This window comes from Frigoribacterium sp. PhB118 (genome assembly GCF_003751725.1).
In the GTDB taxonomy this organism is placed as follows: domain Bacteria; phylum Actinomycetota; class Actinomycetes; order Actinomycetales; family Microbacteriaceae; genus Frigoribacterium.
In genome coordinates, this window is sequence record NZ_RKID01000001.1 from 749,335 (window position 1) to 807,005 (window position 57,671).

Genomic DNA, 57,671 nt, shown 5'->3' on the forward strand with positions numbered 1-57,671 from the left:
ACGACCTCCGGGCCGACGGCACGCTCGCCGAGCTGCAGAAGCAGTGGCTGGCCGACTACGACGTGAAAGAGCTGTCGTAGCGCCTCGTACGGTCGCGGCCGGCCCGGTGGCCGTCAGCGACCTCGAACTCGACCGGCGCGCCTTCCGTCGACGACAGTCGACCCGCTCCGTGGTGATCGCCGCCGTCAGCACGGTCGCCTTCGCCGCACTCGCGTGGTGGGCGGTCACCAGCACGCCCGGCTGGTCCCGAGTGCAGTTCAGCTTCCTCGACGGGGCCACCTTCGCGTCGGCGTGGCCCCGCGTGATCGAGGGCCTCTGGCTGAACGTGCGGGTCCTGCTGGTCGCCGCCGTCGGCGTGGCCGTCGTCAGCACCGTCCTGTCGGCACTGCGCACCCTGCGGGGTCCGGTCTTCTTCCCCGTCCGGGCGCTGGTGCGGGGCTACACCGACCTCTTCCGCGGCATGCCGCTGATCATCGTGCTCTACCTCGTCGGCTTCGGCGTGCCGGGCCTCGGGCTCGGCATCCCACGCCTGCCCGCCGAGTTCTGGGGCACGATCGCGCTGGTCCTCACCTACTCGGCCTACGTGTCCGAGGTCATCCGCGCCGGCATCGACGCCGTCCACCCGTCGCAGCGCCTCGCGGCCCGGTCGCTCGGCCTCAGCCACGCCAAGACCCTTCGCCTCGTCGTGTTCCCGCAGGCACTGCGCAAGGTCACGCCCGCCCTCATGAACGACTTCGTCTCGATGCAGAAAGACGTCGGCCTCATCTCCGTGCTCGGGGCGGTCGACGCCGTCCGCGCCGCCCAGATCGAGACCGCGACCGCGGCGAACTTCACGCCCTACGTGCTGGCCGGGCTGTTGTTCGTGCTGCTGGCCCTGCCGACCATCTGGCTGACCGACTGGCTGTCGGCGCGCCTCCGTCGCCGCGAACAGGCGGGCAGCGTCGTATGAGCAGCTCCACCCCCGACCCCACCCCAGGAGGCGCGGTGCCCGTCACCCCCGCAGCCCTCGGCCCCGAGACGGTGCTGCGCCTCGAAGGGGTCCGCAAGTCCTTCGGCGACACGGTCGTGCTCGACGGCATCGACCTGGACGTCGCGCGGGACGAGGTCGTGGCGCTGATCGGCGCCAGCGGCTCGGGCAAGTCGACGCTGCTCCGCACCGTGAACCTGCTCGAGCAGATCGACGACGGACGCATCGTGCTCGGCGACGACGACATCACCGACCCCCGGGTGCGCGTCGACGCCGTCCGGGCCCGCATCGGCGTCGTCTTCCAGCACTTCAACCTCTTCCCGCACCTGACCGTGCTCGACAACGTCGCCCTGGCCAGTCGCCACGTGCTGCGCCAACCCAAGGCCGCGGCGAACGAGCGTGCCCTCGAGGTCCTCACGCGCGTGGGTCTCGGCGACAAGGCCGGCACCTACCCCGACCGCCTCTCGGGCGGACAGCAGCAGCGGGTCGCCATCGCCCGGGCCCTCGCCCCGCGACCCGCCGTGCTGCTGCTCGACGAGATCACGAGCGCTCTCGACCCCGAGCTGGTGGGCGAGGTGCTCGACCTCGTGCGCACGCTGAAGGAGGTCGGCACGACGATCCTCATGGCGACGCACGAGATGGCCTTCGCCCGCGACGTCGCCGACCGGGTCGTCTTCCTCGACCGGGGCCGGATCGCCGAGCAGGGTCCGCCCGCGCAGCTCTTCACGGCCCCCCGCGAGGTGCGCACCCAGGAGTTCCTCACGCGGTTCACCGCTCACTGACCGGGATCGACCGGCACCGGCCCCGGCACCGGCCCCGGGCCAGGGCCAGCTCTGGACCCGGGCCCGGTCCGACTCGGCCCGCTCGGGCGCCCACCGTCTTCACCTGCGTCTCCCAGGTTCTTGCGAAGGAGACACGTCACCATCGGTTCAGCCCCGTGGACTCGCCGCGCGTCACGCCGACCCCTCCGAAGGACGAAGACCATGAAGAAGAAGACCAAGATCGGGCTCGGCGTCGCCGCAGCCGTCGTCGTCGTCCTGGGGGCCACCGCGGCCTTCGCCGGGCCGGCCTTCTACCGCGACGTGATCGTCGGCGAACCCGAGGCCGCGCCCACCGCCTCCCTCACCCCCGGGTCGAGCACGCTCGACCCCAGCCAGCTCGCAGGCGACTGGAGCATCGGTGACGGCAGCACGGCCGGCTACCGCGTCGACGAGGTGCTGAACGGCACCGACGTCACCGTCGTCGGCAAGACCGACCAGGTCTCCGGCACGATCACCGTCGACGGGACGACCATCTCGGCCGCAACCATCGACGTCGACGTCGCCTCGATCGCGACCGACAGCGGCAACCGCGACGACTACTTCCGGGGCACCGCCATGCAGGTGAACAAGTACCCCACGGCCACGTTCACGCTGACCCAGCCGATCGAGGCGGCCGTCCCCTCCGACGGTGACGTGGCCAAGGTCGACGCGACCGGCGAGCTGACCATGCACGGCGTCACGAAGACCGTCACGGTGCCCCTGCAGGCGGCCCTGTCGGGCGACGGCGTCCAGGTGAGCGGGTCGATCCCGGTGACCTTCTCGGACTACGGCGTCGACGCGCCGAGCCTCGGCTTCGTCAAGGTCGAAGACCAGGGAACGGTCGAGTTCCTCGTGGCGGCGACCCCCGCCTCCTGAGTCCCGGGCGCTCGCGCGTCGAGCGCCGCACCACGACCTGAGCGTCGCACCGCCGATCTCGGCGGTGCGACGCTCAACTCGTGGTGCCGTGCGCCTGGGCCGGGCTAGCCCCGGCGCAACAGCTCCGCGATCGTGGCGGGCAGGGCGTCGACCAGGCCGAGCACCGTGAACGGTCCGCCGGCACCCGCCCGGGAGGCCGCGAGGCCATGGAGCACCGCAGCGGTCGCGGCCGACCGGGCCAGCGCCTCCTCGTCCGCGGCGATCTCGTCGGCGTGCGTCGCGACCAGGGCCCCCAGGACTCCCCCGAGCGCATCGCCCGCGCCGGCGGTGGCCAACCACGTCGGCGCGCTGGCGGCGACGAGGCGCGTGCCGCCGGGCGAGGCGACGTACGTGCGGTGGCCCTTGACGAGCACCGTGCAGCCCCACTCCCCGGCCGCGCGCTCGGCGGCACCGGCCGGGTCGGCGGCCACGTCGGCGACCTCGCGGCCCGAGGCCTTCGCCAGCTCGCGGAAGTGCGGCGTCAGCACCACCGGCCCGGTGGCCTGCTCGCGGAGCGACAGCGCTCCGGCGTCGAGCACGAGCGGCAGCCCCGAGGAGGCGCCGGTCGCGAAGCCGTCGCGCGTCTCGTCGTCGAGGTGGTCCGGGTCCACGCCCGAGCCGAGCAACCACGCCTGCACGCGACCCGGGCTCGTCACGGCCTCGGGCCGACGGTGCAGCACGAAGTCGGAGGCGCGGGCGGGGCCCAGGTACCGCAGCATGCCGACGCCGGTGTGCAATGCGGCCTCGACGCCGAGCACGGCGGCGCCCGGGTAGGCGCTCGAGCCGGTCACGACGCCGAGCACGCCTCGGCTGTACTTGTCGTCGTCGACCGCCGGCACGGCGATCTGGTCGGCGGCGTCGGAGGGGGTCCAGTCGGTGAAGCGGGTGTCGGAGGTCACGCCCCGACGGTAGTCGGCCGAGCCCCGCCCGGCCCCGCCCGGCCTGCGCCCGCCGATACGGTGGGTCGATGAGCATCTCACTCCCCGGCCGCACCGTCGTCTTCGACTACGGCGAGGTGATCGCGCGGTTCCCCGACGACGCGTCGCGCCGCCGCCTCGAAGAGCTCGCGGGCGTCGACCCGGACGTGCTCTGGCCCAGCTACGGTCGCCACCGCCACGCCCTCGACCGAGGCACGCTGAGCGCCGGGGCGTACTGGCGGGCCATCGCGGCCGACACGGGCGCCGACTGGACCCGCACCCGCGTGCACGAGCTCTGGGCCGCCGACTTCCCGTCGTGGTTCGTTCCCGAGCCCGGCACGCTCGAGGTGATCGCCGACCTGGCCGACGGCGGCACGCGACTGGCGATCCTCTCGAACGCCGGTCTCGACTTCGCGTCGCCGTTCCGGCACTCGCCCCTCGGCGAGCTGTTCGAGCAGGTCTTCGTCAGCGCCGAACTCGACGACCTCAAGCCGTCGGCCACGATCTTCGAGCACGTCCTCGCCGAACTCGGAACAACGGCCGCCGACACGGTGTTCATCGACAACAGGTCCGACAACGTCGAGGCCGCCCAGGCGCTCGGGATCATCGGGCACCTGTTCACCGGGCCCGAGCCGCTCCGACGCTTCGTCGAGGGGCTCGCCACCCTCCCCACCGAAAGGCGATGACCACACTCGTGACGAACGCAGCACAGACGGCACCCGCCCCCACGACCCCCTCCGACTCCCCCGTCGGTCTCTTCGACCCCATCACCCTGCGCGGGCAGGCCTTCCGCAACCGCCTCTGGGTCGCGCCGATGTGCCAGTACTCGGCCGAGCTCGAGGACGGAGTCCCCACCGACTGGCATCTCGTCCACCTGGGCTCGCTCGCCCGGGGAGGCGCGGGTGCGGTCATCGCCGAGGCCACGTCGGTCACACCCGAGGGTCGCATCTCGCCGCAGGACCTCGGTCTCTGGAACGACGCCCAGGTCGAGGCGTTCCGCCCGATCACGGCCTTCATCCGCTCGCAGGGTTCGGTGCCCGGCGTCCAGCTCGCGCACGCCGGCCGCAAGGCCTCGACCTTCCGCCCGTGGAGCGAGACGCAGGGCACCGTCCCCGCCGAACAGGGCGGCTGGACCACCGTCGCCCCGTCGGCCGTCGCCTTCGAGGGCTACGACGAGCCCGTCGCGTTGACCACCGAGGCGGTGAGCGACCTCGTCGAGGCGTTCCGCGTCGCCGCGCGCCGCTCGATCGACGCCGGCTTCGAACTGATCGAACTGCACGCCGCCCACGGCTACCTGCTGCACCAGTTCCTCTCGCCGCTGAGCAACTCGCGCGACGACCAGTACGGCGGGTCGCTCGAGAACCGTGCGCGCTTCCTGCTCGAGGTCGTCGCGGCCGTCCGGGCCGAGGTCGGCGACGAGTACCCGTTGCTCGTCCGTTTCTCGGCCACCGACTGGGCCGACGGCGGCTGGGACGAGGACGACACCGCCACCGTCGCGGCCTGGGCGCACGAGGCCGGCGCCGACCTGTTCGACATCTCGACCGGCGGCCTCGTCGCCGGCGTGAGCATCCCCGTGGGCCTCGGCTACCAGGTGCGCTTCGCCGAGCACGTCCGGACGCAGGGCCGCGTCGAGACCGGGGCCGTCGGCCTCATCGTCGGCGCCGAGCAGGCGAACGAGGTCGTGGCCAGTGGCCAGGCCGACGTCGTGCTGATGGCGCGCGAGTTCCTGCGCGACCCGCACTTCCCGCTCCGCGCCGCGGCCGAGCTCGGGATCGAGCTCGACTACACGCCGCCGCAGTACCAGCGGGCACCGTTCCGCGCGCACTGAACCGGGCGCGGCCGGCCGAGCACGGCCAGCCGCCCGGGGGCCGTGACGGTCCCGGACGACGCGACCCGCGCCTCCTCACCCCTCGGGGTCAGGAGGCGCGGGTCGCGTCGTCTGCGCGGGCTCGCTCAGCGACGCCGGGTCGCGTCCTGGACCTCGCCGATCAGCTCTTCGAGGATGTCCTCGAGGAACAGCACGCCGCGCGTGGCACCGGTCTCGTCGAACGAGCGGGCGACGTGGACTCCGCTGCGGCGCATGGTCGCCAGGGCGTCCTCGAGTTCGGTCCCCTGGAAGATCGAGATCAGCTGACGGATGCGCTTCGGCGGCACCGGGTCGGCGAACTCGTCCTCGTCGAGGTCGATGACGTCCTTGAGGTGCAGGTACCCCGTGGGGTCGCCGCCGTCGTCGACCAGCACGTACCGCGAGAAGCCGCGTTGGGCGACCGCCCGCTCGACGTCGTGCGGCGTGGCGTCCTCGGGCAGGGTGACGAGCTCGGCCATCGGGACGGCCGTCTGCGCCACGGTCTTCTCGGTGAACTCGAACGCCGCGCGCACCGTGCCGGTCGCGTCGGTGATCATGCCCTCGCGCTGCGACTGGGCGACGATCGTCGCGACCTCGTCGACCGTGTAGGCGCTGGTCGCCTCGTCCTTCGGCTCGACCTTGAAGGCCCGCAGCACGGCGTTGGCCGAGTGGTTGAGGGCCAGCACGACCACGTGCAGGACGCGCGCGATCGCCACGAGCGGCGGGGCCAGCAGGAGGGCGGCACGGTCCGGGAGCGAGAACGAGATGTTCTTCGGCACCATCTCGCCGAACACGACGTGCAGGAACGACACGAGCACGAGCGTGATGACGAAGCCGACGACGCTGACCAACTCGGGGCTGAGCCCGGTCCAGGCGAGCGGCCCCTCGAGCAGGTGGTGGATCGACGGCTCGGACACGTTGAGGATCAGCAGCGAGCAGATGGTGATGCCGAGCTGCGTCGTCGCGAGCATCATCGTCGCGTGTTCCATGGCCCACAGCGTGGTCTTCGCCGCGCGACTGCCGGCCTCGGCCTTGGGCTCGATCTGCGAACGACGAGCCGAGATGACGGCGAACTCGGCGGCCACGAAGAACGCGTTGCCGGCCAGCAACACGACGAGCCAGACGATGCCCCACCAGTCGCTGCTCATCGGGTCACCTCTTTCGTGCGGACCGCGCGACGGTCGTCCTCGACGCCCGTGCGCACCTTCTCGGGGAGCACCTTCGGGTCGCGTCGGCCCGACCGGTCGCGCTCGTCACGCCCGTCGCGGCGGCCCGGCTCGGTCCCCGTGGCCTCGACCACGTCGTCGGGCGTGGGAGTGAAGCGGATGCGATCGATGCGCCGGCCGTCGAGCCGTTCGACGCGGAACGCGCCGTCGTCGGTCTCGACCACGTCGCCGACCTTGGGCAGGCGGCCCAGCTCGCTCATCAGCCAGCCGCCGACGGTCTCGTAGGGGCCGTCCTCCGGCACCTTGACCGAGGCGCGCTCGAGCAGCTCGTCGGGACGCAGCAGACCGGGGAAGGTCAGCCAGTTGCGCGACCGGACGACGTCGACCCGGCTGCGGTCGTGTTCGTCGCTGACCTCGCCGACCAGCTCCTCGATGAGGTCCTCGAGGGTGACGACGCCGGCGGTCCCGCCGTACTCGTCGACGACGACGGCCATCTGGTAGCCGCGACCCCGCACCTCGCCCAGCAGGTTGTCGAGGGTCATCGTCTCGGGGACGCGGACGGCATCGGTCAGCAAGGCGGACACGGGCACGTCGGCCCGCTTCTCGCGCGGCACCGAGACGGCCTGCTTGACGTGGACCAGGCCCACGACGTCGTCGATGCCGTCGTCGGTCACCGGGAACCGTGAGTATCCGGTGCGTCGCGCCAGTTCGAGGACCGTCTCGGCGGAGTCGCCGCGCGCGACGGTCGAGAGCCGGGGCCGCGGGGTCATGACGTCGGACGCGGTGTGGTCGCTGAACACGAGCGTCCGGGCGAGCAGGGTCGCCGTGTCACGGTCGAGGCTGCCCTCCGTGGCCGAGCGTCGCACCAGCGACGACAGCTCTTCAGCCGTCCGGGCACCCGACAGCTCTTCTTTCGGTTCGATGCCCATGGCGCGCAGCACGGCGTTGGCCGTGTTGTTGAGCAGGGCGACCGCGGGTTTGAAGACCGTGGTGAACAAGACCTGGAACGGGATGACCAGCTTGGCCGTCTTCAGCGGCAGGGCCAGGGCGAAGTTCTTGGGCACGAGCTCGCCGATGATCATCGACAGCAGGGTCGCGACGACGATCGAGACGATCGGGGCACCGACCGCGACGACCCCCTCGGGCACGCCGACCGCGGTGAGCGGCGGCGACAGGAGGCGCGAGATCGCGGGCTCCATCGTGTAGCCGGTCAGCAGGGTCGTCAGTGTGATGCCGAGCTGGGCGCTCGACAGGTGCGTCGACGTGATGCGCAGCGCCCCGATGGTCGGGGCGAGCCCCTTCTCACCTCGGGACTGACGGGCCTCGAGGTCGGACCGGTCGAGGTTCACCAGCGAGAACTCGCTGGCGACGAAGAGTCCGGTGCCCACGGTGAGCAGCAGGCCGAAGGCGAGCAGTATCCACTCGTTCACCGGGTTCCGTCACCCCGCTCGGAGGGCATGGCGCCCGAGGTCAGGAGGCGCGGCGTGCGATGGTGCGTGGGTGCGGTCGTCTGAGACGGAGGGTCATCCATAGACGGGAGATCTTACGGCACGTGCACGCTTTCCGTCGCGCGACCTCGGCCCCGTCTCACCAGCTGACGGGGAGCGCCTTGCCCTCTTCGTAGCCGGCCGCCGACTGGACGCCGACGAGCGCTCGCTCGGCGAACTCGGGGACCGACCGAGCCCCCGCGTAGGTGAAGGAGCTGCGGACGCCCGAGGTGATCATGTCGAGGAGGTCCTCGACTCCGGGACGCAGCGGGTCGAGGTAGATCTTCGACGACGAGATGCCCTCGGCGAAGAGCGTCTTGCGGGCCAGTTCGTAGGGGTCGAGGCGCTCGAAGCGACCGCGCACGGCCTTGGTCGAGGCCATGCCCCAGCTCTCTTTGTAGAGGCCGCGCTCGTCGCTCGCCAGCTCGCCCGGCGCTTCGATGGTGCCGGCGAACCACGATCCGATCATCACCGACGACGCACCCGCCGCGAGGGCGAGCGCGACGTCGCGGGGGTAGCGCACCCCGCCGTCGGCCCAGACGTGCGCGCCGAGGGCACGGGCGGTGGCGGCCGTCTCGAGCACGGCCGAGAACTGGGGACGGCCGACGGCCGTCATCATGCGGGTGGTGCACATGGCGCCCGGCCCGACGCCGACCTTGACGATCGAGGCGCCGGCCGCGACGAGGTGGCGGACGGCCTCCTCGGTGACCACGTTGCCGGCGACGATCGGCAGGCCCAGGCCGAGGGCCGAGACCGCCCTGACGGCCCGGATCATGCCGTCCTGGTCGCCGTGGGCCGTGTCGATCACGAGCACGTCGACGCCCGCGGCGGCGAGTGCCCTCGCCTTGCCGGCGACGTCGCCGTTGATGCCGACCGCCGCGGCGACGCGCAGCCGACCGTCGGCGTCGACCGCGGGCTGGTAGATCGTCGACCGCAGCGCGCTCTTGCGGCTCACCGTGCCGACGACCCGACCGTGCCGCAGCACGGGCGCGAAGTGGATGTCGGCCGCGACCATGCGGTCGAAGGCGTCGCGGGGGCTGTCGACGTCGTCCGCGTCGAGCGAGGTCAGGGCGCCGTGCAGCAGGTCGCCGAGCACCGCGTCGCGCGGGGCCGTCGCCAGGCGCGAGGTGGCGATGCAGCCGAGGTACGCCCCCGTGCCGTCGTGCAGGACGATGCCGTGGCCCTCGACGGCCGGGACGACGGAGAGCGCCTGCTCGACGGTCTGCCCCGCGTCGAGCGAGTACGGCGTGTCGTAGTCGACGGGCTGGTCCTTGACCCAACGGATCGCGGCGTCGAGGTCTTGGAGGTGCATGTCCTGCGGCAGGACACCGAGGCCGCCCCGACGCGCCAGCGCCGCCGCCAGGCGTGGGCCCGTGACCGAGTTCATGTTGGCCGACACGATCGGGATCGTGGCACCGGTGCCGTCGCCCGGGGAGAGGGACACGTCGAGCCTGCTGGTGATCGACGACCGGCTCGGGACGAGGAACACGTCGGAGTAGGTCAGATCGTGCGTGGGGGTCGTCTCGTAGAACCGCATGGGTCCACGGTAATCCCTGTGAGTCGTCCCGCCGAGGACCGGCCGTTTGCGCTTAAGGTGGAGGAGGTGGGCGTCGCAGCCCACGCACTGATCAACAATCAACGGAGAGTGGGCGATCGGCTGTGTCAAGCCACGTGACCGGTACAACTGACGACGGCGCTGCAGCCGAGTTCGGGGCCAACGAGTGGCTCGTCGACGAGCTCTACGAGCAGTGGGTGGTCGACAAGAACTCGGTCGACGAGTCGTGGTGGCCGATCCTCGAGGCCTACACGCCGCCCGAGGGCGGATCAGCCCCCACGTCGCCCACCGCACCGTCCGTCGTGAACGCGCCCGCGCCTCCTGCGTCGTCCGCTGCCGCTCCGGTTGCTGGGGCGACCGCACCCGCCGCCGCTGCGACCGCCGGCCAGAAGGCCGCCGCGCGCACCACCTCGGTCGAGCCGGCGGCGAAGCCGATCCCGGCCCAGGTGCCCGACAAGGCCAAGGCGAAGCCCGCCTCGGCCGGCGAGCAGCCCACGCCCGAGGCCGAGAACGTGGTCTCACCGCTGCGCGGCATGGCCAAGTCCCTCGCCACGAACATGGACGCCAGCCTCACCGTGCCCACCGCGACGAGCGTCCGCACGATCCCGGCGAAGCTGATGATCGACAACCGCATCGTCATCAACAACCACCTCAAGCGCGCCCGCGGCGGCAAGGTGTCGTTCACCCACCTGATCGGTTGGGCCCTGGTCCAGGCCCTGAAAGAGTTCCCCAGCCAGAACGTCTTCTACGACGAGGTCGACGGCAAGCCGTCGGTCGTCACCCCCGCGCACGTCAACCTCGGCCTCGCGATCGACATCCCGAAGCCTGACGGCACCCGGGCCCTGCTCGTTCCCGGCATCAAGAAGGCCGAAGAGATGCACTTCGGCGAGTTCCTGACCGCCTACGAGGACATCGTCAAGCGCGCCCGCGACAACAAGCTCGCCGCGGCGGACTTCCAGGGCAACACGATCTCGCTGACCAATCCCGGCGGCATCGGCACCGTCCACAGCGTGCCCCGCCTGATGAAGGGCGCGGGCGCCATCATCGGCGCCGGTGCACTCGACTACCCGGCCGAGTTCCAGGGGTCGGCCTCGAAGACGCTCGTCGAGCTGGGCATCGGCAAGACCATCACGCTCACCAGCACCTACGACCACCGGGTCATCCAGGGGGCGGGCTCGGGCGAGTTCCTCAAGAAGGTGCACGAACTGCTGATCGGGCAGCGCGGCTTCTACGAGGACATCTTCGCGGCGCTGCGCATCCCCTACGAGCCGATCCACTGGAACGCCGACATCAACGTCAACCTGGCCGAGCGCGTCAGCAAGACGGCCCGCGTCCAAGAGCTGATCAACAGCTACCGCGTGCGCGGCCACCTGATGGCCGACATCGACCCGCTCGAGTACCGCCAGCGCACGCACCCCGACCTCGCGATCGAGAGCCACGGGCTCACCTTCTGGGACCTCGACCGCGAGTTCGTCACCGGTGGCCTGGGCGGCCGCACCCACGCCCTGTTGCGCGACATCCTCGGCATCCTGCGCGACTCGTACTGCCGCACCATCGGCGTCGAGTACATGCACATCCAAGATCCCGCGCAGCGCAAGTGGATTCAGGACCACCTCGAGGTGCCCTACACGAAGCCCTCGCACGACGAGCAGATGCGCATCCTCGCGAAGCTCAACGAGGCCGAGGCCTTCGAGACCTTCCTGCAGACGAAGTACGTCGGCCAGAAGCGCTTCAGCCTCGAGGGCGGCGAGTCCACCATCTCGCTGCTCGACACGGTCATGCAACACGCCGCCCGCGAAGGCCTCGACGAGGTCGCCATCGGCATGGCCCACCGCGGCCGCCTCAACGTGCTGACGAACATCGCCGGCAAGACCTACGGTCAGATCTTCCGCGAGTTCGAGGGCACGCAAGACCCCAAGACCGTGCAGGGCTCGGGCGACGTCAAGTACCACCTCGGCACCGAGGGCGAGTTCACGAGTGCCGTCGGCGAGACCATCCCCGTGTACCTGGCCGCGAACCCGTCGCACCTCGAGGCCGGCGACGGCGTGCTCGAGGGCATCGTGCGCGCCAAGCAGGACCGTGGGACGCCCGGGGCCTTCAGCACGTTGCCGATCCTGATCCACGGTGACGCGGCCATGGCCGGCCAAGGCGTCGTGGTCGAGACGCTGCAGATGTCGCAGCTGCGCGGTTACCGCGTCGGCGGCACCATCCACATCGTCATCAACAACCAGGTGGGCTTCACCACCCCGCCGTCCGAGTCGCGCACGTCGGTGTACTCGACCGACGTCGCCAAGACGATCCAGGCTCCGATCTTCCACGTGAACGGCGACGACCCCGAGGCCGTGGCCCGCGTCGCCGAGCTCGCGTTCTCGTACCGTCAGCAGTTCAAGCGCGACATCGTCATCGACCTCGTGTGCTACCGCCGACGCGGTCACAACGAGGGAGACGACCCCTCGATGACCCAGCCGCTGATGTACAACCTCATCGAGCAGAAGCGCTCGGTGCGCACCCTCTACACCGAGGCCCTCGTCGGCCGTGGCGACATCACGCAGGACGAGTACGACGGCGCCCACCGGGACTTCCAGGAACGCCTCGAGCGCGCCTTCGCCGAGACGCACGCCGCGCAGACGGGGTCGATCCCCGTCGTGACGAGCGACGACGGCGACGTCGCCGACCTCGAGCGTCCCGTCGCCCAGCAGGACGACGCCCGGGGCGAACCCGAGACCACGGGGGTGTCGCTCGAGCTCGTCCACGACATCGGTGACGCCCACGACAACCCGCCGGCCGGGTTCTCGGTCCACCCCAAGCTGCAGCAGTTGCTCAAGAAGCGCGTCGACATGAGCCGCAACGGCGGCATCGACTGGGCCTTCGCCGAGCTGCTCGCCTTCGGCTCGCTGCTCACCGAGGGCACCCCCGTGCGCCTCGCGGGCCAGGACAGCCGACGCGGCACCTTCGTGCAGCGGCACTCGGTGCTGCACGACCGCGAGAACGGCCAGGAGTGGCTGCCGCTGCAGAACGTCGCCGACAACCAGGCGAAGCTCTGGATCTACGACTCGCTGCTCAGCGAGTACGCGGCCATGGCGTTCGAGTACGGCTACTCGGTCGAGCGGGCCGACGCGCTCGTGCTGTGGGAGGCGCAGTTCGGCGACTTCAGCAACGGCGCCCAGACGGTCATCGACGAGTTCATCTCGTCGGCCGAGCAGAAGTGGGGTCAGCGCTCGAGCGTCGTCCTGCTGCTGCCGCACGGCTACGAGGGCCAGGGCCCCGACCACTCGTCCGCCCGCATGGAACGCTTCCTGCAGCTCTGCGCCGAGGACAACATGACGATCGCGCGGCCTTCCACACCCGCGTCGTACTTCCACCTGTTGCGTCGTCAGGCCTACGCCCGCCCGCGTCGTCCGCTCGTGGTCTTCACCCCGAAGGCCATGTTGCGGTTGCGTGGCGCGACCAGCGGGGTCGACGCCTTCACCTCGGGTCGCTTCGAGCCGGTGCTCGACTGCACGCGGGTCTCCGAGCCCGAGTCGACCAAGCGCGTCGTGCTGCACAGCGGCAAGATCCACTACGACCTGTCGACCGAGCTCGACAAGCGAGGCGTCCTGAACGACGTCGCGCTCGTCCGCCTCGAGCAGCTCTACCCGCTGCCCCTCGACGAGATCCGCCGCGTGCTCGACCGCTACCCGTCCGCCGAGCTCGTCTGGGCGCAAGAAGAGCCCGAGAACCAGGGCGCCTGGCCGTTCGTCGTGCTCGAGCTGCAGAAGCACCTCGATCGACAGATCCGCGTCGCGTCGCGTCCCGCGTCGGCCTCGCCGGCCGCCGGCTCGAACAAGGCGAGCGCTGCGCAGCAGGCGACCCTGATCGCCGAGGCGCTCGACCTGTAGACGGTCCTCGCCCGCACGACCGTAGCCGCGCCTCCTTCAGGAGGCGCGGCCACGGTCGTCTCGCGCGTCGGCAACTCAGGAGAACCGTGCCCGCCGGGGACGGCCCCGGGCTGAACGACGGCAAGAGGCCTGACGTGCCGACGCGGATCGATTCGGGGCCGCGGGACGGGCCGACGGACGTCGCTTGCACCGGCCCAGGTCCGCCCGGGTTCGAGTCCGCGCCCCGCTGTCGGCAACTCAGGACTCCTGCTGCCGCAGCGGGCGCAGACACCCCGATGTGCAGCCGTTCTCCGGAATTGCCCACACACACGCCTGCGACGAACGGCGCCCGCATCGACATCGCACCGGCACCGGCACCGGCACCGGCATCGGCATCGGCATCGGCATCGGCATCGATGGTCGACCCCGGGAGCGGCCCCGTGCCGCCTGTCGGCAATTCAGGACTCCTGCGAGCGCAGTCCCAGTCCAGCCGCGTCACGACGACACCGGCCAGGAGTTACCGGCGCACGACGCACGAGGCACGACGCGTCACCCGCGACACCGCTGGCCGCGGAGGGAGTCGGCACCGCGGCGAGGGATCGCGCCTCAGGGCTGGGCCGTCACCGGGACGGCGCGGCCAGCACCGGGAGGGCGGTCAGCGTCAGGAGGCGACGGGACCGCCGCGGTCAGATGAGCTTCGAGTAGCGGACGCCGGCCTCGTGGTAGCCGCGCTTGCGGTAGAAACGGTTGGCCGAGTCGGTTGCGGCGGCCGAGACGGCGTTGAGCACGCGCGCCTGGTGACCCCGCGCCCAGGTCTCGAAGTGCCCCAGCAGGTACGAGCCGACGCCGTCGCGGCGGGCCTCGGCCGACACGACGAGCAGCAGCAGCTCGGCCGTCGGCGCGTCGTCGTTGTACGCCCACACGACGTGACCGCCGGCCACGGCCGTGATGCGCCCGTCGTCGCCACGGACGACCCACGTCTCGTGCCCCGCGTCGGCCGTGAGCCGCGTCAGGCGTGCGGACAGGACGTCCGCGTCGAGCGTGTAACCGAGCAGGCCGATCAACGACACGAGGTCGTCGAGGTCGCTGGTGGTCGGGATGCCGAGGGGCTGCACCGTTGCGGTCATGCCACGACGCTAGCGCAGCCGTTCGTCATGTGACGACCGGCCGGGCACGGAGCGCGACGACTAGCGGTGGGCGGACTGCAGCTCGCGCAGGCGCGCCAGCACCGTGGCACGCAGGTCTTCGGGAGCCGTCTCGCGGCAGGCCCGCTGGACAGCCTCGGTCAGCACGACGCCGACCTTGTGCTCGCCCGAGCAGTCGCCGCAGTTCGCCATGTGCTCGCGGATGTCGGCCGCGTCCTCGCGGCACAACTCGTTGTGCAGGTAATCTTCGAGCTCGGCCTTGGCCTTGGTGCAACCACAGTCGGTCATTTCTTTCCGCCCTTCGACGAGCCGACGGGAACGGCGATGCCACGATCGCGTGCGTAGTCGGCGAGGAGTTCACGGAGCAGGCGACGGCCGCGGTGCAGGCGGCTCATCACGGTGCCCACGGGGGTCTTCATGATGTCGGCGATCTCTTGGTACGAGAAGCCTTCGACGTCCGCGAAGTACACGGCCATGCGGAAGTCTTCGGGGACCTTCTGCAGGGCGTCCTTCACGGCGCTGTCGGGGAGGTGGTCGATCGCCTCGGCCTCGGCCGAGCGGGTGGAGCCGGAGGCGCGGGTCGCCGACTCGGCGCCGCCCATCTGCCAGTCCTCCAACTCGTCGATCGTGCCCTGGTACGGGTCACGCTGCTTCTTGCGGTACGTGTTGATGAACGTGTTGGTCTGGATGCGGTAGAGCCAGGCCTTGAGGTTCGTGCCCTGCTGGAACTGCGCGAACGCCGCGTAGGCCTTGACGAACGTCTCTTGCACGAGGTCGCTCGCGTCGGCCGGGTTGCGCGTCATGCGCATGCCCGCGGCGTAGAGCTGGTCCATGAACGGCAGCGCCTGTTCTTCGAACAGGGCGCGCTTCTCGGCGTCGGCGTCGACCGCCTCGAGGGCGGCGTCGACCTCGGCCTCGGTCGGTTCGACGGCGGCGGTCGGTGTGGGCTCGTGGCCCTCGGGGGTGCTCATCAGGGCCGATTCTAGTTCGGCGACGGTGATTTCCCTCGGTGCGAGTGCGACAGGCACAGGTCCTCCAGGTTCTTGCTGCATTACTGTGGTGAACCGATGCAGGTGTACAGGTATTCCGGGCCCGAGTTCTCTCCCTACGGCGACGGGAAGGTTCCCGAGGTCGACGAGGGGCGCTGGGTCGCGCCCACCGCCTCCGGGCCGTTGCGCGCCTCCTCGTCCCTGCCCGGGTCGAAGTCCCTGACGAACCGCGAACTCGTGCTGTCGGCGCTCGCCTCGTCGCCGTCGACGCTGCGGCTGCCGCTGCACTCCCGAGACACGGCGCTCATGATCGAGGCGCTCAAGGCCCTGGGCACGACGGTCGCCGAGTTCCCGAACGACTCCCCCTTCGGCTCCGACCTGGTCGTCACGCCCGGCGAGCTGCAGGGCGGCGCGACGATCGACTGCGGCCTGGCCGGCACGGTCATGCGCTTCCTGCCCCCCGTCGCCGCACTCGCCCTCGGACCGGTCACCTTCGACGGCGACGCCGGAGCCCGCAAGCGCCCCATGCGCACGACGATCGACGCCCTGCGCTCCCTCGGCGTCGAGGTGAACGACGACGGCCGGGGCGCGCTGCCCTTCAGCCTCTACGGCACCGGCGAGGTCGAGGGCGGCGACGTCGAGATCGACGCGTCGGCCTCGAGCCAGTTCGTCTCGGGGCTGCTGCTGTCGGCCCCGCGCTTCGAGCGCGGCCTCACCCTGACCCACACCGGCGAACGCCTGCCGAGCCTGCCCCACATCGAGATGACGATCGACGCGCTCGCCCAGCGCGGGGTCGAGGTCGCCTCGCCCGCCGTCGGCACCTGGATCGTTCCGCCGACGCCGATCGCAGGGCGCGAGGTCGTCATCGAACCCGACCTGTCGAACGCGGCGCCGTTCCTCGTGGCCGCCCTGGTCGCGGGCGGCACCGTGTCCATCCCGCACTGGCCCGCCGACACGACCCAGGTCGGGGCCGACCTGATCGAGCTGCTGCCGCTCTGGGGTGCGTCCGTCACGCTCGACGGCGACACCCTCACCGTCGACGGCGGCGTGGGCCTCGTCGGCGGCGGCTCGCTGCCCGGCGTGGACGTCGACCTGTCCCGCGGTGGCGAGCTCGCCCCGGCGCTGGTCGCCCTCGCCGCCCTCGCGTCGGGCCCGAGCACGATCACCGGCATCGGCCACCTGCGCGGCCACGAGACCGACCGCCTCGCGGCCCTCGCCGCCGAGATCAACGCCCTCGGAGGCGCGGTGACCGAACTCGAGGACGGCCTGCGCATCGAGCCGTCCCCGCTGCACGCGGGCCAGTGGCGCACCTACGAGGACCACCGCATGGCGACGGCGGCGGCGATCATCGGCCTCGCGGTCGAGGGGGTCGAGCTCGACGACGTCCGGGTCGTCGGCAAGACGCTGCCGCAGTTCGTCGAGTTGTGGGACGAGATGCTCGGCCGGTCCGTCCGCCAGAGCCCCGCCGACATCGACCTGCTCGGCTTCCTCTAGGCGCCGGGCCGACGACGATGAGCGGGGCACGGCGCAGGACGAGCGGGGCACGGTCGACGATGGGCGAGGCACGATGAGCTGGTGGAGCGACGGCGACGACGCCGAGGACGAGGGCGACTACGCCCAGTACGACGAGAGCTCGGTGCGGGTGCGCCCGAACCCCAAGGGCAACAAGCCGCGCACCAAGCAGCGCCCGGCCTACGCGAACGCCGAGGAGGGCGTCGTCTGGACGGTCGACCGTGGCCGCTACGGCGTGCTGATGGACGCCGGCACCCCCGACGAACGCGAGATCACGACGGCGCGGGCCCGCGAGCTCGGCAAGAAGAGCGTCGTGACCGGTGACCGCGTCGGCGTCGTCGGGGACACGAGCGGCTCCGAGGGGTCGCTCGCCCGCATCGTCAAGGTGCACGACCGCTCGACCCTGCTGCGGCGCAGTGCCGACGACAGCGACGCCGTCGAGCGCGTCATCGTCGCCAACGCCGACCAGATGCTGATCGTCGTCGCCGCTGCCGACCCCGAGCCCCGGCCCCGTCTGGTCGACCGCTACATGGTGGCGGCGTTCGACGCGGGGGTCGAACCGATCCTCTGCATCACCAAGACCGACCTCGCCGATCCGGCACCGTTCGCGGCGCACTTCTCGTGTTTCGACCTGCGCATCGTCACGACGACCTCGACCTCGTTCGACGAGGTCGCACCCGGCGGGCAGGTCTCCCCCGCGCTCGACGAGCTGCGCGGCGTCCTCGACGGCCACGTGACCGTCACGGTCGGCCACTCGGGCGTCGGCAAGTCGACCCTCGTCAACGCCCTGACCGGGTCGCGTCGCGAGGTCGGCGTGGTCAACGCCGTCACCGGTCGCGGACGGCACACCTCGTCGTCGACCGTGTCGTTCAAGGTCCCGACCGGCGGCTGGATCGTCGACACCCCCGGCGTGCGGTCGTTCGGACTCGGGCACGTCGACCCCGAGAACATCCTCAAGTCGTTCGCGGCGCACGCGATCCCGGCCGAGGGCGAGCCGGTCGACGGCATCCCGCTGGCCGAGGCCCACGACTGGGAGATCGTCGACCGCATCGAGGCCGGCGAGCTCGGCGACGTCGGCCGCGAACGGCTCGAGTCGCTGCAGTCGCTGCTCGCCTCCAAGGGCGGAGTGAGCGCGCGCGACCTCGCGGCGGCCGCCGACGACGCCCGCAGCGACGAACTCGGCTAGCGCGCCGCCTCATTGCACCGCACTCGGTCGCTCGGCGCCGGCCGATCCGCGCCGGTGCCGACCGCGCGACATCGCACCGCGTCTCGTGCAGCACACCTGGACTAGTCGCGGTGCCGTGCACGAAACGCGGTGCAGTGAAGCGCGGGGCGGGCCGGGGCGGCGGTGCGGTGGGTGCAGGAGGCGCGGGCCGGGCCGGCGGACAGGGCGCGGTCGAGCAGGGCGGGCTGGGTACGCTGACGGGGTGACCGATGCTGCCGAGCCGACCCGCGCCTCCTCGTCCGACCGATCCACCGGGACGCCCTGGGCGGACGACCTGGCGCTCGCGCTCGAGCTGGCCGACCTGGCCGACGCGATCAGCACCGAGCGGTACCGGTCGGCCGATCTGCACGTGTCGCTCAAGCCCGACCGCTCGCACGTGACCGACGCCGACCAGGCCGTCGAGCGGGCGATCCGCGACCGGGTCGCCGCCGCGCGGCCCGACGACACCTTCTACGGCGAGGAGTACGGCCACGACGCTCCCTCGCACCGCCAGTGGGTGGTCGACCCGATCGACGGCACGGCGAACTTCCTGCGCGGGGTGCCGGTCTGGGCGGCGTTGATCTCGCTCGTCGTCGACGGGGTGCCCGTGGTGGGCGTGGTCAGTGCTCCCGCGCTCGGCCGGCGCTGGTGGGCGACGCAGGGCGGCGGGGCGTTCTCGACCGAACATGACGGGCCGCTGCGGGTGTCGGGCGTGCGCGACCTGGCCGACGCGTCCCTGAGCTTCAACGGGCTCGAGTACTGGATCGACGCCGGGCGCCTGCCACAGCTGCTCGACCTGACGAGCCGCGTCTGGCGGACGAGGGCCTACGGCGACTTCTGGTCGTACATGCTCGTCGCCGAGGGCGCGCTCGACGTCGCGGGCGAGTTCGACCTGCAGCCCTACGACATGGCCGCCGTGGCGGTCGTCGTCGAGGAGGCCGGCGGACGCTTCACCAGTGCCGACGGCCGGCCGGGGCCGTGGCACGGCACCGCGATGGCGACGAACGGACTGCTGCACGAGAGCGTCCTCGGGGTCGTGGCCGCGCCTCCTGCCTGAGCGCTGTGGGGCCCACGCCACCACGAAGTACACAAGCCGCCACGTTTTTGCGTGGCGGCTTGTGTACTTCGTGGCGGGATGACGGCGGTCGAGGTTCATCCCTGCGACGGAGGGCGACTCAGCCCTGCGCTCATGTTCACGCAACGTCCGGGCGGCTTGACTGGTCGCACGACGTCACCGGCTCCAGCAGGGGCACCGAGCATCTCGGGCAGGGACGTCAGGGGCTCCGCCGCCCGTGTCCCTTCACGGGCGGCCGGGCCCCGTCAACCGCCTCACCAGCCGCCTCACCAGCCGACCGAAAGGCCCACCATGTTCGTCACGCCTGCCGTCTCCGTCTCCGCCACCACCAGCACCGCCGCCGGTTCGGTCGACCCCGCGTCGATCGCCCTGCCGGGCACCCGCCAGGTCGACGTCACGAGCTACGTCGTCGAGGCCTTCGCCCGCCTCTGACCTGCGGGGGCTCGTCGGCGCAGCTTGCCGCAGCGCATTTTGCTTATGGAGACGAGTAAACGAATGCACTAAATTCCACGAAGTTCTTACCCACTCCCTCCAACCACGCGTCTCGCAGGCTGCTCCCCCGAGCTGTTGAGGCAAGCGCAGTCTCGAAGAAACGTCGCCCGAGTTTGGAGTGAATGGCCCAGAGGGTGCTTACTGTGGGGCCAGCGGAATCCAGAGACACGGCCTGGGACACAGAACGGCCAGAGACGAAGTAGTTTTGCCTGCCAGATTCGCAAGCGATGATGACCGCTCCGATAATCGGCACGCGCCGGTCGGCTCTGAGCTCCTCAAGAGTCAACGTTGAATCCGCACCCAAAAGAAGCCCCGTCTGCCCGGCTTCCATGGCATGGCTTATCGCATGCGCAAACACCCAGGGAAACCTGGCGGAACCGAGTCTGCTTCGTACCACGGCCAAACTTTCCGCTGAAGCGCGGGAACTGTCATAGCTGACGATGTCAGTATTTGAGAAGCCTTCCTTTTTCCATGAAGCAATAACTTGCTGCGCCTCCGGAAACAAGGTATCAACAACGAGCAGATCCGGACCCGAAGGTTGATCGGAGGTGAGAGCCACGGCTTTACCTGTGGACCTTGCGGGTACGAACGTTTCGCCCGAACATAGTTGGCGAATAGCTATTCCGCTCATACTCTGAGCGAGGGAGCGCCCAGCACTGGAAACACTCATCCAGGGCCACCAGGAGACTTTTCCTATAGGCGCGAGTAGCAGATTCTCAAATTTTGATAATTCGGAGATCCACATAAGACCTCTCATCCATTTCAGAAGGCTTCTTCTAGCCCGGACCAAGGCATCATCGTCAGAGGTTATGCTGGCATCACGGAAGGCCACCATAACGGTTTCGGGTACCACGAAGGAGAAGATCTTCAAGGCATGATCCGGGATTCTCAGCAAAGCCCACACCTTCGCGGTATCCGCGATGAGATAGACACACGTTTTATCTGCGGGAACAGTTGGCCCTAGAGACCAAAGGTCGATGCGATCCAGAAGGGCAGATACACCATCGAGTCGATTCGTCCGAATCAGTTGCAGCAGTCCCTCCTCTGCTAATGGCTGGACTCTTGATAAAAGACTCGTTCGCTCTGGGGCGAACGCAGAACCCGTGTCTTTGAATGCTCGGTCGAGAATGTCGAGCACCTCGGCCGAGGGTGGTGAACCGATCGATGACGCCCACGCAACCAGAGCGACATTGAGCAGGTCCTCGTGTTCTCCCCGATTCTCGGCCAGTGCTCTCTCGGCCAACCCGACCGCATCCGTCTCGTCGCACAAGACAAACAGCTGAGACAGGGCCGCGTACGACCAGGAGTCCGCTGGCGAACCTCGACTCGCCAGTCGCTCTAGACGGCGGAGAAGGCGTCTAGCATCAGCCGCAAGCATTTCGCGGCCAGACCGCCCACCAGGCAGACTAATACCGCCCGTCTCGATAATCGACACGTGTGCGTTACAAAACAAACGGTAGATGTTTAGCTCGATCATCTCCTCGTCATCACCTATTATGCCCGATTCCCTACGCGCAGTAACAAAAATGGCAAGCCAGTGATCGAAAGTGCCTAACATCAGAACTCGCGTGCGCCTTGTGGCCGCTTCAGACAGAAGCTTTCCATTTGGTCCAGGTACGAGAGTGTGAAGACTAGAGCGCGTCATCCATGCGTAGACCGTTTGCAACGTCATCTTCGACAGGAGCATCATCTCCTGAACGGTCACGCGGTCATCTTTAGTGACCTCGCGCCACTCCGTGTCAACCTTGATTATGGCCACGAGGAGAGCTTGCATAATACGTCTAGGGTCTCGAGAACCCCTCGAACCTGCTGCCCGAACGGTGTCTAGGAGATCGCTGAGGCCTCCGAGTGTCTCAGAGAGATTTTTCATTAATATCTAGGCTGCCCTTCTTTCAAGGATGTCATCCTTCAAAACTCTGATCGTTAGGACCTTGGCCTAGGCGCCCTCGCCCACGCGCCCCTTCTTGCGGGCGCGCAGGTCCATCAGTCCGAGCACGAGCGCCACGGACACCAGGGCGATCGTGACGAAGAAGCCGTTGCGGTAGGCCTCGTGGTAGACGTCGAGGTTCGCCCCGTCCGCTCCCCCGGAGCCGGCGATGACCGAGTAGAACGTCGAGACCGCCGCCGCCGTGCCGATGGCCGTGCCGGCCCGCTGGCCGACCTGCCCCATCGAGCCGGCGACGCCGCCCATCTCGACGGGCACCTCGGCCAGCGTCAGCGTCTGGTTGGGCGAGATGACGAAGCCACCGCCGGTGCCCGCGATCAACATGCCGATGCCCATGGCGTAGGGCGTGATGTCGCGCGGGGTGAGCACGGCCGCGAGCAGCAGGGCGACGAAGCCCACCGCGACCAGGACCAGCCCGAGGACTACCAGGCTGCGGCCGAACCGGTCGACGAGGCGTCCGCCGTAGAACGCCGCGACGGCACTGGTCAGGGCGAACGGGATGGTGACCATGCCGGCGTAGACGGGTTCGAGGCCGAGCCCCTGCTGCAGGTACAGGGTCGTCAGCAGGAAGGTCGCGGGCAGGGCGCAGAAGTAGACCGTCGCGATCAGGGTGCCGTTGCGGTACGACGCGAGCGAGAACAGGCTGAAGTGCACGACCGGCGACTTGCCCCGGGCCTTGTAGCGCTGCTCCCACCAGACGAACGCGGCGCCGAAGCCGACGAAACCGACCAGGAAGAGCCAGCGCAGCGGGTCGTCGCCCTGTCCGGTGGTCAGCACGAACGGCAGCATCAGGGTGAAGATCGTCAGGCCGAGCAGCACGATGCCGAAGAGGTCGAGTTCGTTGTGGCCGTTCGAGGCCGTGCGGGTCTTCGGCAGCAGCTTGAGGGCGAAGAAGATGGCGATCAGGCCGAGGGGGATGTTCATCCAGAACAGCAGGCGCCAGCCGTCCTCCGGGCCGCCGATCGCGATGAGCAGGCCACCGAGGGTCGGGCCGAACGCCGTGCTGACGCCGATGATGGCGCCGAAGAAGCCGAACGCGCGACCGCGCTCCTTGCCCTGGAAGAGCTGCTGGATGAGCCCGAGCACCTGCGGCATCTGGATTCCGGCGGCGACGCCCTGCAGGATGCGCGCGGCGACGAGCAACTCGATGGTCGGCGCGAGGGCGCAGAGCAGGCTCGCGACGGTGAACGAGGTCAGGCCGATGACGAACATCATGCGGCGCGACTTGAGGTCGCCGAGTCGGCCGGACGGCACGAGCGAGAGGCCGAAGGCGAGCGCGTAGCCGGCGACGATCAGCTGCAGGGCGGTGGGGCCGGCGCCGAGCGACGCCTCGATGCTGGGCAGGCCGACGTTGACCTTCGACAGGTCGAGGATCGTCAGGGCGGCGACGCCGACGCAGACGGCGAAGGCGCGCCACTTCTGGCGTTCTTCGTCGGAGCGGGCGGCGCGGCCGGAGGCGGGGCGGGCGGCGTCGGCGCCTCCCGGGGCAGGGGTGTCGGATGTCTTCGTCATGGGATCGTTCCGTCATACACCGTGCACGGCCTGCAACGACGCGGGTGCCTGCGGAACCCGAGGGGCGCGGGTGCGCCGACCCGCGCCTCCCGGGCTCCGACGGTCGAGGGACCGAGAGCCGAGGAGGCGCGGGGGCGACGACGGTCAGGCCGCCTTGATCAGGCCGTTCGGGTTGAGGACGTACTTCGTGGCCGCGCCCTGGTCGAACTCGGCGTAGCCGCGCGGGGCGTCCTCGAGGCTGATCGCCTGGGCGTGGACGTTCTTCGCGATGCTCGTGCGGTCGTGGAGGATCGCCATCATCAGCTGCCGGTTGTACTTCATCACCGGGCACTGGCCCGTGGTGAACGACAACGACTTGGCCCAGCCGGTGCCGAGGCTGAGCGACAGCGAGCCCTTCTGCGCGGCGGCGTCGATGCCGCCCGGGTCGCCGGTGACGTAGAGCCCCGGGATGCCCATGGCGCCACCGGCCGCGGTGATGTCCATCAGCGAGTTCAGCACGGTGGCCGGTGCTTCTTCGCCCGAACCGCCTCCGTGGCCCTTGGCCTCGAAGCCGACCGCGTCGACGGCGCAGTCGACGAGGGGTTCGCCGAGGATCTGGTCGATCTGCTCGCCTGGTTCGCCCTTGGTCAGGTCGACGGTCTCGCAGCCGAAGCTGCGCGCCTGGGCGAGGCGGTCGGCGTTCATGTCGCCGACGATGACGACGCTGGCACCGAGCAGCAGGGCACCGGTGGCGGCGGCGAGGCCGACGGGGCCGGCTCCGGCGACGTAGACGGTCGAGCCGACCTCGACGCCCGCGGTGACGGCACCGTGGAAGCCGGTCGGGAAGATGTCGGACAGCATCGCCAGGTCGAGGATCTTCTCCATGGCCTGGTCGGCGTCGGGGAACTTGAGGAGGTTCCAGTCGGCGTAGGGCACGAGCACGTACTCGGCCTGGCCGCCGACCCAGCCGCCCATGTCGACGTAGCCGTAGGCGCTGCCGGGGCGGTCGGGGTTGACGTTGAGACAGATGCCGGTCTTGCGTTCCTTGCAGTTGCGGCACCGGCCACAGGCGATGTTGAACGGCACCGAGACGATGTCGCCGACCTTGATGAACTCGACGTCGGGGCCGACCTCGACGACCTCGCCGGTGATCTCGTGGCCGAGCACGAGGTTCGTCGGGGCGGTGGTGCGGCCGCGGACCATGTGCTGGTCGGAACCGCAGATGTTGGTGGCGACCGTGCGCAGGATCGCGCCGTGGTTGACCTTGCGCCCGACGTTGGCCGGGTTGACGCCGGGGCCGTCCTTGAGCTCGAAGGTCGGGTAGTCGACGTCGATGACCTCGACCTGGCCGGGGCCCTTGTAGGCGACCGCGTGATTCGTTGCCATGGTGATCCTCCTTGATCACGAGCGAGCACGGGACGTGCCCGTCGTCGGCAGGCTATTGCGCGGGTCGGGCGGTGCGCCCGAATCACAGCCAGCGTTCAGGCGGACGATCAGCGACGGGTGTCGCGGTACGGCCCGCTGCACCCCCGTTCGGGGGCCACTTCGCCGGATCGGGCAACATATGTACCCCGTCTGGCCGTCCCGTGTGTGAGTATTGGTCACGGCGCAGAGTCGCGGGGAGCCATCAGGGTGCCGGGAGGCATGGTTCGTGCGACGACTGCCGGGGTGCCTGCCGCGGTGCCCGCACCCGATCAGGACAGGACCTCAGCCACGTGGAACTCCGTGACTACATCCGCATTCTCCGCAAGGGCTGGATCTTCATCGCCGCCCTCACGCTCGTCGGCCTCGCCGCCGGGGCGCTGAGCTCGATCCTGGCCACGCCGACCTACGTGTCGTCGACCCGGCTGTTCGTCTCGGTGCAGGCGCAGGACTCGTCGACCACGGTCGACGCGGTGCAGGGCAGCAGTGCGGCCCAGCAGAAGGTCCGGTCGTACGTCGACGTCGTGACGAGCGACGCGGTGCTCGACCCGGTCATCGACCAGCTCGGCCTCGACACCACGGCCGCGAGCCTCGCCTCGAAGATCACGGCCGAGTCGCCCCTGAACACCGTCTTGATCAACATCACGGTCACCGACACCGACGCCCAGCGCGCGGCCGACGTCGCCAACGCGGTGGGCGCCTCCCTCACGGACGTCGTCGTCAACGAGCTCGAGACGCCGACCGGTGGAGGCGCGAGCCTGGTCAAGATCGCGACGATCGTCCCCGGGTCGGTCGCCTCGGCCCCCTCGACCCCGCGCACCACGCTGAACCTCGGCCTGGGCCTCCTGATCGGCCTCGCCCTCGGCGTCGGAGCCGCGGTGCTGCGCAGCACCCTCGACACCCGCATCCACGGCTCGCACGACGTCGAGCTCGTCACCGACGCACCGATCGTCGGTGGCATCAGCTACGACCCCGGGGCGAAGAAGCACCCGCTGATCGTGCACGTCGACCCGCGCAACCCGCGCGCCGAGTCGTTCCGCACCCTGCGGACCAACCTGCAGTTCGTCAACGTCGAGTCGGCCAGCCGCTGCTTCGTCGTCACCTCGTCGCTGCCCGGCGAGGGCAAGACCACCACGACGGCCAACCTCGCGGTGGCCCTCGCCGAGACCGGTGCCACGGTGGCCGTCGTCGACGGCGACCTCCGCCTGCCGCGCCTGGCCGACACCCTCGGGCTCGAGGGCGTCGTCGGCCTGACCGACGTGTTGATCGGTCGGGCCGACCTCCAGGACGTCCTGCAGCCCTGGGGCCGCGGCACGATGTACGTGCTGCCGGCCGGCCGCGTTCCCCCGAACCCGAGCGAGCTGCTCGGCTCGAAGGCGATGTCGTCCCTGATCGAATCGCTGACGACGTCGTTCGACTACGTGCTGATCGACGCGCCTCCGCTGCTGCCGGTGACCGACGCGGCCATCCTCAGCAAGCTGACCGGCGGTGCGATCGTCGTGTCGGCCGCGGGCCGCACGACGCGCAACGAGCTGCAGTCCGCGCTGCGCAACCTCGAGCACATCGGCAGCAAGGTGCACGGCATCGTGCTGACCATGCTGCCGACGAAGGGGCCCGACGCCTACGGTTACGGCAACTACGGGGCGTACTACGGCATGGAGCAGGACGCTCCCGAGGCGGGCGTCGGCGACCTGCCCGTGGCCCCGAAGACGAGCTCGCGCTCGGCGAAGTAGGCGGCCCCGTGTCTTTCGTGATCCCCCGCCGCACCTCGACCACCTTCTCGCTGCTGACCGTCTGCACCGGCAACATCTGCCGGTCCCCCCTGGCCGAGCTGTACCTCCGCCGCGGTCTCTCGTCGTGGGACGACGTCACCGTGTCGAGCGCCGGCACCATGGCCGTCGACGACGACGTCATGCCCGACCAGGCCCGGGCCCTCGCCCGGTCCTTCGACCTGGAGCCCGACGACCACCGGGCCCGGTTCCTGTTCGAGCGCGACGTCCGCGACGCCGACCTCGTCGTGGCGCTCGCCCGTGAACACCGCCGGGCCGTCGTCTCGATGCACCCCCGCGCCAGCCGGTACACGTTCACCCTGCGCGAGGCCGCCCGCCTCGCCCGCGACGTGACCGACGCCGAGCTGGTCGACGCCCTGCCCGCCGACGCGTCCACCGTGGCCGACCGATTGCGTGCGACCGTGGCCCTGCTGGCGTCCCGCCGCGGCACCGTCGAGGCACCGGACGACGCGCTGGACGACGACGTCGTCGATCCCTACCGCCGGTCGGACGAGACGTTCACCGAGTCGGGGCGCCAGCTGGTGCCCGCGGCCGACGTGCTCGTCGACCTGCTGACCCGCGCCGCCGCCCTCGACGGGGGTGACCGCTGATGCCCGACGCACGCCGCAAGAGGGGCTCACGAGCACGCGCCCGCCGCCGCCTGGCCATCATCGGGATCGGTGCCTTCGTCCTCGTCGACCTCGGACTCGTCGCCCTGGCGCTCAACCGCGAACCGTCTGGTCTGGCTGCCGACGCCGAGCCCGCCGCCACGTCGACGCCTCGCCCGGTCGAGACCGAGAGCACGCCGTCGCCCACCGCGACCCCCACCACCGCCGCCGAGGCCGTGACGCCGACGCGCCTCCTGTCGGTCGTCGACGCGGGCACCGCGTGGCGCGCGCAGGCCGCGAGCTGCACCCCCGGCACCGTCGCGTCGCCGCCCGTCGTCGAACAGACGACGTCGGGAGGCGCCACCTGGTCGGCCACGTCGGTCGAGACCGGTGGCTCCCTCGCCGGCCTGGACCGCCTGCAGGCGACGGACGCGTCGTCGGCCTTCGTCGTCGGCCCCGCCGGGGACGACTGCGCGCCGGCGTTCGCCCAGACCTTCAGCGGGGGTGCCGAGTACCGCGACTACCCCGAGCGACTGGCGGCGTCGTGGTACGTCGCCCGGACCGCGCCCGGCACCGTTCACTCCCCCTCGGGTGACCGTGCGGCCCCGTGCCCGACCGTCGTCGACCTCGCGGTCGTGAGCGACGCCGAGGCCGGGGTGCTCTGCAGCGACCGGACGTTCTTCCGCACCGGCGACGGCGCGAGCACCTGGGACGCGGGCACCGTCGTCGACGGCGCCGTCGCGATCACGGCCGCCTCGGGCTCGTTCCTGGTCGCCTCGACCGGTGTCGCCGACTGTGACGGCACCGCCGTCGTGACGCCGCCGACCGCCTCGGGTGCTACCGCGACGACCGTGGGCTGCGCGCCGGCGTCCTCCGAGACGCCCGGAGCGATCGCGCTCTCGGCCTCGGCGGCGGCGGTCTGGCTCTGGGCCGACGACGTCGTGTCGGTGTCGACGGACGGTGGGGTGACCTGGTGATCGACCGGTTCATGGCCTCGCCGACGCGGCGGACCGCCCTGCAGGTGGGGCTCGACGCCCTCTCGTGGATCACCGCGATCTTCTTCGCCGTGTCGCTGCGCTACGACTTCTGGTACGGCGACGTCACCTGGCGGGCGGTCTTCGGCGTCGCCGCCGTGACGGTCGTCGTCGGAGCGGCACTCGGCTACGCGTCGGGGCTGTACCGTCGCCGGTTCGTGCCGGGCAGCTTCGCCGAGGTGCGCACCATCGTCGCGGTGGTCGTCGGGACGGGCCTGATCGTCGGCATCCCCGTCCTCGCGATCGGGACCGAGATCATGTTGGCGCGCAGCACCGTGTTCATCGCCATGCCGGTCGTCTTCGTCTTCATGGGTGCTCTGCGCTACGTGGCCCGGCTCTACGTCGAGACCAAGAACCGGCCCGGCGAGAGCGCCCAACCGACGCTCATCTTCGGAGCGGGTCGGCTCGCCAACCACCTCGTCCGCCGCATGCTGACCGACCCGGCCTCGCCGTACCTCCCCGTCGGCCTGATCGACGACGACCGCACGCGGTCGAGCCTGCGCATCGAGGGCGTGCGCGTCCTCGGGACGAGGCACGATCTCGTCGCCGCTGCCGAGCGCAGCGGCGCGAAGGCGATCATCGTCGGCATCGCGAAGGCCGACGCCCCCCTGCTACAGGACATCACCGACCGGGCCGCCGAGGCCGGTCTCCGCGTGATGGTCCTCCCGCTGCTCGACGAGATCCTCGAGGGCAAGTCGCGGCTCGGCGACGTGCGCGACATCGCCATCGAGGACATCATCGGCCGTCACCCGGTCGACACGCAGGTCGAGTCGATCGCGGGCTACCTGGCGGGCAAGCGCGTCCTCGTCACGGGAGCCGGCGGGTCGATCGGCAGCGAGTTGTGCCGCCAGATCGCCAAGTTCGGCCCCGCCGAGCTGATCATGCTCGACCGTGACGAGACCGGTCTGCAGCAGTCGCAGCTGTCGATCTCGGGCAACGGCCTGCTCGACACCAAGGAGGTTGTGCTGGCCGACATCAGGGACCCGGAGGCGCTGCGAGCGATCTTCGCGGACCGTCGACCCGAGGTGGTCTTCCATGCGGCGGCGCTGAAGCACCTGCCGATGCTCGAGCAGTACCCCGACGAGGCGTGGAAGACGAACGTGCTCGGCACCCAGAACGTGCTCGACGCGAGCAAGGCCGTCGGGGTGACGACGTTCGTCAACATCTCGACCGACAAGGCGGCGAACCCGACGAGCGTGCTGGGGCACTCGAAGCGCCTGGCCGAGCGGCTCACGGCCTGGACCGCCGACGAGACCGGTGCCCGCTACCTGTCGGTGCGGTTCGGCAACGTGCTGGGCAGCCGCGGGTCGATGCTGCCGGTGTTCACCTCGCTGATCGAGGCCGGTGGCCCGCTGACGATCACGCACCCCGACGTGACGCGGTTCTTCATGACCATCCCCGAGGCGTGCCACCTCGTGGTTCAGGCGGGGGGCATCGGTTCGCCCAGCGAGGTGCTCATCCTCGACATGGGCGAGCCCGTGCGCATCCTCGACATCGCCGAACGCATGATCGCCATGTCGGGCCGGGACATCGGCATCGTCTACACCGGTCTGCGCGAGGGCGAGAAGATGCACGAGGAGCTCGTCGGCCTCGGCGAGAGCGACAACCGGCCCGTGCACCCGAAGATCTCGCACACCACCGTGCCGGCGCTGCACCCGTCGCAGCTCGACGGCGTGCACGCCCACGTGGGCCCGTGGACGGCGGAGCTCGCGCTCGACCCGAAACAGGAAGTTCCCGAGTGACCGAACGGATCTACATGAGCTCGCCCGACGTGGGCGAGCTCGAACAGCAATACGTCCTGGCGGCCATGGCGGGCGGCTGGATCGCGCCCCTGGGGCCCGACGTCGACGCCTTCGAGCGCGACGTCGCCGAGCGGGTCGGGGTCGGGCACGGCGTCGCCCTCAGTTCGGGGACATCGGCCCTGCACGTCGCTCTCGTCGCCTGGGGCGTGGGCCCGGGCGACGTCGTGCCCACGTCGTCGATGACCTTCGCCGCGACGGCGAACGCCATCGCATACACGGGCGCCGAGCCGTACTTCGTCGACTGTGACCCCGAGACAGGCAACATGGACCCGGGCCTGCTCGCCAGTGTTCTCGACGAGCTCACGGCCTCGGGCGAACGAGTGGGCGCGGTCGTGCCCGTCGACCTGCTCGGCAAGGCCGTCGACTACACCGCCATCACCGAGCTCACCGATCGCCACGGCGTGCGACTGCTCGCCGACGCAGCGGAGTCGCTCGGCGCATCCCATCGAGGACGTGCCGCCGGGTCGTTCGGTGATGCGTCCGTGGTCTCGTTCAACGGCAACAAGATCATGACGACGTCGGGCGGCGGCATGTTGCTGACCGACGACGGCGACCTGGCACAGCGCGTGCGCTACCTGTCGACGCAGGCGCGACAGCCCGTCGTCCACTACGAGCACACCGAGATCGGCTACAACTACCGTCTCAGCAACTTGTTGGCGGCCCTTGGACGGGCACAGCTGACCCGGCTCGACGAGATGATCGCCCGGCGCCGGGAGATGCGTGAGCTGTACGCCTCGCTCTTCGCCGGGGTCGAGGGTGTCGAGATCTTCGGTCGCGACGGCGACGAACTCGACAACGTCTGGCTGACGTCGATCCTCGTCGACCGTTCGGTCACCGGATGGGCGCCGGCCGATCTGTCGGCCTGGTTGGCCGAGGTTCAGATCGAGTCGCGACCGTTGTGGAAGCCCATGCACCTGCAGCCGGTCTTCGCGTCGGCTCGTGCGCGCGTGACGGGCGCCTCAGAGCGACTCTTCGAGCGCGGGTTGACGTTGCCGAGCGGTTCGGCTCTCGACGCCGGGCAGCGGGAACGCGTCCACGCCCGCATCCAGTCCTTCTTGGACGCCGCATGAAGTCAGGGCTCGCAGATCGAATCGCCAAGCGGGCGCTCGACGTCGCCGTCGCCGGTGTCGGGCTGCTCGTCACCGCCCCCGTCCAACTCGTGTTGGCCGCCGTCATCGCCCGACGCCTGGGGCGGCCGGTGCTGTTCGTCCAGGCGCGCCCGGGCAAGGGTGCCAAGGTATTCCACCTCGTCAAGTTCCGCACCATGTTGCCCGTCGACGAGTCTCGCGGCCTGGTAACGGACGAGGACCGCATGACCGCTTTCGGAGCCACCCTGCGCTCGACGAGCCTCGACGAACTGCCCACGTTGTGGAACGTCCTGCGGGGCGACATGAGCCTCGTCGGGCCGCGCCCCTTGCTCGTTCGCTACCTCGAGCGCTACTCCCCCAGGCAGGCTCGTCGTCACGACGTCCGCCCCGGCGTGACCGGACTCGCGCAGATCAACGGCCGCAACGCGATCTCGTGGGCGGACAAGCTCGAGCTCGACGTGCGCTACGTCGAGACCAGATCGTTCTTCGGTGATCTGGGGATTCTTTTGTCCACGGTGAGAAAGGTTTTCCGTCGGGAGGGCATTACGGACTCGACCTCAGTAACGGTCGCTGAATTCATCGGCAACGGGGACGTGCAGCATGAGCGTTGACATCGTCGTCATCGGGGCTGGCGGTTTCGGGCGCGAGACGCTCAGTGTCCTGGACGCCATTGAGAAGCAGTCCCCGGGGAGCTGGCATGTTCTAGGCGTCGTGGATGACGCCCCCTCCGAGTCCGCCCTCCTTCTCCTCGCACGACGCGGCGTCCATTGGTTGGGCCCTCTTAGCGAATGGCTGCTCACGAGCCCGTCAGCGACCTATGTCATCGCGGTCGGTTCGCCGTCGAGACGGGCCGAGATCGCTGGTCAGATCGGTTCGCATGGCCTCACCGCCGCGACGGTAATTCATCCCCGAGCTGAGATCGGCACTCTGACGAGCGTGGGTGCAGGGTCGATCATTTGTGCCGGGACCCAAGTGTCGACGGGCGTCGAGATCGGTCCGCACGTGCACCTCAATCCGAACTCGACGATCGGGCACGACGCTCGACTGGAAGCATGCGTCTCGGTCAATCCAGGCGCAATCATTTCCGGGGGTGTCGTGATCCTGGACGAATGTCTGGTCGGCGCCGGTGCCGTGATTCTGCAGGGCCTCCAAGTGGGTCGTGGCGCGACGGTGGGCGCCGCTGCCTGCGTCACGCGTGATGTACCGGCCTCCACCACCGTGAAAGGTGTTCCGGCGCGATGACGGAGGAGCGACGCCGGCCACACCTGTGGTTCGTCAACCACTACGCCGTGCACCCGGACGTCCATGGCCGTAGCGGACGTCATTACCGATTGGCTCAGCACCTCGAGAGCCTCGGTTGGCGTGTCACCATCATCGCGTCCAGCACAGATCACCCGAGTGGACGTCAGTTGTCTCCCCGCGGTGCCACGGTCAGTGGTGACGAAACCGGCCCCGTCTTCCGGCTGCTCAAAACGCCTGCGTACGAGAAAGGTGGTTTCAGCCGAGTCATCAACATGGTCACGTTCTCGGCGCGACTCCTCGCCTTGCGAAACCTCGATGCCCCTGACCTCGTAATCGGAAGTACGGTTCATCCGCTCGCGGCTTGGGCTGCGTCCACCGTGGCCCGGCGCAAGGCGGTCCCTTTCGTCTTCGAGACGCGTGATCTTTGGCCTGAGACTCTCATTGACATGGGGGCGATCACGCGCCGCCATCCACTGGCCCGCATTCTCAGGTGGATCGAGAAGAGAACTATCGAGCGATCGCTGCTGGTGATCTCACCTCTGCCCGGGGTGGGTGACTATCTCGAAGCCTGGGGCCACGACGTGCCATTCGTCTGGATCAGCAACGGTGTCGAGCCCGGCGAAGCCTCTGCGCCGCCTGCCGACGACGCAGCCGGCCCGAATTTCACCTACTTCGGCTCGATCGGCCGAGCCAACGCCGTCGACACGTTAGTGCAGGCCTTCGAGTTGTACCTCGCTGAGGGCGGAAGCCCGTACGCGCGGCTCCGACTGGTGGGTGACGGGGCCGACTTCGACGAGATCAAGCGCCGGACCACGACTTCGCAATGGGCGTCGCAGATGCACTTGCAAGGTGCGGTGCCGCAGTCTCAGCTCACGCAAATATCGGCTGAGAGCGACGCACTTATTGCGAACATGCTCGATCTGCCTCTCTACAAGTACGGAATATCTCTCAACAAGCTGTTCGAATACCTCTCTGCCGCCCGTCCGATCATCTTCGCTAGCAACGCGTCCAATAATCCGGTCGCGGATGCGTCCGCGGGATTTGCGGTCCCCGCAAACGATGTCGCGGCGATCGCCGAAGCGATGCAACAGCTGCAAGACACCCCAGCCGCCGAACGAGCCGCAATGGGTGCGCGTGGCCGAGAGCACGTCAAGAGCGAATACGACTATTCGGTCCTCGCCCGGCGCCTGTCTCGGGCCCTCGTCCCCCTCTTGAAACCGACATCAGCGACCCCGACCGCTCCAACCACACCTTCAGATTGATAACGATGTCACAACAACGCAACCGCGTCGCACATGTCTCTTCCGCACACCCTTGGACTGACAACCGAGTGCATCTTCGTGAAGCCGTGTCACTTCACGACGCGGGTTACGACGTCGTCCTCATCGCCGTCGAGTCGAGCGAAAAACTCCAGCTCTCCTCGGTCAACGTGAAGCTCATTCCTCGACGGACGCGTCTCCGGCGTTTGACGGTCAGCAGCCTGCAGGCCGTCTTCCTCGCCATACGGTCGCAGGCGACAGTCGTACATCTGCACGATCCCGAACTCATCTGGGCCATCCCGGTGCTTCGCACGCTGGGGCGAAAGGTCATCTTCGACGCGCACGAGGACCTGCCCTCGCAGATCATGGACAAGCACTACCTGCCCAGGCCGTTGCGCAGTGCTGTCGCTCGAGCTGCCGGAATCCTCACCCTCATCGCGTCGTCGAGTGACCACGTGATCGCCGCGACCGAGACCATTGCTCGCAGGTTTCCCGCAGCAAAGACCACGGTCGTGAAGAACTACCCGAGACTGCGAGAGCAAGACGCCGATCTTCCTGCCTTGGACGACCGTCCCCTGCACGTGGTCTACGTCGGAGCCATCAGCGACACTCGCGGCGCGCGAGTCATGGCTGCTGCCGTGGACGACGACGCCTTCCCTTCCGACTGGAAATTGAGTCTCGCCGGGCACTTCGTGCCTGCGAACACGGCAGACCTGTTCTCGAACGTCCGGCGGCCGGAGCGCACCGAAGTGCACGGCAAGATGTCGCCCGCCGAAGCACGTGATCTCCTCGTCCAGGCCCGTGTGGGGCTCGTCGTGCTCCAGGACACAGTGGCGTACCGTGACTCCCTTCCGACCAAGATGTTCGAGTACATGGCAGCCGGCTTGCCAGTCATAGCGTCCGACTTCCCCCTCTGGCGCTCTATCCTCGAGCCTCTCGACTGCGCGACGTTCGTCGACGAGACTTCGTCCGAGGCTGTTGCCATTGCTGTGTCTGCTTACGCGAACGACTCAGAGCTACTTCACCGCCATGGAAACAACGCGAAACGAGCCGCTTTGGCGGAACTCAACTGGACCAGCCAGGAAAAGAGGCTCCTAGCGGTTTACGGTCTCTTGATCAGCGTGCCAATCGGGAGAGGGAAGTAATGCGCTGTTTCGCCTGACGATTGTCTTCAAATCTCTCGGTGACGGCCATGATTACCTCTGATCCATGAAACACAGCCAAACGGGCGTTCCGCCCCTTCCGATCTTCGACTCGTATTCATCTGAAAGATAACGAATGAACGAAGTCGGACAAAAAGTTCTTGCCGGCCCAAGACGCGCCCCCTACGTGCGAAAGTGAACGAACAACCTCGGACGTGTCCTACCCGTTCGTGCATCAAGTAGGCGCTTTTAGTGTCGCTGCAGACTCTTATCAGATCGACTTCGCGCGTCTTCTGCACCTTCGTTACCGTGATTAAGGGGCACGATCCATGACAGCGCCAAAGTGGCCCACATCATTCTGTTGTCGTTGACGTCACCTGAAACCATGGCATTCACGACGAAGAAGACACCCATCGCGAACAGGACCACTCCGACTGGGGTCGTGGCCAGCCGACGCAATCGAACCAAGGACAGGACCAGAAACAACACAGTCGCCAGACCCGCAATCCAGCCACCTTCCACGACAGTTTCGAGCACGACGTTGTGCGCATACTGGCGGTCTCCGGAGTTCAGTGCTTCACCATTGCGAAGGACGGAAGAGAAATTGGCCCAACCGACACCAGTGAAGGACTGGGGCACGTCGGAGATGTATCGCGTTGCGGCGGCCCAGATGGCATCTCGCGAAGCTGTGGCAGAGCCATCAGAAGCAAAAGCCCCCTGGATTCGCTCCATACCCGAGCTACTACTCCTCGTTATGAACAGCCATGCGACAACCAATCCAATGGCAACAAGCAGGATTCGCCGGAACTTGCCCTGGCGACTGACGAACACCGCAACAGCCAGGACAGCTAGAGCCGCGGCGAATACCGGTCCTCGTGAGCCCGACTCGAACATGCCGTAGGCGAAAATGACAGCCAGGGCGGCTAGAGCGATCCGAGAGGCGCCGCGGGACACCAGTAGAAGGCTGAACGCGATGACGAGCGCCGCGCCTGTGGCGCGGCCGGCCGTGATCGTGTTAGACCCCTCTGCGGCAAGCCGCCCCAGAGTGACCTCGACATTCGGAAAGACAAGACCGTTGACGAGGACGGCCGCACCCAACACCACAAACCAGGTGACCCAGTAGCGCCGACGTCGCTCGTTGGCTAGAAGATAGAACGATGCTGCCACGGCAATCACCGTCAACAGCATCCCCTGGAGCTTATCGCTGGCGTAATCGTTCTGAACCCCGAAGAACCAACCTGGCAGGAACGCCACCAGAAACAGAACGGCCTTTGGGTCAACAACGAATGACGTCCCGGCCCTGACAAACTGTAGAGCGATCCCCAGGACGACAACCGAGGCACTCGCGAGCGTTAGATCGAACGGCAGCCAACCCAGGGCGGGGCTGCTTTTGACAGCCCCTGAGAAGAGCAGGAGAACGCAGAAGAACGGGACCACGGCGTCTACGACATGGGCTCTGGTAAGAGCTCCATTCTGGTTACGCACTATAACTCCTCACCGCTGGCACCATTGTGCCGACCGGGTGGGCAGCAGTATTGCAGGAAACACGGCTCGTCGGCGGCGTGTCAAGGATGTCGACAACATGAAGGCGTGCTTGACCCGGCTAGGCAACGCTTGGGACATTGCTTCCTCCTCTCCTATCGTGGTTAGCGACAGTTATGCGAATGAGGACCAACAGCGCCACGTACATGACCGATTGAACGCTTGCGAGAACAACGATGGCGGTCGTGAGCGACCCGCCGAGGCTACTCACCATGGCAACCGCACCTAAAACGATTATCGATCGACTGAGGTCCCAAGCGAGCTGGACCTTCGCTCGGTCGATGAGCAGCAGCACCCGGCTAACGGGCACCACTACCAACTGGAGGGCATGCGTGAGGGCGAAGATGCGCGCGTACTGGCCTGCCGTCCTCCACTCTTCCCCGAAGACAGCTGAGAAGACCGACGGCCCGGCCACGATGATCGCTACGAGCGGCACAACGACGACAAGAGCAAGGACAAACTCGGTTCGGTTCAGCAAAGGTCCGATGCGTCCACGGCCCCGGATGAGGACGCCCAGCGATCCCTCGACGTACTGAGCTGTTGCGTCCGCGATGATGCCGACAGGAGCAGCCAAGACGCGCATCGTCAAAGCAACGAAACCAATCTCATACACCCCGTAGGCGGCAGTCAACACGAGAATGGGCGCCTGAAGCCCCACGACGTTCAACAACGAGGACCATGTAGACACAAGTGGCAGTCGGCGGAATCTTGCCGAGGCCACTGCGAACATGCGGCGCGGTGGGATGTACATCGTGCGCGGAACAAGTTCTCCCCCGGGTCTGCGAGCCCTTACCGCACCGCCTACCGCAAAGATCCGACCGACAGCTGTTCCGAGGGTGAGACCCAGAGATCCCCCGATGCTTGCTAGCCCCATCAAGATGTTGAAGGCAACCTGAGCCCAGCCCTGCATCGCATTCCGGATGCCAAGGCGGCCATAAGCTTCGCGGCGTGTGAGGGTGCTCGAGTAGATCTTGAAGAGCGCTATAGCGATGACGGTGACGGGGATTAACCACCAGTCTCGCGTCAGGAACGGCGCGCTGAAGGTCGACGCGAGCCAGTCTCTTGAGAGCCAGGCCACGAGCGCCAGCAGGCTCGATAGGACAACTGCAGAGGCCAGAGCGAGCCACACGAGCGACCTGGCAATTCCAGGGCTCCGGGGCACGACGACAGCACGTTCCCAATTCAACGTCACCACAGCCCCTCCGATTGCCGAGAGGGACGTGATGACGGCCAGAGATCCGAAGTCAGCGGCGCCATAAAGCCTGGTGAGCAATGGCGAGGACAGGACGATGATGCCCTGACCCGCAATGCTGCCGGCCAGGATGAGAGCGACACCACTTCTCAGCCGTGTCGGCAGGCATAATTTGGCTTTAATCAACGACCTGTTCTCATCTCCTGAATGTTCGACGTTGATGCTTAGGCCGGTTTCGCCGGCTCCGGCTCAAACCGCGCTCTGGTCGATATCGCCCGAGCGCGCGGCCGTGCCATCACCCAACCGGACGAACGTCGCTTCGCCCCAGGCGGCCGAGTCAAGACCCCGGCGACCGTCGATCACGGTGCGCACGCCGGGCGCCTGCTCGTGGCTCCAGCGCCGGTAGACCTCGTGATCCGCCTGCAGGACGAGCGCGTCAGCGGCCTGTCCTTCCTGGAACGACTCGAATCCGTACGACGCCAGCTCATCGGTTGTGTAGAGGGGGTCATGGACGAGCACACGAGCGCCTCGTGCCTTCAGTGCGTCGACGGCATCGAAAATGCCCGAGAAAGCCGTCTCTTTGACGCCACCGCGATAGGCGGCACCGAGGACGACAACGGTCTGGTCCGTGAGGTCTCCGTGGAGCGCCCCTAAGGCGTCGATGGTGCGAGCGGGCATCGCAGCGTTCGCGGCGCGGGCTGCGCGGACGATGGTGGCCTCGGGATCGTTCCAGAGATAGAGACGCGGGTAGACAGGGATGCAGTGCCCTCCGACGGCGATGCCGGGCCGGTGGATGTGGCTATAGGGCTGCGAGTTGCACGCGTCGATCACTGCATGGACGTCGATGCCCACACGATCGGCGTACAGCGCGAACTCGTTCGCGAGACCGATGTTGACGTCCCGGTAGGTCGTCTCGGCAAGCTTCGCGAGCTCGGCTGCTTCCGCGCTGCCCAGGTCCCAGACGCCGTTCGCCCGAGGCAGGTCGGCGCGCTCGTCGAAGTCGAGGACGGCCTCGTAGAACTCTCGAGCCCGACGCGCACCCTCGGCGCTCAGCCCACCGATGAGCTTCGGGTACTTGCGCAGATCGCTGAACACGCGCCCGGTCAAGACACGTTCGGGTGAGAACACGACGTGGAAGTCCGTGCCCTCGGTGAGTCCACTACCTTGAGCCAGCAGGGGCACCCATCGGTCTCGGGTGGTGCCGACCGGCAGAGTCGTCTCGTACGAGACGAGCGTTCCTGGCGTCAGGTGCGCGGCGATCGAGCGCGTGGCGGAGTCCATCCACCCGAAGTCGGGTCGCGCTTCGTCGTCGACGAACAGCGGTACGACGACGACCACGACGTCGCTGTCGGCGATGGCATCGGCGTAGTTCGTGACGGCCTTGAGCAGCCCGCGAGGCACCACGTCACGCAGTCCGTCGGCGAGACCGTGTTCGCCGGGGAACGGCTCGACAGCGTCGTTCACCAGATCCACGACCCTCTGGTCGATGTCGACGCCCGAGACCGTGTGGCCCTTGGACGCGAACTGGACCGCAAGGGGCAGGCCGATCTTTCCGAGGCCAACGACGGAGATGTTGAGGACGTTCTTGCTCATGGGTCGTTCCCGTTCAGATCGTGATGGCGGTGGAGGTGCGCGACGCTTCGACGACTGCTTCGGCGACTCGGAGCGTGTCGAGTCCGTCCCTCAAGGTGACGATGTCGTTCGCGCGACCAAGGATGGCGTCGCGGAAGGCTTCGTGCTCGACGAGCAACGGCTCCCGCTTGGTCAGGGCGTAGCGGACCATCTCGCCCTCGGACACCCCCCGGAACGCAGCGATCGAATCCCAGCTCGTCGACACGGTCCCGTTGGCGAAGAAGGTCAGGTCGGCCGTGATGGTGTCGGCGACGAACGTTCCCTTCTCTCCCGTGACCGTCGTGACGCGCTCCTTCAACGGCGAGAGCCAGTTCACCAGGTGGTTCGTGACGATGCCGTTGCGGAGGCGACCCGAGACGGACACGAGGTCTTCGTTGGGGCGACCGCTGCGATGAGCACTCTGGGCGAAGATCGTCTCGAATCCGCTCTGTGCCAACCAGGCCGTGAGGTCGATGTCGTGCGTGGCCAAGTCTTTGACGACACCGACGTCGGCGATCCGGGCGGGGAAGGGCCCCTGCCGCCTCGTCGCGATCTGGTAGACCTCGCCGAGATCGCCTGCCGCGATGCGGGACCGGAGGCTCTGCAGGGCGGGATTGTAACGCTCGATGTGCCCCACGGCACCGACCAGGCCCGCGGCGTGGAAGGCCTCGACCAGTCGCCGGCCGGCGTCGACGTCGTGTGCGACAGGTTTCTCGATCAGGCAGTGGACCCCCGCCGCTGCGAGGGTGAGACCGATCTCTTCGTGGAAGATCGTCGGCACCGCGACCACGGCCGCGTCGATGCCGTGCTCGATGGCCTGCTCGACGGTGGTGAACAGGGGAACACCCGGGCCGAGCGCCCCGTGCGTGTCTCCCAGGGCATCAACGGCCGCGACGAGCTCGACCCCGTCCACGCCTCGCAGCACCCTGGCGTGATGGCGACCCATCATGCCCAGCCCGACCAGCGCGACCCTGATGACCGATCCCATCAGGCACCTGCCGTGGCGAGGGTGTTCACGGCGTCGACGATGCGGTCGATCTCCGTCTCGTCGAGCGAAGGGTGCACGGGGATGGACAGCACTTCGCGCGCAGCCTTCTCGGTCTCGGGCAGATCGACGCCGCTCGCGAACGACGGCAGTCGATGGTTCGGCACGGGGTAATAGACGCCGCTTCCGACGGCGAACTCGCTCTTCAGCGCTGCCGCGAACCCGTCACGGTCGTCTTCGACACGGATCGTGTACTGGTGGTAGACGTGCCCGGCGGCGGCAGCCACGGGAGGCGTGACCACCCCTTCGAGCCGACGGTCGAACTGCGCCGCATGGGCACGACGTGACTCGGTCCAGGCAGCCAACTTGCGGAGCTGCGTCCTGCCGATCGCGGCATGGAGGTCGGTCATGCGCATGTTGAAGCCCACCAGTTCGTTCTCGTACTGGCGCTCCATGCCTTGGTTGCGCAACAGCCGGATTGTCCGTTCAACGGCTGCGTCGTCGACGGTGAGCATGCCGCCCTCACCCGAGGTCATGTTCTTCGTGGGGTAGAGGCTGAATGCTCCGAACACACCGAACGTGCCGACCTGCTGGCCGTCCCACGTCGCCCCGTGTGCCTGGGCGGCATCTTCGAAGATGCGGAGGCCCTTGGCGGCGGCGAGGGTCGTCAGGGCGGTCATGTCAGCGGACTGCCCGTAGAGGTGCACCGGCATAACCCCGACCGTCCGGTCGGTGACGAACGACTCGACCGACGACGCGTCGAGACAGAACGTCGCCGGGTCGATGTCGGCGAACACGGGCGTCGCTCCGGTGAGGGCGACGGAGTTCGCCGTGGCCGCGAAGGTGAAGGACGGGACAATGACCTCGTCACCGGGCCCGACTCCGGCGGCCAGTAGGCCCAGGTGAAGGGCGGAGGTGCCTGAGTTCACCGCCACCGACGAACGATCGTGAGCCAGTTCGGCCGAGAACTCGTGCTCGAAGGCAGCGACCTCCGGACCCTGTGCCAACATGCCGGAGCGGAGCACCGCGTCGACCGCCTCTCGTTCGTCGTCACCGATCAGCGGGCGGGCGGACGGTATGAATTCCGTGGTCATTTCGTCATCTCCATCAGCACGCCATTGCGCTCTTCGTATCGTTCTCGTGTCATCTCGTCGAACCAGGACTCACCGTCGGCGACGAGCCGACGGCCGCTCTTTCCCACCCAACCGATGCGTCGAGCGGGGACGCCGACGACCAGTGCGTGGTCCGGGACGTCTCGCGTGACCACTGCACCGGCAGCGACGGTGGCCCATCGGCCGATCGCCACCGGGGCGACGCACACGGCGCGGGCGCCGATTGACGCACCCTCGGAGACGGACACGCCGGTCGGTGTCCAGTCATCCGCATTCTTGGCCGAACCATCCGCATTGACGGCCCGGGGGAAGGTGTCGTTGGTGAAGATCACACCGGGGCCGACGAACACGCCGTCTGCGAGCACCGCGGGGGCATAGAGCAGTGCCGCGTTCTGCACCTTGCACCGGTCGCCCAACCGCACACCTTCGTCGATGTAGGCCGCGCGACCGATGATGCAGTCGACGCCGAGCACCGCGTGCTCACGCACCTGCGCGAGGTCCCAGATCTTCGTACCCGAACCAATCCTCGAGGTCGAGTCGACCTGCGCCGACTCGGCGATGAAGCTCATCGGCCCGAACTTGTCGGTGCGAGGTGCTCAAGGTGTCCCCATGTCAGGACTGTGTCATTCATTAACTCTTGCTCTCTGTTGAGGTGACCGCGTCGTGCTGACGAACGACGGGAGCGATCTGACGTCGCGAGCAACCGCAGTGGCCCGGCGACGTCACAAGTCAGTTCTGCGCAACAGGCAGGGTGTTCAAGGAGTCGTTGGCCAGGGCGGCCTTGACGGCGTCAAGCCCGGGCTGATCGACGTTGACGATCGACTGGCCGCCGACCGAGCCGGTGCCGGCCGTCGGCACGGTAAAGAAGTGCATCTTCGATGCGTCGATCGATCGCAGGCTGACGCCAAGGGAGGCAATCGTTCCGATGTCGAATTCTTTGTCGACGGTGAGGTAGGGCGACATGGCCGTGACGAAAGCCGACACCTTGCCCGGGTCGGTCAAGGTCGACCTACTCAGGATTGTGTTGGCCAGGCCCTTGACGAACGCCTGCTGGTTCTTAACCCGCGTGAAGTCGGCATCGGCAAACGCATAGCGCTCTCGAACGAAGGCCAGTGCTGCATCGCCCTCAAGCTTGTTGAGGCCAGCAACGTACGAGAATCCGCCCTTGGTCGAAAACGCCTGCGGCGAGAACACGTCGACCCCGCCCAGCGCCGTCGTCATGCCCTTGAAGCCCTCGAAGTCGATGATGGCCACGTGGTCGATGCGGACGCCGAGCAGCTGCTCGACGGTCTGCACGGTCAGAGGTGAACCGCCGTAGGCGAAAGCGGCGTTGATCTTGTTCGAGCCGTGGCCGGGGATCGGCACGTAGAGGTCGCGCATGATCGACATCACGTAGACGTTCTCGCGGTCAGCGTCGACGTGCACGAGCATCATCGAGTCGGTCCGCTGGTCCGACGACGACGGATCGTCGATGGTCGTCGCGTCGGCCCGTGAGTCCGAACCCATCAACAGGATGTTCATCGCCCCGTCGGGTGCCGGTGCCGGACGCGTCGACTCTTCGGGAAAGGCCTGCTCGATCTTCGTCGCGTTGTCGTTGAACGAGTTCGCCAGCCGCGACGCGTAGACGCCACCCACGACCCCGACGATCACGATGACCCCCACCAGCACCGACGCCAGCGTGATCAGAGCGATGACCGGCTTCGAGCGACGACGCCTGCGCTTCTTCTGCGGCGTCGGCTCGCCACCGTCGCCCTCGTCCGGCGTCAGCGTGAAGATGTCGCTCATGCGGCTCGCTCCCCTAGCACTCGGTCACGGATCTCGGCCACAGCGCACCTGACTATAACAAGGAGCCGACGATTCCTCGCCGGACCTCCCCGCCCCGGACGACGGCTTCCTTCACCCGACCAACTCGTTCGCGGTACGCAACACCCGTTGCGCGACGAACTCCTCCCCCACGACCACCACCTCGGACGCCACCGTGAACACGGCCGCCTCGCCCGGCAGCAGAGTCACGAGCATCTCGTCCACCGTCGCGGCAGGGTCGACCTTGTCGACGAGCAGGGCCAGGTCGCGCACGAGCGCACCCGCCGTCACCTCGACCCGGTAGCCCGCGCCCGACCCCGATCCCTCGCTCAGCGCGGTCACCGACGTCGACAGCGACGCCGCGGCGAGCGCCGAGTCCCGCGGCTCGACCGGGAACCACAGTCCGCGGGTCACCCCGGGCAGCGACGCCACGAGCAGCTCCGACTCCGGAGCACCGAACGCCGCCACGGCCGAGGGCACCGGAACGGTCACTGAGTCGCGGGCCGCCACCGTGAGCGACACCTGCTCCGAGGCGAGGACGCGACCGTCGTACGCGACGCGACGCACCGTGACCGGGCCGGCCAGCGCCTCCTCGGTGTCGTTTACCACGACCACCGCGAGGCCGCCGTCCCGGGGCTGGATCGTCACGAGCCGGTCGGCGAACGCGTGCCGCATCGCGTAGAGCAGCGGCTTGCGCTGCCCGTCGCCGTCGACGGCGGCCCACGACGTCACCGGCCAACAGTCGTTGATCTGCCACACCACGGCTCCCCTGCACCGCGGGGCGTGCGAGCGGAAGTGCTCGAGCGCCACCTGCACCGCGTTCGCCTGGTTCAGCTGCATCGCCCAGTGCCACGCCTCGATCTCGTCGGGCAGCCGGTAGTGCGCCAGCAGGCCGTCGGTCAGCTTGTCGTTGCCCTGCATGGCCTTCTGGTGCACGATCATGCCGGGCGACTCGGGCGTCAGCGGCTCGTCGTGGATCGCCCGGGTCATCGCCGACCAGGTGGGCGGCCCCTGCCAGCCGAACTCGGCCACGAAGCGCGGCACGACGTCGCGGTACGTCGGGTAGTCCTTGCGGTTCCATTGCTCCCACAGGTGGACCGACCCGTGGTCGGGGTCGCTCTGCGCCACGTCGAGGCTGCCCGACCAGGGGCTGCCCGCCGCGTACGGACGCCCCGGGTCGAGCTCGCCCACCAGCGCCGGCAGCAGGTCGAGGTAGTAGCCCAGCCCCCAGGTCGCCCCGTCGAGCCGGCGCTCCCAGCCCCACTCGTCGTGGCCCCAGATGTTCTCGTTGTTGCCCGTCCACAGCACCAGGCTCGGGTGGGTCATGAGCCGCGTCACGTTGTCGCGCACCTCGGCCTCGACCTCGCCGCGCAGCGGGTCCTCCTCGGCGTAGGCGGCACAGGCGAAGAGGAAGTCCTGCCAGGTGAGCATGCCGCGCTCGTCGCACAGCTCGTAGAAGTCGTCGGACTCGAAGATGCCGCCGCCCCACACCCGCAGCAGGTTCACGTTGCCGAACTCGGCCTGCTCGATGCGGTCCCGGTACCGGTCGCGTCCGATGCGGTGCGGGAACGCGTCGTCGGGAATCCAGTTCGCCCCCTTGATCCACAGCGGCTCGCCGTTCACCACCACCGTGAAGCTCGTGCCGACCTCGTCGGGCTCGACCCGCACCTCGACGGTGCGGAACCCGATCCGCGACGACCACTCGTCGAGCACGTCGCCTGCCGGCTCCCCGTCACCCGAGGAGGCGCGGGTCGCGTCGACCCCGTCGCCGTCACGCCCCGAGGAGGCGCGGCCCGCGTCCCCGTCCTCTCCCCCGGTCACCGAGACCCTCACGTCGTACAGCGGCTGCCCGCCGTGACCCCGCGGCCACCACAGCTCGGGGTCGTCGACGACCACCTGCACGACCGCGGAGTCCGCGCCCGGCTCGACCCGCGCCTCCTGCGTGACGTCCCCGACGGTCGCCCGGACGGTCACCGGGGCGGCCGCCCCGGCCGAGGCCCCCGCCCGCTCGAGGTCGACGTGCACGTCGACGACGCCCCGCGACCCATCGACCGTCACGACCGGTCGGACCGACGCCAGCCGCACCGACGACCACGACTCGAGCGTCACCGGCCTCCAGATGCCCGACGTCGCCGTGTCGAGTCCCCAGTCCCAGCCGAAGCTGCACGCCATCTTGCGGATCGCGTTGTAGGGGTGGTGGTTCACGTGCGGCCGGTAGCCGAGCGCCAGGCTCTGCGCGTCGGCGTAGGCCACGGGCGACCCGAAGCGCACCTCGAGGTCGTTCGACCCCTCGCGGAGCCGTCCGTCGACCCCGACCCGGTAGGTGCGGTGCTGGTTGCGCGTCTCGGCGACGACCTCGCCGTTGAGCAGCACGGTGGCCACGGTGTCGAGGCCCGCGAAGACCAGCTCGTGACGGTCGTGGCCGTCGGGCCGCCAGTCGAACGTCGTCGCGTAGGACCAGTCGGCCTGGCCGATCCAGGCGAGCAGGTGCTCGTTCGCGTCCAGGTACGGGTCGACGATCAGGCCGGCCGCCAGCAGGTCGGTGTGCACCGTGCCCGGGACGGTCGCGGGCACGTCGACGGCCGCGATCTCGTGGGGCACGGGGCCCGCGGTGCTGCGCAGGCTCCAGCCGGTGTGCAGGGTGCGGACCGTGCGCTGCGTCGCGCGGGTGGTGGTGCCGGTGGTGGTGGTGTCGGTGGTGCTCATGTCGCTCCCAGCGATCGAGGGTGTGGCGTGGGGTCGGGCCCGCCCACCATGAACCCCGTTTCGAACGAAACACCCGGAAGCAACGGGGTGCAACGTTCGAAACCGGGTTTATGGCCGGGCGGATGGGGCGCGGTTCAGGCGCAGGAGGGGCGGTGCCGGTCAGGCGCGGGCGGCGCGCCGCTCGGCGATGCGCTTCTCGGGGTCGGGCGCGGCCTCGGCGAGCTGCTGCGTGTAGGGGTGCTGCGGGTTCAGGATGACCTCGTCGGGGGTCCCACGCTCGACCACCTGCCCCTTGTACATCACGAGGATCTCGTCCGAGAAGTGGCGGGCCGTCGCCAGGTCGTGCGTGATGTAGAGCACGCCGAGGTCCTCCTGCCGCTGCAGGTCGGCCAGCAGGTTGAGCACCCCGAGCCGGATCGACACGTCGAGCATCGAGACCGGCTCGTCCGCGATCAGGATGCGCGGCTCGGGCGCCAGGGCCCGGGCGATCGCCACGCGCTGCCGCTGCCCACCCGACAGCTCGTGCGGTCGACGCGCGGCGACGTCGGCGGCCGGGCCGAGCTGCACCCGCCCGAGCAGTTCGCGCACCTTCTCGTCGACCGTCGAGCGGGTCGCCTTGCCGTGCAGCAGCAGCGGCCGCGCCAGGTGGTGCCCGATCGAGTGGAACGGGTTGAGCGAGGCGAACGGGTCCTGGAAGACCATCTGCACGTCGCTGCGGTAGCGGCGGAGGGCCTCGCCGTGCCGGGGCGCGACCGCACCGTCGAGCACGATCGAGCCGCTCGTCGGCCGTTCGAGCTGCAGCAGCATCTTGGCGATGGTCGACTTGCCGCTGCCGCTCTCGCCGACCAGGGCCACCGTCTTGCCGGCCTCCAGCGTGAAGCTGACGTCGTCCACCGCGCGCAGGCGACCCTTCTCACCCCGGCCCCCGCGCACCCGGTAGTCCTTGACGACGTTCCGGAACTCGAGCGTGCTCACGCCGCGCCTCCTGTGCTCGTGGCGACGGAGGTCGCCCGTTCGTGCCCCGAGGAGGCGCGAGTCGCGCCGTCCTGGGCCGTCTCGTCGACCCCGCTGCGGATGAACGCCCCACGGTCGCCCGTGAGGCTCGGGAACGACCCGAGCAGCTTCTTCGTGTACTCGTGCTGCGGGTTCGTGTAGAGCTCGGTGGACTCCCCGATCTCGACGATCTCGCCCGCGCGCATCACGGCGATGCGGTCGCTGATCTCGAGCAGCAACGGCAGGTCGTGGGTGATGAAGATGACCGCGAAGCCCAACTCGTCGCGCAACCGCCCGATCTCGCGCAGGATCTCGCGCTGCACCACGACGTCGAGGGCGGTGGTCGGCTCGTCCATGATCATCATCTGCGGGCCGAGGGCGAGCGCCATCGCGATCATCACGCGCTGGCGCATGCCGCCCGAGAGCTCGTGCGGATACGACCGGAGTCGGTTGCGGTCGACCCCGACGGTCTCGAGCAGCTTGCCCGCCCGCTCGACGCGGTCGGCCTTCTTCCAGTACGGCCGGTGGGTCTTGAAGACGTCCTCGAGCTGGGCCTGGATCGTCGTCACCGGGTTGAGCGCGTTCATCGCCCCCTGGAACACCATCGACAGCTTGTCCCAGCGGAACGCCCGCAACGCCTTGTCGTCGAGCTCGGGCAGCAGGATGTCGGCGCCCTCGGCGTCGTGGAAGACCACCCGACCACCCGTGATCACGGCCGGCGCCTTGAGCAGCCGGTTGATGCCGTAGGCGAGCGTCGTCTTGCCGCAGCCCGACTCGCCCGCCAGCCCGAGGATCTCGCCCCGGGCCAGCTCGAAGCTGACGTTCTTGACGGCGTGCACGGGGTGCTCGACGGCGTAGTCGACGCTGAAGTCCTCGACGGTCAGGACGGTGCTCATGCGGTGGCCCCCTCGGTGGTGCCGGCGGCGGCCTCGGCCCGCGCCAGTCGCTTGCGGTCGGCCCGGCTGACGCCGGCCCGGGTCTGGTCGCGCAGCTTCGGGTTGATGATCTCGTCGATGGCGAAGTTCATCAGCGACAGCGCGCACCCCAGCAGCGCGATCATCAGCCCCGGCGGCACGAACCACCACCAGGCGCCGAGTCGCAGCGCGAGCCCGTTCTGCGCGAAGTAGAGCATCGAGCCCCAGGTGAACTGGCCCGAGACGCCGAGCCCCAGGAACGACAGTCCCGCCTCGGCGAGGATCGCGAAGATCACCGCGAACAAGAACTGGCTGGCCAGCACGGGCAGCACGTTGGGCAGGATCTCGACGGCGACGATGCGCCAGGTCTTCTCGCCCGACACCCGCGACGCGGCGACGTAGTCGCGCGAGCGCAGGCTCAGCGTGATGGCGCGCAGCACGCGGGCGCTGGCCGCCCAGCTCGTGATGACGATCACGAAGGCGATCACCACGAGGCCCTTCTGCGGCACGTAGCTCGACACGATGATGGCGAGCGGCAGGCCGGGGATGACCAGCACGACGTTCGAGAACAGCGAGAACGCCTCGTCGACGAACCCGCCGACGTAGGTGCCGATGACGCCGAAGACGATGGCCAACGCCATCGCGACGACGCCGACCAGCACGCCGATCAGCAGCGAGCCGCGGGTCGCGTACGCCAGCTGGGCGAAGACGTCCTGCCCGGTCTGCGTGGTGCCGAGCAGGTGCTCCCCGCTCGGGGCGCTCAGGCCGACGTCGCTGATGGCCTGCGGGTTCTGGACGACGAACGGGAAGACCAGTCCGAACAGGGCGATGGCGGCGATCATGCCCGCCCCCACCCAGAGCTTGGGGGTGACGTGCGGGAAGACCCGCTTGAGGCCCTTCCGGCCGGTGCCCGCGCCGCTGTCGCCGGTGGGCGAGTTCGGGTCGGCGAGCTGGCCGAGGTCGATCGTGGACATGCTCGTCGTCCTAACGCTTGGCGCGCGTGCGCGGGTCGATGAAGCCGTACATCAGGTCGACGATGAAGTTCGTCCCCAGCACGGCGAGGGTGATGACCAGGAAGATGCCCTGCATCAGCGCGTAGTCGTTGTTCTGCGTCGCCGTGAAGAGCGCGTTGCCGATGCCCGGGTACGAGAACACCTGCTCGGTCACGATCGAGCCCGACACGACGAACCCGAGCGAGATCGCGAAGCCCGCGAACTGCGGCAGCACCGCGTTGCGGGCCGCGTAGCTCTGGCGGATGCGCATCGGCGACAGGCCCTTGGCCTCGGCGGTGACGATGTAGTCCTCGCTGAGGGTCGACACCATCATGTTGCGCATGCCGAGCAGCCAGCCGCCGACCGACGAGATGATGATCGTCAACGCCGGCAGCGTGCCGTAGAGCACCGCGCTCTGGACGAACGTCCAGTTGAGCCCCGGCGTCGCCTCGTACACGTTGTAGCCGCCCGACAGCGGGAACACCCGCAGGACGCTGCCGAACACGTACAACAGGATGAGCGCGAGCCAGAAGTACGGCACCGCCTGGAACATCGTCGTCACCGGGATGAAGTTGTCCAGCACCGAGCCACGCTTCCACCCGGCGAGGGTCCCGAGCCCCACCCCGAAGACGAACGACAGGATCGTCGCGATGCCGATCAGGGCGATCGTCCACGGGATGGCCTGGCCGATGATGGTCGACACCCCGGCCGGGAAGTACGACACCGAGATGCCGAGGTCCCCCCGGGCCAGGTTGCCGAGGTACTGCACGTACTGCGAGAACAGGGGTTCGTCCGAGTCGGAACCGAGAAGGAGTCGCAGGCTGGTCACGGTCGCCTCGCTGACCGGTCCCTTCTGCTGCATCTTGGCCAGCAGGATGTCCACCGGGTCACCGGGCAGCAACCGCGGGATGAAGAAGTTCAGCGTCAGGGCCGCGAACAACGCGACCGCGTAGAAGCCGACCTTCTGCGCGACGTACCTCATCCGCGCCTCCTGACCTTCTCGGTCCCGACCACGATCACTTGAGCTTCAGGTTCAGGACGGTCTGGGCGTTGTCCCAGGTCTTCCACGTCGCCGGGAAGTTCTCGGTGTCGTCGTCGCCCGTGGGCCAGCCGGTCACCTTCGCGCTGTTGAACTCGGTGAGCGTGGACTGCAGCAGCACGGGGATGTACGGCATGTCCGCCACGATCTCCTTCTGGATCGTGAAGTACTGCTCGGTCTTCGCCGCGACGTCGTCGGTCTGCTCGGCCGCGACGATCGCGGCGTCGACGGTCGGGTTCGAGTAGCGGGCGAAGTTGTTGATCGCCTGCTCGCCCACCGGCGAGGTCGTCGTCGAGTCGAAGTTGCCGTTGTAGAGGTAGTACGGGTCGGTCGACGGGCCCTGGCCGAGCGAGTCCATCGTCAGCTGGAACTGCCCGTTGTTGCGGGCGGCGACCCACTCGTTGTACGACTTGGCGCTCTGCGTGATCTCGATGCCGACCGCGCGCAGCTGCTCGGCCATGGCGTCGATCGCCGCGATGTAGTCCGAGTAGCCGGTGACGACCTGGATCTCGAGCTGCAGCTTCTGGCCGTCCTTGGCGTAGATGCCGTCCGAGCCCTTCGCGTAGCCGGCCGACTGCAGGAGCGCGTCGGCGCCCTCGGTGTCGGCCGTCATCGGCGTCTCCTTCTCGACGTCGGGGCTGATGTAGTCGTCGTCACGACCGAGGGTCATGAAGGTCGGCGAGATCTGCTTGTTCGTGCCCGAGAAGGCCAGGTCGTTCAGCTGGTCGCGGTTCATCGCCTTGTAGATCGCCTGGCGCACGGCCGGATCGGTCTGCGGGCCCGTGCAGCCGAGGTCGGCGTTCGAGCAGGTCATCAACGTGATCTGCTGCAGCGGGGTGGCGACGTAGCTGACGTCGGGGTTGCTGCCGAGCACCTTGTCGGCCTCGGGGATGAAGATGCTCGACCAGTCGAGGTCGCCGCCGACGATCGCGTCGGTGGCCGAGGTGTTGTTCGCCAGGGCGATGTACCGGATGCTCTTGACCTCGGGCTTGCCCGACTGCCAGTAGTTCGGGTTCGCCTTGTAGACGTAGCTCTGCGGGGTGAAGGTGTCGAGCATGTACGGCCCGGTGCCGATCGGCTTCTCGACCGGGTCGGTCGCGATGTCGGAGAGCTTCGAGAAGACGTGCTCGGGCACGATCGCGGCCTGGCCGAGGATGTCCGGGCCCTTGACGAACGAGGTGTCGGCGAAGGTGAAGACCACCGTGTCGTCGTCCGTGGCCTCGACGGTGCCCTCGAAGCCGACACGGTTCAGCTCGGGCTTGTCGAGCATCGTCTGGAACGTGTACGCGACGTCGTCCGCGGTGAAGTCCTCGCCGTCGCTCCACTGCACGCCGGTGCGCAGGTCGACGGTCAGCTCGGTGCCGTCGTCGTTCCACTCGTACTCCTCGCCCAGCATGGGCTTGGGGTCGGCGCCGGTGAGCACGTTGTAGTAGAAGAGCTGCTCGTAGAGCAGGCCCTGCGAGGTGCTGTCGGCCGTGGCCGAGAACGGGTTGAAGTTGGCCGTGAGGTCGCCCGCCGGGCCCGTGTTGGCGGTGATGCCGCCTTCGTCGCCGCCGCTCGAGGCGGTGCAGCCGGTGAGCGCGAGGCCCGCGGCGGTCGCGAGTGCGATCGCACCGAACCCGACCCGTCGGCGGTTGGTCATGGAGAGAGGCATCGTCGACCCTTCGTCGTGCCAGGCGCCGTCGCCTGGTCCCGGGTCTTTCTTAGACGACTTACGTAAGCGAGTCAAGAAAGTCGTGAGGACGTGTCGGGATCGTGACCCGCGCCTCCTGCGGTGCCGAGGCGAACCACACCGGCCCGGCCCGCGCTGGGCCGGCCCGCACCGCACCGCGTTTCGTGCACGGCACCCCGACGAGACGCGGTGTGCTGCACGGATCGCGGCGCGGGGACGTGCGGGCCCGCCCGGGCAACGGGTGCACGCAGTGCGGCGCACCTCCCCACGCACCGCATCGCGTTTCGTGCACGGCACCCCGACGAGACGCGGTGTGCTGCGCGGAACGCGGCGCGGAGACGTGCGGGCCCGCCCGGGCCGCCGACCGGACCCGGTGCAGTGCACGACTCGCGGGGCCGAGGAGGCGCGGGCCGGGTCCGGGCACCGTCGCGGGGTCAGCGCGAGATGGCGCGTTGCACGACGAGGGCGGCCGCACCGATCGCGGCCGCGTCGCGCGGGTCGGTCGAGACCTCCACCCTCGTGGTGTGCACGCCCCGCGAGAACGCCGTGCGGGCCAGGGCCTCGACGGCCGCCCGGGCGTAGATCGAGCCGGCGACCGCGACCCCGGGACCGCTCAGCACGACGCGGTCGAGGTCGAGCAGGTTGGCGAGCGTCACGACTCCCGCGGCGAGCTGCTCGGCGGCGCGCGTGACGAGCCCGTCGGCCGCGGCGTGACCGGCGATCGCCGCGCGGGCGAGCAGGTCGAAGTCGCGCGCGACCCCGCCCGGTGCCCAGGCGAGGCCGAGGTCGTCGAACGCGGCGGCGTCGCGCCGGGCCCGGGCGACGACGGCCCCGGGCGACGCCGCGAGCTCGAGGCAGCCGCGGTTGCCGCAGTAGCAGGGCTCGCCGTCGAGGTCGATCGACACGTGGCCGAGCTCTCCGGCGCCCGAACTCGCGCCCCGGTGCAGGGCCCCGTCGAGCACGATGCCCGAGCCGACCCCCGTGCCGAGGTAGACGCAGGCGAACGTCTCGGAGCGCGGCACCTGGCGACTCCAGAACTCGCCGAGCGCCGCGGCCGCCGCGTCGTTGTCGACGATCACGGGCAGGCCGAGGCGCAGGGCCAGCGCGGCGTGCAGCCCGGCGTGGAGGGCGCTCTCGGTCGAGCGGGGCCCGGTGCGCACGCCGTGGGCGAGGGTGGCGCGGGGACCGACGACGGCCAGGCCGGCCACTGCTCCGCTCGCGAGGCCGAGGCTGCCGACGACGTCGTGGAAGCCGTCGACGATGCGGACCGCGGCGGCCGTGACGTCGTCGGACGCGGCGGGCCCGGCGTCGACCTGCAGGCGCCCGACGACTCCCCCGCGCATGTCGGTGACGACGTAGGTGAGCGCGTCCTCGCCGATCTGCACGCCCATGCCGTAGACGGCACGCGGGTTGATCTCGACCATCGTGCGGGGCTTGCCACCGGTCGACGCGACCCGGCCGGTCTCCCGGACGAGCCCCTCGTCCAGCAGCCGCCGGACGATCGTCGAGATCGACGCCTGCGTCAGCCCGCTGGCCTGGGCGAGCTCGACGCGGCTGATCGGGCCCGACGACCGCACGAGGTCGACCACGAGTTCGCGGCTGGTCTGCGGCGCGGGCTGGGGCGCGGGCTGCGCGGCGGGATGCGTCGTGGGCTGTGCCGGGGTGGGCGGCGAGGTGTGCGACCGCCACGGCGTCGCGGACCGGGCAGGGGGCTGCGTCGGGGTCCGGTCGGGGTCGCGGGTCACCACGGGCGTCGCTCCGACCTGTCGGGGGCTGTAGGTTCGGGCGCATGACCGACTCGATCGTCGACACCCGGGTGGCCCCTGCCGGGCCGGGCGACCGCCGTCGTGTCGGTCTCGCCCTCGTCCGCCCCGGCGAGATCTTGGGGGCGGAGCCGTTCTACCACGAACTCATCGCCGGCATCGAACGGGTGCTGCGCCCCCGCGGCCACACCCTGCTGCTGCAGGCCCTCGCCGACCGCGACGCCGAGCTGTCGGCCTACCGGCGGTGGGCGGCCTCGGGCGACTTCGGCGCGGTCGTGCTCGTCGACCTCACCGACGACGACCCCCGACCGGCCCTGCTGCGCGAGCTCGGCCTGCCCGCGGTCGTGCTCGGCGACCCCGCCCTCTCGGGAGACCTGCCCGCCGTCTGGACCGGCGACGGCGTGGCCATGCGCGACACCGTCGCCGCGCTCGTCGCGGACGGGCACCGTCGACTCGCGCACGTGTCGGGCCCGGGAGCGCTGCTGCACACGCAGGTCAGGCAGGAGGCGCTGGTCACCGCGAGTCGCGCCTCCTCGTCCGTGGTCGAGACGATCGAGGGCGACTACTCGTGGGACGCCGGCGCGGCCGCCCTCTCGCGTCTGCTCTCGGGGTCGACGCCACCGACGGCCGTCGTCTTCGACAACGACCAGATGGCGCTCGGCGGCCTCGCCGCGGCGCAGCGACTCGGGGTCGAGGTGCCGACGCGACTGACGCTCGTCGCGTGGGACGACTCGTCGCAGTGCCAGTTGTCGACGCCCCCGCTCTCGGCGGTCAGCCACGACGTGCAACGCCTCGGCGAGGTGGCCGCGGGCATGCTGCTCGGCGTGCTCGCGGGAGAGGCCGTGGCGTCGGTCGAGGCGCCACCCGCGTCGCTGGTGCGGCGGGGGTCGTCGGGGCCCGCGCCGGTCTGACGCCCCGCCTGCCGAGCCGCCAGCCCCGGCGTCGACTCTCACCCAGGTGAAACAGAGGTGACGCGACAACCACCCTGCGCATTCCGGACAGTTCGGTGGGTTTCTCTCAGCTTACGGATAGGTTCGATGGGCACGGGGGGCTCCCTTCGTGCTGCGTGTCTCACCCGGCGCTGGGCCGGGGGCGGACAAGCGATGACGCTTGCACCACCGATCAAGAAAGCACTCACCACGTGATCACGAAGTTCTCCTGGCGCCGTGCGGTGGCCGTCCCGGCCGTCCTCACGCTCGCCCTCGGAGGGGCCCTCCTCTCCACCACGGCGGCCAACGCGGCCGACGGCATGCTGGACATCACCAGCCCGACGGACGGCGGCGCGACGACCTCGCGCGACGTCTCGATCGTGGGTACCGCGGTTCCCGGGGCCTCCATCAACGTCTTCACCGACGACACGCGGACCACGCGTCTCGTGCAGACCACGACGGACACCACGACCGGAGCCTTCACGGCCGTCCTGCCCTCGTACCCCGTCACCGCCCCCCGCGAACAGAGCGTCTTCGTCGACGGTGTCGTCGGCGGCAGCGGCTTCTCCGACGCGCAGCCCCTGTCGTTCGTCCTGCCGATCGGCAAGTACCTCACCCTCGAGACGCCCGTCGCGAACACCCCGACCGGCAGCCGCGACGTCGTCTTCTCCGGAACGGCGACCGAGGGCTCGACCGTCATCGTGAGCTCCGCCGGCGTCGAGCTCGGCCGTGCCAACCTCGGCAACGGCACGACCTACTCGATCCCGTTCACCTACGCCGACGCCGCCGCCACGGCCCAGACGGTCACGGTCACGGGCATCGTCGGCGGCAGCGGCCTCGAGCCGGTGACGCGTGACTTCACGCTCCCCGCCGTCGTGACGCCCCCGACCACGCCGGTCACCCTGCCCGCCCCGGTCATCACCGCGCCCGCCCAGGGCGCGACCGTCACCGGCACCGAGGTCACCTTCGAGGGCACCGGCACCCCCGGCGCCGACATCGGCCTCGTCGTCACTCCGACCGACTCCGTCAGCACCCTCGCCGACGACCCGGCCGCGCGCATCGTCGTCGACGAGAACGGCGACTGGACCGTCACCGCGGCCCTCCAGCCCGGCGACTACACGGCCGTCGCGGTCCAGGTCCTGCTCGACGCCGCCGGCCAGCCGGTCCTCGACGAGGACGGTCTCCCCGTCGCCTCCGACGACTCGACCCCGGTCGACTTCACCCTCGAGGCCGCGGCCGTCGTCCTCGACGCCCCGGTGATCACCTCGCCCACCCAGGGTCAGGTCGTCGTCGGTGACCAGGTCACCTTCGAGGGCACCGGCACCCCCGGCTCGAACATCCTGCTGGCCGTCGTCCCGACGGACCAGCTGGACGAGCTCGAGGCCGCCGAGAACGGACGCGCCGCCGCCGCTGCGGTCCCCGCCGACCCCGCCGACCCGATCGTGGTCGACGCCGCCGGCAACTGGACCGTCACCCTCGCCCTGACGCCGAACGACTACACGGCCGCCGCCGTGTCGTTCCTCCTCGACGCCGACGGCGCGCCGGTGCTCGACGCCGCCGGTCAGCCGATCGTCTCGGCCCCCTCGGCCGACGTGGCGTTCAGCCTCGTCGCCGCCGTGACGCCCGCAGCCCTGCCCGCCACCCCGATCGCCACCGGCACCACGGGCCTGGCGTACACGGGTAGCGAGGGCACCGAGGCCGCCATCGGCATCGGCGCCGCCGTGCTGCTGCTCGGCTCGACGCTGATGGTCCTCGCTCGCCGCCGCGCGAAGCTCGCGACCACCGACGTGGCCGGCGAGTAACACCCGCACCACGACGACGGCCCCCGTCGCTGCCTCGGCAGCGGCGGGGGCCGTTCCGCGTCCGGCGGCGGCCACCCCCGGCCCCCGGTCCCCCCGGTTCCCTTCGCAGGTGTCGCACCGCCGGATGAACGTCGCACCGTCCACTTCGGCGGTGCGATGCTCATCCGGCGGTGCGACACGGCGCGGACCGCTCAGGCCCGGGACGCACGAACGCCCCCGCCTCGAGAGGCGGGGGCGTTCGGTGTTCGAGAGGTGCGACGACGACCGGTGGTGGAGATGGGGGGAATTGAACCCCCGTCCATCGCTGAGATTGCACGCATTCTACGGGCGTAGCCAGATGAGGCGTTCTGCTCGGCTCCGACCTTTGTTACTGGCTTCTAGGTCGACGAGCCCAGCCCGAGTGCAAGTCCCGTGTGACCCCCAGGCGTAGTCACACAGCAAGCCATCTAAATGACGTCAGGATCTGGTTAGAAGGCGGTCACCAGACTGACGGACTCCATGTGGCTCTACTGCTTACGCAGCGAGAGCGAAGTCAGTGCGCTTGTTATTGGCACTTATTGTTTTCCAGAGATCGTTTACGAGATAACCCTGGATCCTCGGCCCGCTTCTCGTTCGCACACAGGCGATGTCGAAACCGATCATCCCCATGAGGGGGCCGTCGTCACACGCTCTTGAATTACCAACGCACGTTTCCGTGCGGCCCATCAGTCTACGTCGTCCGACGCGTTCGCGCCACCGTCGGCGACCCGCCCGCCCGTGCCCGACGACCGACCGGTCACTCCCCCAGGTGCTTGCGCGCCGACATCGCCGACTGCGCCTCGCGCGTCGCGGTGCGCTCGCGCAGGGTCTGGCGCTTGTCGTACTCGCGCTTTCCCTTCGCGAGGGCGATCTCGACCTTGGCCCGACCGTCGCTGAAGTAGATCTTGAGCGGGACGACCGTGAAGCCGCCCTCCTTGGTCTTCTGCCCGATCTTGTCGATCTCGTGGCGGTGCAGCAGCAGTTTGCGCTTGCGCCGGGGTGCGTGGTTGTTCCAGGTGCCCTCGGTGTACTCGGGGATGTGCACCGCGTCGAGCCAGGCCTCGCCGGCGTCGACGAACGCGTACCCGTCGACCAGCGACGCGCGGCCCTGCCGCAGCGACTTGACCTCGGTGCCGCTCAGGACGATGCCCGCCTCGTACGTCGTCTCGATCGTGTAGTCGTGGCGCGCGCGGCGGTTCGTGGCCACGACCTTCTCACCGCGTTCTTTCGCCACGCTGGCCTCCTGGTCGTTCGGGTGGGGGTGCTGCCGACAGGCAGCCGTTCAGTATACAGCGAAGGAGGCGCGGTGCCCGTCTGACGGACACCGCGCCTCCTTCACGAGGCCGGCTTCTAGACCTTGAGGTAGCGCCTGATGGCGACGTTCGCGCTGAGGGCTGCGAGCAGGATGCCGACGACGATGACGATCGGCACGACCAGGGCGGCGTCCCGCAGGCCGATGAACGGCGTGCCCTGGAAGGTCACCGCCAGGTAGCCCTTGACGAAGAAGTTCACGATCGCGACGATCGCCCCACCGGCCAGCAACGAGCCCACGAGGGCCGCGATCACCCCCTCGAGGATGAACGGCGTCTGGATGAACCGGTTGGACGCCCCGACCAGGCGCATGATGCCGAGTTCTCGACGCCGGCTGAACGCGCTCAACCGGATGGTCGTGGCGATCAGCAGCACGGCAGCGATCAACATGAGCGAGGCGATGCCGATGGCCGTGTAGCTCGCCGCGTTCAGCACCGAGAAGATCGGGTCGAGGTACCCGCGCTGGTCGACGACGCTCTGGACGCCGGCCAGGCTCGACAGGCTCTCGGTGAGGACGTCGGACTGCGTCGGGTCCTTGAGGTTCACCCAGAAGGTCTC

49 protein-coding genes and 1 other RNA gene (2 of these 50 only partly in view) are annotated in these 57,671 nt (G+C 69.0%); 23 read left to right on the forward strand and 27 right to left on the reverse strand.

Features of this window, described 5'->3' with window-relative positions; translation table 11 throughout:
- The 4 genes from EDF21_RS03420 to EDF21_RS03435 form a co-directional block, all read left to right on the forward strand.
- On the forward strand, positions 1 to 80 hold the final stretch of the coding sequence (locus EDF21_RS03420; RefSeq protein WP_123570287.1) for a transporter substrate-binding domain-containing protein. Its footprint begins 751 nt before the window's first position; the window shows 80 of its 831 coding nt (coding positions 752-831); its start codon lies beyond the left edge, outside the window; its stop codon occupies positions 78 to 80.
- A gap of 26 nt (positions 81 to 106) precedes the next feature.
- A complete protein-coding gene (locus EDF21_RS03425; RefSeq protein WP_056046032.1) occupies positions 107 to 949 on the forward strand; it encodes an amino acid ABC transporter permease in 843 nt (280 codons plus the stop codon).
- On the forward strand, positions 946 to 1,749 hold the full coding sequence (locus tag EDF21_RS03430) for an amino acid ABC transporter ATP-binding protein (RefSeq protein WP_123570288.1): 804 nt from the start codon (positions 946 to 948) through the stop codon (positions 1,747 to 1,749). Before EDF21_RS03425 ends, EDF21_RS03430 begins: the two co-directional genes overlap by 4 nt.
- 201 nt (positions 1,750 to 1,950) lie before the next feature.
- Positions 1,951 to 2,643: a YceI family protein gene (locus EDF21_RS03435; protein ID WP_123570289.1), complete on the forward strand. Its 693-nt coding sequence runs from the start codon at positions 1,951 to 1,953 to the stop codon at positions 2,641 to 2,643.
- Positions 2,644 to 2,747: 104 nt separating this feature from the next.
- Here the strand turns inward: EDF21_RS03435 and EDF21_RS03440 are convergent, their stop codons facing one another.
- A complete protein-coding gene (locus EDF21_RS03440) occupies positions 2,748 to 3,581 on the reverse strand; it encodes an ADP/ATP-dependent (S)-NAD(P)H-hydrate dehydratase (protein ID WP_123570290.1) in 834 nt (277 codons plus the stop codon).
- A gap of 68 nt (positions 3,582 to 3,649) precedes the next feature.
- Here EDF21_RS03440 and EDF21_RS03445 point away from each other — a divergent pair, with 68 nt between their 5' ends.
- Both EDF21_RS03445 and EDF21_RS03450 read left to right on the forward strand, forming a co-directional pair.
- On the forward strand, positions 3,650 to 4,285 hold the full coding sequence (locus EDF21_RS03445) for an HAD family phosphatase (protein WP_123570291.1): 636 nt from the start codon (positions 3,650 to 3,652) through the stop codon (positions 4,283 to 4,285).
- On the forward strand, positions 4,282 to 5,427 hold the full coding sequence (locus EDF21_RS03450) for an NADH:flavin oxidoreductase/NADH oxidase (RefSeq protein WP_123570292.1): 1,146 nt from the start codon (positions 4,282 to 4,284) through the stop codon (positions 5,425 to 5,427). Before EDF21_RS03445 ends, EDF21_RS03450 begins: the two co-directional genes overlap by 4 nt.
- Positions 5,428 to 5,552: 125 nt before the next feature.
- On the opposite strand, the gene EDF21_RS03455 is transcribed toward EDF21_RS03450, so the two are convergent.
- The 3 genes from EDF21_RS03455 to EDF21_RS03465 all read right to left on the reverse strand — a co-directional run bounded on the left by EDF21_RS03455 (position 5,553) and on the right by EDF21_RS03465 (position 9,635).
- The gene (locus tag EDF21_RS03455) at positions 5,553 to 6,593 is read right to left on the reverse strand and encodes a hemolysin family protein (RefSeq protein ID WP_056046041.1); all 1,041 of its coding nucleotides are present in this window, start codon (positions 6,591 to 6,593) and stop codon (positions 5,553 to 5,555) included.
- Complete coding sequence (locus tag EDF21_RS03460) at positions 6,590 to 8,041, reverse strand: hemolysin family protein (RefSeq protein WP_123570293.1); 1,452 nt, start codon at positions 8,039 to 8,041, stop codon at positions 6,590 to 6,592. Before EDF21_RS03460 ends, EDF21_RS03455 begins: the two co-directional genes overlap by 4 nt.
- 157 nt (positions 8,042 to 8,198) lie before the next feature.
- Positions 8,199 to 9,635, reverse strand: a complete 1,437-nt coding sequence (locus EDF21_RS03465) for a GuaB1 family IMP dehydrogenase-related protein (protein ID WP_123570294.1) — start codon at positions 9,633 to 9,635, stop codon at positions 8,199 to 8,201.
- 122 nt (positions 9,636 to 9,757) lie between these two features.
- On the opposite strand from EDF21_RS03465, the gene EDF21_RS03470 reads away from it, so the two are divergent.
- Complete coding sequence (locus EDF21_RS03470; RefSeq protein ID WP_123570295.1) at positions 9,758 to 13,531, forward strand: multifunctional oxoglutarate decarboxylase/oxoglutarate dehydrogenase thiamine pyrophosphate-binding subunit/dihydrolipoyllysine-residue succinyltransferase subunit; 3,774 nt, start codon at positions 9,758 to 9,760, stop codon at positions 13,529 to 13,531.
- A 665-nt stretch (positions 13,532 to 14,196) separates the two neighbouring features.
- Here the strand turns inward: EDF21_RS03470 and EDF21_RS03475 are convergent.
- From EDF21_RS03475 to EDF21_RS03485, 3 genes are read right to left on the reverse strand one after another with little or no spacing between them, the layout of a single operon-like run.
- On the reverse strand, positions 14,197 to 14,637 hold the full coding sequence (locus tag EDF21_RS03475; protein WP_123570296.1) for a GNAT family N-acetyltransferase: 441 nt from the start codon (positions 14,635 to 14,637) through the stop codon (positions 14,197 to 14,199).
- Positions 14,638 to 14,697: 60 nt separating this feature from the next.
- A complete protein-coding gene (locus EDF21_RS03480; RefSeq protein ID WP_043593711.1) occupies positions 14,698 to 14,943 on the reverse strand; it encodes a zf-HC2 domain-containing protein in 246 nt (81 codons plus the stop codon).
- The gene (locus EDF21_RS03485) at positions 14,940 to 15,626 is read right to left on the reverse strand and encodes a sigma-70 family RNA polymerase sigma factor (protein WP_123570297.1); all 687 of its coding nucleotides are present in this window, start codon (positions 15,624 to 15,626) and stop codon (positions 14,940 to 14,942) included. Before EDF21_RS03485 ends, EDF21_RS03480 begins: the two co-directional genes overlap by 4 nt.
- Positions 15,627 to 15,722: 96 nt before the next feature.
- On the opposite strand from EDF21_RS03485, the gene aroA reads away from it, so the two are divergent.
- The 4 genes from aroA (at position 15,723) to EDF21_RS16645 (ending at position 19,867) form a co-directional block, all read left to right on the forward strand.
- Positions 15,723 to 17,138, forward strand: a complete 1,416-nt coding sequence (gene aroA / locus EDF21_RS03490) for a 3-phosphoshikimate 1-carboxyvinyltransferase (RefSeq protein ID WP_123570298.1) — start codon at positions 15,723 to 15,725, stop codon at positions 17,136 to 17,138.
- Between the two features lie 73 nt (positions 17,139 to 17,211).
- A complete protein-coding gene (rsgA, locus tag EDF21_RS03495; protein ID WP_123570299.1) occupies positions 17,212 to 18,342 on the forward strand; it encodes a ribosome small subunit-dependent GTPase A in 1,131 nt (376 codons plus the stop codon).
- Positions 18,343 to 18,655: 313 nt separating this feature from the next.
- Positions 18,656 to 19,417, forward strand: a complete 762-nt coding sequence (locus tag EDF21_RS03500) for an inositol monophosphatase family protein (protein WP_207114183.1) — start codon at positions 18,656 to 18,658, stop codon at positions 19,415 to 19,417.
- Positions 19,418 to 19,726: 309 nt separating this feature from the next.
- Positions 19,727 to 19,867 carry a hypothetical protein gene (locus EDF21_RS16645; protein ID WP_156155470.1) on the forward strand — a complete coding sequence of 47 codons (141 nt, stop codon included), beginning with the start codon at positions 19,727 to 19,729 and terminating at the stop codon, positions 19,865 to 19,867.
- A 43-nt stretch (positions 19,868 to 19,910) separates the two neighbouring features.
- Here the strand turns inward: EDF21_RS16645 and EDF21_RS16465 are convergent, their stop codons facing one another.
- The 3 genes from EDF21_RS16465 to fdhA all read right to left on the reverse strand — a co-directional run bounded on the left by EDF21_RS16465 (position 19,911) and on the right by fdhA (position 24,749).
- Positions 19,911 to 21,686, reverse strand: coding sequence for a hypothetical protein (locus EDF21_RS16465; protein WP_148053621.1), 1,776 nt, complete (start codon positions 21,684 to 21,686; stop codon positions 19,911 to 19,913).
- Positions 21,687 to 21,863: 177 nt separating this feature from the next.
- On the reverse strand, positions 21,864 to 23,384 hold the full coding sequence (locus tag EDF21_RS03505) for an MFS transporter (protein WP_123570301.1): 1,521 nt from the start codon (positions 23,382 to 23,384) through the stop codon (positions 21,864 to 21,866).
- A gap of 144 nt (positions 23,385 to 23,528) precedes the next feature.
- Positions 23,529 to 24,749 carry a formaldehyde dehydrogenase, glutathione-independent gene (fdhA, locus tag EDF21_RS03510; RefSeq protein WP_056046055.1) on the reverse strand — a complete coding sequence of 407 codons (1,221 nt, stop codon included), beginning with the start codon at positions 24,747 to 24,749 and terminating at the stop codon, positions 23,529 to 23,531.
- A 329-nt stretch (positions 24,750 to 25,078) separates the two neighbouring features.
- Between fdhA and EDF21_RS03515 the strand changes: the two genes are divergently transcribed.
- From EDF21_RS03515 to EDF21_RS03555, 9 genes are all read left to right on the forward strand, one after another.
- Entirely contained in the window at positions 25,079 to 26,518 is a 1,440-nt protein-coding gene (locus tag EDF21_RS03515; protein ID WP_123570302.1) for a polysaccharide biosynthesis tyrosine autokinase, read from the forward strand.
- A gap of 8 nt (positions 26,519 to 26,526) precedes the next feature.
- Positions 26,527 to 27,165, forward strand: a complete 639-nt coding sequence (locus tag EDF21_RS03520) for a low molecular weight phosphatase family protein (RefSeq protein WP_056046059.1) — start codon at positions 26,527 to 26,529, stop codon at positions 27,163 to 27,165.
- Positions 27,165 to 28,139 carry a hypothetical protein gene (locus EDF21_RS03525; RefSeq protein ID WP_123570303.1) on the forward strand — a complete coding sequence of 325 codons (975 nt, stop codon included), beginning with the start codon at positions 27,165 to 27,167 and terminating at the stop codon, positions 28,137 to 28,139. The genes EDF21_RS03520 and EDF21_RS03525 overlap by 1 nt, the downstream gene beginning before the upstream one ends.
- Positions 28,136 to 29,938, forward strand: coding sequence for a polysaccharide biosynthesis protein (locus EDF21_RS03530; RefSeq protein WP_370274446.1), 1,803 nt, complete (start codon positions 28,136 to 28,138; stop codon positions 29,936 to 29,938). Before EDF21_RS03525 ends, EDF21_RS03530 begins: the two co-directional genes overlap by 4 nt.
- Positions 29,935 to 31,068, forward strand: a complete 1,134-nt coding sequence (locus EDF21_RS03535) for a DegT/DnrJ/EryC1/StrS aminotransferase family protein (RefSeq protein WP_199736196.1) — start codon at positions 29,935 to 29,937, stop codon at positions 31,066 to 31,068. The genes EDF21_RS03530 and EDF21_RS03535 overlap by 4 nt, the downstream gene beginning before the upstream one ends.
- The gene (locus tag EDF21_RS03540; protein ID WP_123570304.1) at positions 31,065 to 31,697 is read left to right on the forward strand and encodes a sugar transferase; all 633 of its coding nucleotides are present in this window, start codon (positions 31,065 to 31,067) and stop codon (positions 31,695 to 31,697) included. The genes EDF21_RS03535 and EDF21_RS03540 overlap by 4 nt, the downstream gene beginning before the upstream one ends.
- The gene (locus EDF21_RS03545; protein ID WP_123570305.1) at positions 31,687 to 32,328 is read left to right on the forward strand and encodes an acetyltransferase; all 642 of its coding nucleotides are present in this window, start codon (positions 31,687 to 31,689) and stop codon (positions 32,326 to 32,328) included. Before EDF21_RS03540 ends, EDF21_RS03545 begins: the two co-directional genes overlap by 11 nt.
- A complete protein-coding gene (locus EDF21_RS03550; RefSeq protein ID WP_123570306.1) occupies positions 32,325 to 33,590 on the forward strand; it encodes a glycosyltransferase family 4 protein in 1,266 nt (421 codons plus the stop codon). Before EDF21_RS03545 ends, EDF21_RS03550 begins: the two co-directional genes overlap by 4 nt.
- A gap of 86 nt (positions 33,591 to 33,676) precedes the next feature.
- Positions 33,677 to 34,732 (forward strand): glycosyltransferase, encoded by a 1,056-nt coding sequence (locus EDF21_RS03555; RefSeq protein ID WP_158612843.1) that lies wholly within the window; start codon positions 33,677 to 33,679, stop codon positions 34,730 to 34,732.
- 246 nt (positions 34,733 to 34,978) lie between these two features.
- Here the strand turns inward: EDF21_RS03555 and EDF21_RS03560 are convergent, their stop codons facing one another.
- From EDF21_RS03560 to EDF21_RS03590, 7 genes are all read right to left on the reverse strand, one after another.
- Complete coding sequence (locus EDF21_RS03560) at positions 34,979 to 36,214, reverse strand: O-antigen ligase (protein ID WP_148053622.1); 1,236 nt, start codon at positions 36,212 to 36,214, stop codon at positions 34,979 to 34,981.
- Positions 36,215 to 36,332: 118 nt separating this feature from the next.
- The gene (locus tag EDF21_RS03565) at positions 36,333 to 37,649 is read right to left on the reverse strand and encodes a lipopolysaccharide biosynthesis protein (protein ID WP_158612844.1); all 1,317 of its coding nucleotides are present in this window, start codon (positions 37,647 to 37,649) and stop codon (positions 36,333 to 36,335) included.
- Positions 37,650 to 37,712: 63 nt separating this feature from the next.
- On the reverse strand, positions 37,713 to 39,056 hold the full coding sequence (locus EDF21_RS03570; RefSeq protein ID WP_123570310.1) for a nucleotide sugar dehydrogenase: 1,344 nt from the start codon (positions 39,054 to 39,056) through the stop codon (positions 37,713 to 37,715).
- A gap of 13 nt (positions 39,057 to 39,069) precedes the next feature.
- Entirely contained in the window at positions 39,070 to 40,062 is a 993-nt protein-coding gene (locus EDF21_RS03575; protein WP_199736198.1) for a Gfo/Idh/MocA family protein, read from the reverse strand.
- A complete protein-coding gene (locus EDF21_RS03580; protein WP_123570312.1) occupies positions 40,062 to 41,153 on the reverse strand; it encodes a DegT/DnrJ/EryC1/StrS aminotransferase family protein in 1,092 nt (363 codons plus the stop codon). The genes EDF21_RS03575 and EDF21_RS03580 overlap by 1 nt, the downstream gene beginning before the upstream one ends.
- Entirely contained in the window at positions 41,150 to 41,740 is a 591-nt protein-coding gene (locus EDF21_RS03585; RefSeq protein WP_123570313.1) for an N-acetyltransferase, read from the reverse strand. The genes EDF21_RS03580 and EDF21_RS03585 overlap by 4 nt, the downstream gene beginning before the upstream one ends.
- A gap of 160 nt (positions 41,741 to 41,900) precedes the next feature.
- Complete coding sequence (locus EDF21_RS03590; protein ID WP_158612845.1) at positions 41,901 to 42,821, reverse strand: LCP family protein; 921 nt, start codon at positions 42,819 to 42,821, stop codon at positions 41,901 to 41,903.
- Position 42,822: 1 nt separating this feature from the next.
- Here EDF21_RS03590 and EDF21_RS16650 point away from each other — a divergent pair, with 1 nt between their 5' ends.
- Positions 42,823 to 43,008, forward strand: coding sequence for a hypothetical protein (locus EDF21_RS16650; RefSeq protein ID WP_158612846.1), 186 nt, complete (start codon positions 42,823 to 42,825; stop codon positions 43,006 to 43,008).
- Between the two features lie 59 nt (positions 43,009 to 43,067).
- Here EDF21_RS16650 and EDF21_RS03595 read toward each other — a convergent pair whose 3' ends face one another.
- From EDF21_RS03595 to EDF21_RS03625, 7 genes are all read right to left on the reverse strand, one after another.
- A complete protein-coding gene (locus EDF21_RS03595; protein WP_123570315.1) occupies positions 43,068 to 45,680 on the reverse strand; it encodes a glycoside hydrolase family 2 protein in 2,613 nt (870 codons plus the stop codon).
- 159 nt (positions 45,681 to 45,839) lie between these two features.
- Complete coding sequence (locus EDF21_RS03600) at positions 45,840 to 46,655, reverse strand: ABC transporter ATP-binding protein (RefSeq protein WP_123570316.1); 816 nt, start codon at positions 46,653 to 46,655, stop codon at positions 45,840 to 45,842.
- Entirely contained in the window at positions 46,652 to 47,569 is a 918-nt protein-coding gene (locus tag EDF21_RS03605; protein ID WP_123570317.1) for an ABC transporter ATP-binding protein, read from the reverse strand. Before EDF21_RS03605 ends, EDF21_RS03600 begins: the two co-directional genes overlap by 4 nt.
- Positions 47,566 to 48,561, reverse strand: coding sequence for an ABC transporter permease (locus EDF21_RS03610; protein ID WP_082460275.1), 996 nt, complete (start codon positions 48,559 to 48,561; stop codon positions 47,566 to 47,568). Before EDF21_RS03610 ends, EDF21_RS03605 begins: the two co-directional genes overlap by 4 nt.
- Before the next feature lie 10 nt (positions 48,562 to 48,571).
- Positions 48,572 to 49,561 carry an ABC transporter permease gene (locus EDF21_RS03615; RefSeq protein ID WP_123570318.1) on the reverse strand — a complete coding sequence of 330 codons (990 nt, stop codon included), beginning with the start codon at positions 49,559 to 49,561 and terminating at the stop codon, positions 48,572 to 48,574.
- A gap of 34 nt (positions 49,562 to 49,595) precedes the next feature.
- Entirely contained in the window at positions 49,596 to 51,272 is a 1,677-nt protein-coding gene (locus EDF21_RS03620; RefSeq protein ID WP_199736200.1) for an ABC transporter substrate-binding protein, read from the reverse strand.
- A 452-nt stretch (positions 51,273 to 51,724) separates the two neighbouring features.
- Positions 51,725 to 53,038, reverse strand: a complete 1,314-nt coding sequence (locus tag EDF21_RS03625; protein ID WP_199736202.1) for an ROK family transcriptional regulator — start codon at positions 53,036 to 53,038, stop codon at positions 51,725 to 51,727.
- Between the two features lie 41 nt (positions 53,039 to 53,079).
- Between EDF21_RS03625 and EDF21_RS03630 the strand changes: the two genes are divergently transcribed.
- On the forward strand, positions 53,080 to 53,964 hold the full coding sequence (locus EDF21_RS03630) for a LacI family DNA-binding transcriptional regulator (RefSeq protein WP_123570320.1): 885 nt from the start codon (positions 53,080 to 53,082) through the stop codon (positions 53,962 to 53,964).
- A gap of 230 nt (positions 53,965 to 54,194) precedes the next feature.
- Entirely contained in the window at positions 54,195 to 55,784 is a 1,590-nt protein-coding gene (locus EDF21_RS03635) for a hypothetical protein (protein ID WP_123570321.1), read from the forward strand.
- A 268-nt stretch (positions 55,785 to 56,052) separates the two neighbouring features.
- On the opposite strand, the gene ssrA is transcribed toward EDF21_RS03635, so the two are convergent.
- The 3 genes from ssrA to ftsX form a co-directional block, all read right to left on the reverse strand.
- Positions 56,053 to 56,430, reverse strand: a transfer-messenger RNA (tmRNA) gene (gene ssrA, locus EDF21_RS03640).
- A gap of 129 nt (positions 56,431 to 56,559) precedes the next feature.
- Positions 56,560 to 57,036 carry an SsrA-binding protein SmpB gene (gene smpB / locus EDF21_RS03645; RefSeq protein WP_056046102.1) on the reverse strand — a complete coding sequence of 159 codons (477 nt, stop codon included), beginning with the start codon at positions 57,034 to 57,036 and terminating at the stop codon, positions 56,560 to 56,562.
- Positions 57,037 to 57,152: 116 nt separating this feature from the next.
- A protein-coding gene (gene ftsX / locus EDF21_RS03650) for a permease-like cell division protein FtsX (protein ID WP_123570322.1) crosses the window boundary here: on the reverse strand, positions 57,153 to 57,671 show its 3' portion. It continues 396 nt past the right edge of the window; the window shows 519 of its 915 coding nt (coding positions 397-915); its start codon lies beyond the right edge, outside the window — the gene reads right to left on this strand; its stop codon occupies positions 57,153 to 57,155.

Bases quoted from the DNA above. Each gene is read 5' to 3' on its own strand.
- EDF21_RS03430 (WP_123570288.1), top strand. From the start codon at position 946: ATGAGCAGCTCCACCCCCGACCCCACCCCAGGAGGCGCGGTGCCCGTC.
- EDF21_RS03435 (WP_123570289.1), top strand. From the start codon at position 1,951: ATGAAGAAGAAGACCAAGATCGGGCTCGGCGTCGCCGCAGCCGTCGTC.
- EDF21_RS03445 (WP_123570291.1), top strand. From the start codon at position 3,650: ATGAGCATCTCACTCCCCGGCCGCACCGTCGTCTTCGACTACGGCGAG.
- EDF21_RS03450 (WP_123570292.1), top strand. From the start codon at position 4,282: ATGACCACACTCGTGACGAACGCAGCACAGACGGCACCCGCCCCCACG.
- EDF21_RS03455 (WP_056046041.1), bottom strand. From the start codon at position 6,593: ATGAGCAGCGACTGGTGGGGCATCGTCTGGCTCGTCGTGTTGCTGGCC.
- EDF21_RS03465 (WP_123570294.1), bottom strand. From the start codon at position 9,635: ATGCGGTTCTACGAGACGACCCCCACGCACGATCTGACCTACTCCGAC.
- EDF21_RS03475 (WP_123570296.1), bottom strand. From the start codon at position 14,637: ATGACCGCAACGGTGCAGCCCCTCGGCATCCCGACCACCAGCGACCTC.
- EDF21_RS03480 (WP_043593711.1), bottom strand. From the start codon at position 14,943: ATGACCGACTGTGGTTGCACCAAGGCCAAGGCCGAGCTCGAAGATTAC.
- EDF21_RS03485 (WP_123570297.1), bottom strand. From the start codon at position 15,626: ATGAGCACCCCCGAGGGCCACGAGCCCACACCGACCGCCGCCGTCGAA.
- aroA (WP_123570298.1), top strand. From the start codon at position 15,723: ATGCAGGTGTACAGGTATTCCGGGCCCGAGTTCTCTCCCTACGGCGAC.
- rsgA (WP_123570299.1), top strand. From the start codon at position 17,212: ATGAGCTGGTGGAGCGACGGCGACGACGCCGAGGACGAGGGCGACTAC.
- EDF21_RS16645 (WP_156155470.1), top strand. From the start codon at position 19,727: ATGTTCGTCACGCCTGCCGTCTCCGTCTCCGCCACCACCAGCACCGCC.
- EDF21_RS03505 (WP_123570301.1), bottom strand. From the start codon at position 23,384: ATGACGAAGACATCCGACACCCCTGCCCCGGGAGGCGCCGACGCCGCC.
- fdhA (WP_056046055.1), bottom strand. From the start codon at position 24,749: ATGGCAACGAATCACGCGGTCGCCTACAAGGGCCCCGGCCAGGTCGAG.
- EDF21_RS03525 (WP_123570303.1), top strand. From the start codon at position 27,165: ATGCCCGACGCACGCCGCAAGAGGGGCTCACGAGCACGCGCCCGCCGC.
- EDF21_RS03540 (WP_123570304.1), top strand. From the start codon at position 31,065: ATGAAGTCAGGGCTCGCAGATCGAATCGCCAAGCGGGCGCTCGACGTC.
- EDF21_RS03545 (WP_123570305.1), top strand. From the start codon at position 31,687: ATGAGCGTTGACATCGTCGTCATCGGGGCTGGCGGTTTCGGGCGCGAG.
- EDF21_RS03550 (WP_123570306.1), top strand. From the start codon at position 32,325: ATGACGGAGGAGCGACGCCGGCCACACCTGTGGTTCGTCAACCACTAC.
- EDF21_RS03570 (WP_123570310.1), bottom strand. From the start codon at position 39,056: ATGAGCAAGAACGTCCTCAACATCTCCGTCGTTGGCCTCGGAAAGATC.
- EDF21_RS03575 (WP_199736198.1), bottom strand. From the start codon at position 40,062: ATGGGATCGGTCATCAGGGTCGCGCTGGTCGGGCTGGGCATGATGGGT.
- EDF21_RS03580 (WP_123570312.1), bottom strand. From the start codon at position 41,153: ATGACCACGGAATTCATACCGTCCGCCCGCCCGCTGATCGGTGACGAC.
- EDF21_RS03585 (WP_123570313.1), bottom strand. From the start codon at position 41,740: ATGAGCTTCATCGCCGAGTCGGCGCAGGTCGACTCGACCTCGAGGATT.
- EDF21_RS16650 (WP_158612846.1), top strand. From the start codon at position 42,823: ATGACCCCCACCAGCACCGACGCCAGCGTGATCAGAGCGATGACCGGC.
- EDF21_RS03595 (WP_123570315.1), bottom strand. From the start codon at position 45,680: ATGAGCACCACCGACACCACCACCACCGGCACCACCACCCGCGCGACG.
- EDF21_RS03605 (WP_123570317.1), bottom strand. From the start codon at position 47,569: ATGAGCACCGTCCTGACCGTCGAGGACTTCAGCGTCGACTACGCCGTC.
- EDF21_RS03610 (WP_082460275.1), bottom strand. From the start codon at position 48,561: ATGTCCACGATCGACCTCGGCCAGCTCGCCGACCCGAACTCGCCCACC.
- EDF21_RS03615 (WP_123570318.1), bottom strand. From the start codon at position 49,561: ATGAGGTACGTCGCGCAGAAGGTCGGCTTCTACGCGGTCGCGTTGTTC.
- EDF21_RS03620 (WP_199736200.1), bottom strand. From the start codon at position 51,272: ATGCCTCTCTCCATGACCAACCGCCGACGGGTCGGGTTCGGTGCGATC.
- EDF21_RS03630 (WP_123570320.1), top strand. From the start codon at position 53,080: ATGACCGACTCGATCGTCGACACCCGGGTGGCCCCTGCCGGGCCGGGC.